Genomic DNA, 57,671 nt, shown 5'->3' on the forward strand with positions numbered 1-57,671 from the left:
GGCGGAATTAATGCAGTAACGGAGACCTCCCGCCTCCCTCGGACCGTCATCGAACACATGCCCGAGATGGGAGTCGCCTTCCTTGCTGCGCACCTCGACCCGTACCATGTAGTGGCTCGAATCGGTATGCTCCGTCACGGCGGATGACTGAAGCGGCTTCGTGAAGCTCGGCCAGCCGCAGCCCGCGTCATATTTATCGCGGGAACTGAAGAGCGGCTCGCCCGAGACGATATCGACATAGATGCCGTCTCCGGTATGATCCCAATACTCGCCGGTGAACGGCCGTTCCGTGGCGCTGTTTTGCGTAACCTCGTATTGAATCGGGGTGAGGCGGCGTTTCAGCTCCTCGGCGTCCTTCTTCACGGACCAATGCTTTGAAATGTAGGCGTCGCGGCCGGACCCTTTGCGGTACATTTTGTACCGGTACGGATTCGACTTATGATAGCCCTGGTGATAATCCTCCGCCGGATAAAAAGGCTGCGCAGGCTCGATTTCCGTTACGACCGGCCGGTCGAAGCGACCGCTTGCCTCAAGCTCCCGCTTAGACTCGAGCGCCAGCCTGTGCTGCTCTTCATCATAATAATAGATCCCGGTCCGGTACGAACTGCCGCGGTCATGAAACTGGCCGCCGGCGTCCGTCGGGTCGATTTGCCTCCAGAATATATCCAGAAGCTTCTCATACGGGAACACATCCGGATCGTACGTAATTTGCACCGCCTCGGCGTGGCCCGTCGTCTCCGAGCATACCTCCTCATAGGTCGGGTTCTCGGTGCGGCCGCCGGTATAACCGGATACGACCGAGATGATGCCCGGCATTTCTTCGAATGGCGATACCATGCACCAGAAGCAGCCGCCGGCGAACATCGCTTTCGCTTCCTTGCGGCCAGCGCCGCTATTCGTAATTGGTTGATCCATATTGATCATCCTCCTATTGATTTCATACACTAAACATTTCCATTATACATGACGAGGCCGCTTTACAACAAAAAAGAAGGATTGCCGCTATCGTGCGGCAAGTCCCTCTTCAGCTGCTTTATTCAAACTCGTTCCCCGGCAAAAAAACCAGCAGCACCGGAAGCGCGCTCGCGCCCGGCGAGGCAAAGGTAATCGTCACCTCCGGCGGTGCGGTATGGTCCGCATTCTCACCTTCCGGCTTCTGCTGATGATAGAGCAGCACGCCGTCGCCAGGATTGGCATGACCGGCTGACGGAGTGCCGACGGCCTTGCCGTTCACGGCGACGGCGCCCTGGAAGTTGCCGGCTCTCGGGTTAAGCAGGATCCGAGTCCCATAAGCGACGTTTGTTAATTGGACCGTCGTGACGGCTCCGTATTCGCCTCCGTCGACCGTTGCTTCGCCCGTCAGCGCATCCACGCCCGGAATCGTCGTGCCGCGGCTGCCCAGCCGCAGCTTGCGCTCGGTGATGCCAAGCGGCTCGTTCACTTCAATCATCAGGTCCGTATCCGCGAACGTGCCGCGATTGCCGACCTTCTCCAGCTGCGGCAGATTGAAAACGGCGCTAAGCGGATCCGTATTCTCCTTAACCGCCATCGTCGTGTACGTGAGCGGCCCGTCCGAATCGACGTCCAGCATGCCGGAGAAGCCTTCATTTGGATTCATGATTATCTTCTCCAGCTCCGGAAGCAGCGTTACGGAAGCGCCGGGCGCTATCTCCAGCTCGCGCGGCGCAGCCCCCGATAAGTACCTGAGCACGGCGGCCGAGCCGAATTGCAGTGCATTGACGCTGGGCCCGGCAAGCCCGCGCTTCCCGATCGTCAGCTTGACGCTTTCGCTTTGCTCGTTCGTCACGACGACAACCGCCTTCAGCCGCTCCGAAGATCCGTTGCGGTGATGGAGGAATAACCGGCCCGCACCGTCAAGCTCATCCGCATAGAGCAGCCCCTCGCCGAAGAAGCGTTCAGGAGCATTCGACATATAAAGCGTGCGGCCGCCTCTCGATTCCACGGTCGCTGCCTCGTTGTAGCTGTTCATCAGCTTCGTGTCGACTGCGAACTTATCGCCCGGATTGCCGTAGCGCATGTAGTATTCGAACGGCGTATACATGACCTCATCCGTTACAACAATCTCCTGAGACTCGGTAACGCTGCGCAGGCCTTCATTGTCTATAACCGTTTGGGTAACGGTGTAGACGCCAGGCTCGAAGTACGCGCTTTTGCGCCCCGACCATTCCGTCTTCGCGATCGATCCGTCCGGATCATAGCTGAGATCCTCGTACGCAACCGGCTCGCCCAGCTTCACGGCTGTCGGAGCCTGAAAAGCGGCGACGGGCGCCGCGTTCGGATCCGGCTGAATCGTAATATGCACCTGCTTCAGCTGCGTATTGTACGTGTAGCCTCCATTCCAAAGCTGCTTGACCGCGGACAATGGCAGATGCATCGTACCGTCGATTCTCACTGGAGCCGCCGGAAGCAAGATATAGCTATCGTTGCGGCGAGCTCCGCGCATGCCCGCGTTCAAGGTTACCTGATTGGCATATGTATCGATATGAGTGCCCTTGTCATCGTTATATACTTTAGCTCCAACCGCAGCGGCAATGGTGCGGATCGGAATCATCGTCACGCCTTTGACGACCGGCAGCGGAGCCGTTAAGGGCTGAACCTTGCCGTTTACCTGTATTTGCTTCTGTCCATGCACAAAAATAATATGAGCCGGCTGACGCCCCCCGGCCGCTTCAATCAGAGCGTTCGTACCTAGCCCCGCCCCCGCGAGCGATAGGACCAAGCCTGCCGCTAGCACTTGCCTGGCGAATCGATTGCCTATTCTCTCTTTCTTCATCCTGTCTCTCCTCCCGGATAGCGGCGCCTGCGCCGCGTCCGAACAGTTAGACGCCGCATAGCCGGGAAAAGTTCCGATCAGCCGTTAAAAATTCAATAAATTTCCATTTGCAAGAAAGGACAACCTCAATTCCCTTTGTTAAAATAACATGACGCCCGCAACTATTTGCCGTCGATTGTTGTCTAATTCTATGAAACTATGCTTGCGGTTCGTTCATCCGTTCTTCCGAGCAAGTGACTAACCAGAGAGGTGAATGAATAGAATGAATGATTTGATTTTGGAACAACGCGCTGCCAGCCACACCGACAAAAAAACACGCAAAAAGAAAGGAAATCGCGCCTTCCTTGTCTTCGTCTGCGTTTGGCTTGTTATTATATGCTCCGGCATCCTGCTGGCCAAATGGTATACGGACCGCATTCAGCTGACGATCTCCGCTAACCTTGAACAGCAAACCGCCAGTCAGATTGCTGCCATGCAGCAGGATTACGAGGCTCGCATGCTGAAGCTTGAAACGAACTATACGAACGATCTTGCAGAGCTTAAATCCAAGGTCGACGCATTGAATGAGCTTCTCACCTTCACGAAGGATAACGCCGATTCCAAGACCGATAACAGCAACAAGCTGTACACGCAGCTGAATGAAGTGAAGAAACAACTGAACGAACTGCAGAAGAGTTTGGACGTGCTCAAATGAACGTAACCGTCAAAGCGTTAAACCGTACGGCGCTGCTTGCCTGCGCGCCTTTTCTGGGCGTGATGATCTGGCTGCTCTTATCCGATATCGTCATCCAGTTGTCCGAAGCGGCTTTCCCGCGGCCCGTAACGGAGCAATCGATGCTTCCGGAGGCGGATATTACACCTGCTTCAACCGGCCTCGATCATGCCCGGGAGACAGCGGCGCAAACGCGTCAATCGATTCAGAAGCAAATGAAGCTGTACGAGCAAACGAATGCCGAAATGGCAAAAATATCGTCCATGGCCGCTTCGCAAGCGATGAAGCCGCTTATCATCTATGACCGCAATATTACGAGCAAGCTCGGCAAGCCGGCGGCAGCCATCGAGTCCGGCAAGCTGAGAGCCCAGCTTTTTTACATACAAGCAGAGAACTTCAAGGCTTATGCGCTCAAAATCAAGCTGAAGAGCAGCGACGCCATGACGATGACGCTGGGCGGCGATTCGCTCGGCAAGGCGGAGACGACGCTTGCGGCCGTGAAGCGCCATGGCGCCGCCGTCGGCGTTAACGCGGGCGGCTTCGCCGACGGCGGAGGCAAACGTTATCCGCTCAGCACGACGATTGTCGATGGCGAATATGTGACGGACTTTGAAGCGCCGCGCGCGAATTTGTTTTTTGTCGGGCTCAATGATCAAAATGAGCTGATTGGCGGGAAGTTCCCGAGCAAGTCACAGCTGGACGCGAAGAAGCCGAAGTTCGGCGCTTCATTCGTGCCGGTGCTGCTCCGCGGCGGCGCCCCGCAGCCGATTCCGCTCAAATGGCAGACCAGCCCGAAGCGCGCTCCGCGCACGGTCGTCGCCAATTATAAGGACGATCAGCTGCTGTTCCTTGTCGCCGACGGCTACAACGAGTCGGGCAGCTCCGGCGCAACGCTGGGCGAAATGCAGCTGCTGCTGCAGCGGTACGGCGCGGTCGACGGCTACAACCTGGACGGCGGCGGATCCTCCTCGCTCATTTTTAATGGAAGAGTCATTAATAAACCGTCGGACGGACAGCTTCGGAAGCTGCCGACGCATTTTTTGTTTTTTAAATAATTGGGCCTTCGTAGCGATTCGCGTACCCTTTCGGAATATACTAATACCGGACTCCCGAAATTGAGACTCCTGCTGGCATGATTGTGGGAAAGGAGCAATACGGATGGGCATCGGATCGAAATGGTACCGCAAATCGTTGTTGACGGTCGCGGGAATCCCTCTCGTGGAGAAGCTGTCGACCTCGTACGGCAAAAGACTGGCTAGACGGTTTATTGCCGGGGAGACGCTGGATGAGGCTTTGAATGAAGTCGAAGCGCTGAACCGGCTTGGCATTATGGCTACGCTGGATCATCTGGGGGAAGGGATTCGCCGTCTTGATGAAGCCGCGGCTTACAGGGATCAATACGTGAAGCTTATTGAAGGGATTGCGGAGCGGAAGGTACGTTCCAACGTCTCGTTAAAGCCGACGCAAATGGGACTTGCGCTTAATCCGGCAGTCTGCTATTCGAATATCCGCGACGTCGTGAAGCAGGCCAGGGGCCGACGGAATTTTGTCCGGATCGATATGGAGAATACGCCTTACACGCAAGCGACGCTCGACCTCGTACGACGCCTCCATAAGGAAGGCTTAACGAATGTCGGCACCGTTCTGCAGGCCTATTTGTTCCGTACCGCGCAGGATGCGCCCGGACTGCTGCGGGAAGGCGTTAATCTGAGGCTCGTGAAGGGCGCTTATAAGGAATCCGAGGACGTTGCTTTTCAGAAAACGAGCGAGATTAAGGACAGCTTCAAGGGCATTATCAAGCTGCATCTGGAGCGCGGCGCTTATACGGCGGTAGCCACTCATGACGATGAGATCATCAATTGGGTGAAAACATACGTACGCACAAAGGGCATTCCCAAACGCGCCTTTGAATTCCAAATGCTGTACGGTCTCCGCATGAATGTGCAGGCGCGGCTTGCCAAGGAAGGCTACCGCATCCGTTGCTACGTGCCTTACGGCGTCATGTGGTACCCCTACTTTACCCGCAGGCTGGCCGAGAAACCCGCCAACCTGATGATGGTGCTCAAACATATGTCCGCCTTAAAACGCTGACGCCGCCCGATAGGTGAACTGCATCCTCGTTTATGGACACTTCTGGATAGTGCTTATAAACGAGGTTGCGGTTCAAGGGCTGCGCCGGCGTTTTTTTTCAAACTGGGCATTGTGCCGCCAGAGGCCGGCCTCAGCTATTGCCCGATCCTTGCTCTGAACCGTCGAATTTTCTCGATTAGATCTAGAAATTAGATCTAATCCATCCAAACTAACCAAATATATTCAATTAGATCTAATTATTAGATCTGATGCACTCTGCTCCGCTCGATCCGGCCTCCGAACAGGCCCGGTTACCTCATATTGCGCGGAGCTTTAGCGCTATCGCGGCCTTGAGCAGCTGAATGTCGCGCTCGCCCGCCAGATACAACCGTTCCGATTCCTGCCGCGTAATCGCTTCGAATCGGAACCGGCTGCCCGGCTTAAGCTGGGCGAGCACGGATATATCGACCGCGGCGACCTGTGCGATCCGCGGATAACCGCCCGTTGTCTGCCTGTCGGCCAGCAGAACGATCGGCTCTCCGCTCGGAGGCGCTTGTACCGTGCCGAGCACCGCCCCTTCGGACAGCATTTCGAGCGGGGCTTCCAGCTGCAGCTTCGTCGGCCCTTCTAATCGGCAGCCCATCCGGTCCGATTGAATGCCTATCCGGAAGGCTTGGCTAAAGAAGGCGGCCCGGCTTTTAGAAGTAAATAAGTGAAAGTGCGTGCCCGGAACGGCGCGTACGATCTGCTCCTCCCCGCTCCCCGCTATAGCAAAATGGCCCGCATGCCACCTTATCTGCGCGTCTTCCCCCGGCTCCGGCGTCAACAGCTGCCTGATTCTCTCGGCGTTTTCGCCTGGCTGACGAACGCTAAGCTCGTCACCCGCTTTCAACGCTCTACCCTCAAAACCTCCGACCGCTCCGCGCAGGTACGTGCTGCGGCTGCCCATGACCTCCGGCACATCGAAGCCGCCTGCCGCGGCCAAGTAGGCGCGGCAGCCCGAAACGCTTGTCCCTAAACGCAATACAGAGCCTTCATTCACATACACCGGCCTCCATAGCGGCAAGAGCCCGCCGTCAAGCTCCGCCGACAAATCTCCGCCGCATACCGCGACGATCATCGGCTTATGGAAATGAAAAACCGACCCGCCGAGCGTCATTTCCAGAACCGCCTCCCGCTCGGCATTTCCGACGAGCAGGTTGGCGACGCGCGCCGCGCCCGGATCAAGCGCTCCGCCAACGACGACGCCATACCTTTGGTACCCGGTTCTGCCGAGGTCTTGGATTGTCGTCAGGATACCCGGACGAATAACGGTTAAGCTCATCAAGCATCTCTCCCGTAATTTTCGAATTCCGCCCTCGCGATCGGTTGAAATCTCACCTCGGCGCCCGCTTGAAGCAGGCTTGGCGGGGTCTGCCCCGGACGAAAAAGCTGAAGCGGCGTACGTCCGATTAATTGCCAGCCTCCGGGGGTCGCAACGGAATAGACGCCGGTCTGGTTGCCCGCGATTCCGACGCTTCCTGCAGGAATGACCGTCCTCGGCGTCTTGTGCCGAGGTGCGGCAATTCTCTCCGGCATGCCGCCCAGATAAGGAAAGCCCGGCGCGAAGCCGATCATATAAACCAAATAGCTGCTCCCCGAATGGATAGCGACAACCTCCTCTTCCGTCAGCCCGTTATGCTCCGCTACAAAAGCCAGATCAGGCCCGTATTCTTCGCCGTAGCACACGGGAATTTCGACCACGGTCCGCTCCGTTTGCATGTCCGACGGTTCAAGCGTTGGTAAATACAGTCGAAGCCTCAGGCTTACCGTCTCATAAATCGTAGAATGAGTACTTTCCGCTTGCGTACGGCTTCGCATCACGGCAAGCGGATCGTAGTGTACCGTAACGGAAGCAAATGCGGGCGTGCACTCGATCATTCCGGCGAATGGTTTCTCCTCAAGCTGCGCAGCGAACGCGTGAACGATACGATTCAGGGCTTCATCCATAACCACGCCGAATCGGATGAGCACCGCACAATCGCCAAGCGGAAACAACTCATAATCTCCGTGACCGCCCCTCTCCCCATTAATCACTGTGGTCCCCCGCTTTCCGCACCCGAATCCCTTCCGCCTCTAACCTCTCCCGCAACCGGATTACATGAACGACGGCGCCCGGCGTATCTCCGTGCACGCATACGGAATCGGCTTTTAATGGAAGCTCGTTCTTCTGCCGCGTTAGCACGACGCCGTGTTTGATCATGCTCAACGCCTGCGATGCCGCCCGATCGGGATCCGTGATCACCGCCCCTTCCGCGCCGCGCGGCGAAAGCGATCCGTCCGCTTCATAAGCCCGATCCGCGAAAACCTCGTTGATCGTCCGCAGTCCGGCGGCTTCCCCGGCGCGAATCAGCTCGCTGCCCGACAAGCCGAACAGCATGAGCCGCGGATCGACTTTATAGACAGCCTCCGCAAGCGCTTCGGCAAGCGCTTTGTCCCTCGCCGCCATAGTATAAAGCGCGCCGTGAGGCTTAACGTGAGCGACCCTGCCTCCTTCCGAAACCGCAAACGCGCTGACCGCACCCAGCTGATACACCGTCATGTCATACGCTTCCTTCGGCGAAATACTCATTGCGCGTCTGCCGAAGCCGGCAAGGTCCGGCAAGCCGGGGTGCGCGCCAATGGCTACGCCCTGCTTCAGCGCGAGACGCACCGTTTCCCGAATCGTCGCGGCATCCCCGGCATGAAATCCGCAGGCAATGTTCGCCGAGGTGATATGCTTCATCAGTTCCTCGTCAGAGCCGGCGCGATATACGCCGAAGCCCTCCCCCATATCGCAGTTCAAATCGATTTTAAGCACGACGCTTCCTCCTCATGGATTTCTGCAGTAACTTTGACTAATTTGCGGTGTTACCTCTCTCTATGATGGATTCCGTCCATTCAAATCGAAGCTAACGGATAAACATTGCTGTTATCGGCTGATGACACGGGATGAAATCCAGTATAGACACGTACAAAAGCGATTTTCAGCTTCTGTACAGGATGAATTCCAGTATAGACTCGTTCAAATCGGATATCCAGCCTCTAGCGGGATGAATGCCTGTATTGACTCGTTCAAATCGGATATCCAGAACGCAAAAAAAAGCAGCGCCGGTCCAGCGCTGCTTCTCACAAACTGTATTATTCCCCGCCCATAAATACGTAGCGGCCGATAATGAGCACCGCAAGAATCCACATGAGCCAGTGCACGTTGTACTTTTGTTTGCCTTTGCCCGATACGTTCGCAACCGTTGCAAGCACGACGTACGATACGATACCGAATGAGATGCCGTTCGCAATGCTGTACGTGAACGGCATAAGCGCCAGCGTGAAAAACGCCGGGATCGCGTACACCATATCCGAGAAGTCGATTTCCTTCACCGATTGCATCATCAATACACCGACGATGATCAGAGCGGCGGCCGTCGCCGCGCCCGGCACAAGTGCAACGATCGGGGACAGGAAGATAGCGAGAAGGAAGCAGATTCCGGTCGTCACGGCCGTCAAGCCCGTACGTCCTCCCTGCGCGATACCCGCGGAGCTCTCCACGTAAGCGGTAACCGTGCTCGTGCCGAGAATCGCGCCGCCGCCGACGCCGATCGCATCGACGAACATCGCTTTACCGATGCGTTTCTTGCCTTCCTCCGGATTTTTCATAATGCCGGCGCGGTTAGCCGTACCGACAAGCGTTCCAAAGGTATCGAACAGCTCAACGAAGGTGAACGTCAGGATGACCGTAACCAGACCAACCTCCATCACGCCCGCAAAGTCGAAGTGCCAGAAGTTCATCGTCGAGAAGTCAGGAACCCAGGTCTGATCCTTGAACGCGGCCGCTGCGTCGACTTGGCCCGTAAGCAAGCCGATAACCGTCGTGCCCAGAATACCGAACAAAATCGCGCCCGGAATGCGAAGCACCATCAAAATGCCGATCAGCAGCAAAGCGGCTACCGTAAGAATAACTGTGCCGTCATGGAAGCTTCCGAGCTGAATAACCGTTTCCGGGCCGCTTACCGGTGTGAAGGCGCCCGCTTTAATGTCCGTGAAGCTCGATACGGCAATCGTCATCAGACCGCTGTTTTTCAATCCGATAATCGTAATAAACAAGCCGATTCCGACGGTGATCGAGTGCTTCAAGCTGTCCGGCACTGCCGTAATGAGCATTTGGCGCACCTGCGTCACGGTCAAAATAATAAAGATAATACCCGAAATAAAAACAGCCGTTAAACCCATCGCAGGACTGATTGGCGTATCCGTCGCCGCCGAAGCGATAATGACCGACGCGAAATACGCATTGAGACCCATGCCCGGCGCAAGCGCTACAGGAAAGTTGACGAATATTCCCATGGCGATCGAGAAAATGCCCGCGGCAAGCGCCGTAGCGAGGAATACCGCCGTCCAGTCAAGGCCGGTCGGGGTAAGTATGATGGGATTGACGGCCAATATGTAAGCCATCGTCATGAAAGTCGTCAGCCCCGCCATAATCTCTGTCCTGACATTTGTTCCGTGTTCCTTTAAGCGAAAGAAACGTTCCATTTTGAATGCAAACCTCCCAAAAATGTGTTGGAACAAACAAGAAGCCTAGAAAAAAATGCAAACATCGCATTTCTCCTAGGCTCTGCAAAAAGGGGAAAAGTATACCTGCCGGACCGCAGCAGGCTTTTCCGCCATTTTCGTAGCCAGGTCATTTACGGTGACCGAGTAGAGACTCTCAAGCCGATTCTTGAGATTATACGAAAAAATATGCCGTTGTTGTTTTCCGTTTTCAATTTTAAGGAGTGAACAACCGTTTTGTCAATAACTTTTACGAACGTTGTTGGCAATAAATGCCTTTAACATTCGGATTTATTTTCTCGGCATGACGGATCGGTACATCAGAAGCATGAAAGTATGACGCCGATCAGCATAATAATGAGTCCAAGACAGCATTTTATTCCAGCATGAGCGGAACGAACCCGTTGACAACAAATGTAAATGGGATTATTATATAACCATTGGTTAGTAACCAATGGTTATATAAACTCGGATGAAGGAGGAAAACCCATCGCATCCAAGAAAGAACTACGCTCAGAAGAAACGAAACGATCAATCGTCGCCGCGGCTAATAAGCTTTTCGCCGAGCGGGGCTATGACGCCGTAACGATTAGGGAAATCGCGAAAGAGGCCGGCTGCTCCCATACAACGATATATATTTATTATCAGGACAAAGAAGCGTTGCTTCACGCTCTGTCCATGCAGCCGCTTGAGCATTTAAAGTCTTCGCTTGATGCAGTGTCCGTGGACGAGACATTGCTTCCGGCAGATAAGCTGCGTATGCTGAACGGGCTGTTTATCCGGTTTTGCCTGGAGAACCGCAGCATGTATACGATATTTTTCGAAGTGAAATCGGGGCGGGTCGATATACCGGAGCCCGATCTAGCCATTAACCGGCTTCGGAATCAGATGTTCAACATTATCCTGAAACTGCTTCAAAACAGTCTCGAAATACCGGAAGATGAGCAGCTGCTCGCATTTTCGCGCATTTATTTTTATATGCTCCGAGGTATCGTCGGCACGTATACCCTGTCGGAGGAGTCCGTCGACGCTATCATGGACCGTCTCTCGCCCACATTCGAAGATGCATTCGAGGCGCTGCTGTATGGTTTTACAAAACAAATAGATGAAAGAGGTGCTGCCAAGTGACTTTTTTGTTGTTTATCTTTTTGTTTACTGTCGTTTGCGGCTGGCTTGATGCCCGGATTTTTGGAAAGGAGGCAAAATAGATGTTTGCAGGACATTTCGGACTGGCTGCTGCCGTAAAAGCGGTGGAGCCCAAGGTGCCCTTATGGGCTTTGATGGTCAGCACGCAGCTGCTTGACATCGCATTCGTACCGCTGCTGCTCACAGGCGTGGAAACATTGGAGCCCATCGGAGACGGAGGTTATGGAGCAAATATTATCCATGCGGACTACACGCATTCGCTTGTCGGTGCGTTACTGCTTTCCCTCATTGCGGGCTTTATTGCATGGCGTGTATGGGATAGAAGGAGCGCCGTTGTAATCGGCTCGCTTTCCTTCAGCCATTGGCTGCTTGATTTGGTTGTGCATCGCAGCGATATGCCTATATTGCCGGGCAATTACGGGGATTTCCCGTTACTTGGACTAAGGCTTTGGGAGCTTCCGGCAGTAAGTGCGGCTGCAGAAATCGTGCTCGTATTATGCGGAGCGGTCCTATATTTTATCGCTGTCATGAAGAGATCCCGCGGTCAAGCGAGTCCTTCGAATAGGGTTAATCCCGGAGTTTCGAGTCTGAAACAAGCTTATTTGGCAGGAACACTGATGTCCGTCCTGTTGGTCTTATCGTTCGTCAGCGACTACTTTGGAATAGGTTGAGCAGTACTTCAGCTGCGGCTGTCTGAGCATACGATAAAAAACGCCTTCCCGGAGCCGGTTAATCGGCTATGGAAAGGCGTTTTTTTATTTTTTTATACGGATAGCAGAAGCTTACTCCCACTCGATCGTTGCAGGCGGCTTCGATGTTACGTCGTAGACGATGCGGTTCACGTTGTCGACCTCGTTAACAATACGGACGGAAATTTTCTCGAGCACATCCCAAGGGATGCGCGCCCAGTCCGCTGTCATGCCATCGATCGATGTGACTGCGCGGATGCCGACCGTATAGGAATACGTACGGGCATCGCCCATTACGCCTACGCTCTTCATGTTCGGGAGCGCGGTGAAGTACTGCCAAATCTCCCGGTCGAGGCCGGCTTTGATAATCTCGTCGCGGAGAATCGCATCGGATTCGCGGACGATATGCAGCTTCTCCTCGGTCACTTCGCCAAGCACGCGGATCGCAAGACCCGGACCCGGGAACGGCTGACGCCATACGATCGCTTCAGGAAGCCCGCACTCCTCGCCTACTTTACGAACCTCGTCCTTGAACAGCGCTTTAAGAGGCTCAACCAGCTTGAACTTGATGTCCTCCGGCAAACCGCCGACATTGTGGTGGGATTTGATTGTTTGCGCCGTAGCCGTGCCGCTCTCGACGATGTCGGTATAGAGCGTACCCTGTGCCAGGAATTCGAAATCGTCCAATTTGCTGGACTCTTCCTGGAACGAGTAGATAAACTCGTTACCGATGATTTTACGTTTTTGCTCCGGATCGTCGACGCCCGCCAGCTTACTCATGAAACGTTCCTGCGCGTCGATCTTCAGCACCTTCATATCGAATTTGCCGACGAAGGTTTCCATGACGCCCTCAGCCTCGCCTTTGCGGAGCAGGCCGTGGTCGATGAACATGCAGGTCAGCTGATCGCCGATCGCCTTGTGCAGCAGAATCGCTACGACGGACGAATCTACGCCGCCGGAAAGCGCGCAAAGCACTTTTTTATCGCCGACTTCAGCGCGAATTTCTTGAATCGTATCTTCAATGAACGACTCCATCGTCCAGTTGCCGTCGCAATCGCAGACGTTGTACAGGAAGTTGCGGATCATTTCGTTTCCGAACTCGGAATGGCGAACCTCCGGATGGAACTGCACCGCATAGAAGTGACGGTCCGGGTGGCTCATGGCCGCAACCGGCGCATGCTCCGTGCTCGCATCGATCCGGAATCCCTCGGGAAGCTCGACGACATGGTCGCCATGGCTCATCCATACCGTCTGAACCTTGTCCAATCCGAAACCGATACGCGTTCCGTCCTGAAATTCAACCTCCGCTTTGCCGTACTCGCGCTTGCCTGCGCGTTCGACTTTGCCCTTCAGCTGATGGGACATCATTTGCATGCCGTAGCAAATTCCGAAGATCGGGACGTTCAGATCATAGATCGCCGGATCTACAAGCGGTGAATTTTCTTCGTAAACGCTAGCCGGTCCTCCCGAGAATACGATACCCTTCGGCTGTAATTCGCGGATCCGTTCCACCGACGTGTTGTAAGGCAGCAGCTCGCTGTATACGCCCAAATCGCGGATACGGCGCGCTATCAGTTGATTGTATTGTCCTCCGAAATCGAGAACAACGATGATTTCATTTTGCTTCGTCATGACCGAGCCTCCCTCAATAGATGTAGTAATTATATATAAGGCGCTTTGGACGAGTCAAGGCGGATAAGCTGGCGATTCGTCAGTCAGGCGCAAGTGAACGGGAATGGTTGGAAAATAAGCAAAAACCGCATAGAGAAATGATGGCCCGATGATGACCCGATATGAGCCGGCCTGCTCTTAAAGGGAACGTTAGGCGGCGCTAAAGTGAAATTTTTCCTGTGGCGAAGCGCTATAGCGGAGTTCTTCCTATGGCGTAACGCTATAGTGGAATTCATCCTGTATAGCATGAGAAAGAGGCGGGGATGCGAGTTTATGATGGATTTGATCCAACATGATCAGCCACAAATGTCTCTTTCCTTCCTTAAAGATCCCATTCTCCTGGATAGAATCCAATATAGAGGGCGGTTAGTCGTTCAATTGATCCGAGTTACTGCAAAGTTCCAGTAAAGCCGTGCTTCTAGGTGGATTCTCTTTAGCCCCCTAATTCCATTTGAGTCCTAATTCCATTAGAGTCCTAATTAGTTGAAAGAAGCAGAGCGCCGCGGCACTCTGCTTCTTTCTTTGAAGTACTGGCCGCAGCCAATCGGAGGATTTCATTCCAATAAGCTCGGATGTGTTTCCACCGATTAACTGGGGTCCTGCCGACCAAATGCCGTAAACCCATGCTTTGACATTAATTACGCATGCTCCATTTGCCATGCCGAGACAAATGCAAAATAACAATGGAGCCTGCGGCCGGCCATTAAGTTTCCGTCAACACAGCAATATCCTCAGTGATTGTCATATTCGATGCTCACATAAACGAAAACTTTCTTATCCGGACTATAATCATCGCCGGTACGTCCCTTAACCCTCCACTCCGCTCTGTAACCTCCGGGCACCTCGGTAGCACCGTACTCGGTACCATCCGGGAGTTTCGTCGTACCTTCCGGCAATCGGTTACCCTCTCCCACGGTCTCCAGACTAAGGTCATAATCTTCCCCTTCCGGGGAAACCATGGAGACCTTAACGAATCCATGGAAACCTTCAGGCGGGCTCCAAGATCCGCTCAACTCTTGTCCTGAGGTGGAAATGTACCCGTAATATAACGAATACACATAATTGGATCCGCCGGCTTGATAAGTTTTGGAATCGGATAGCTGGAGTTGGTTCGGATCAACCCGATCAACCTGATACAATGAACCGCCGTCAATCCGGTACCATAAACTATCCCGGTGTTGCAACTCTCCCGGGCCGCTGAAGGAATACAAGAGTTTGCCCTCTTGGGCGGAATAAAGATAGGTTGTGTCTTTAAACGTATACGCCACCGTGCCGTCCGGTCCCAACTGCTTGATGGAGAGAGGCACGCCAGTCAACTGCCACCATTTAGGGGCTGTATAAACTTGTTTTGTCTCGCCTTCCGGCGACCGGACTTTCAAGGTCCAACGCTCTATTTCCTTGTTGTATTCCTTATAGGCAATCCATCCGTTATTGATCTGGTACGATGTTCTCGGGTCGGTCAAATAAGAATCCGCATGATCGATAGGGTTCAAGGCTATCTTGGTAACCTGGCCATCGGCGCTGCGAACTTGGAGTGACCACTTAGAATAACCTCCATTCTCCGTGTATGCGTTGTAGAGTATGTTTTTTCCGTCCGTCAAAGGCCCGTTGTAAGTATTAGGGTATTCGGACGAAGGCGGATTAAACGTCGTGAACGTATCGTCGGGAAGGTGGCGGCGAATGCCGTTAATAAACTCATAAACTACCGTTCCGTCAGCCGACAGATCAAATGAATTCCTATTTTTAAAACTCGAATTTAGCAAAGATCGGGACTCACTCGTCTTTACATTCACAACGTTGTGGCCAAATACCGCGAAATTCCCTTTTACTTCGTACGGTCTCGCCGTGTCCAATGTGTCCCAACTATTTTGAACCGCGCCGTCCTCCCAATAATGAGTCCCAGTGCCGGATATGGAATACACAACGCCGTCAGCGGATAACTTCGCAGTACTAATGGTACGATTAGACCCGTTGGCATCGTAAACTTTTACTTGGCTTTTATCAGTTCGGTTGTACATCCAGAGCGATTTATCGCCGGTCTCTTTCCAAATAATACGACTTTGGTCAAAGTCGAGAATGGTTCCGTTTAACCGGTAAAGCAGCGTTTCTGCTTCCGGTACCGGATTATTTGCGGCAGTAGACGCCGACTCTTCTTTTTTCACACTTTGGTTTCCATCGGCATCGACGGCGACCAGTGAAAAGAAGTAGGACGAATCTGAAGACAATCCATTCACTTCATAGCTGTTCACGTCACTGTTCAAGGTAGCCAGCAGCGTGTTGTCTTGGTATACCAAGTACTTGTCTATCCCCGTTTCATCCGTGGCATGCTGCCAATTCAGCTGTACGCTGTTGTAGGTCACATCGGTAACCGTCAGTACGTCGTACTCAAGCCAATGTGGCGCTTCAGGATTCGCAATTTGTACGGGAGTATAACGGTTTATTGTTGATCCATCGCCGAGTTGGCCTAACGAGTTATTCCCCCATGCCCAAACGGTTCCATCGCTTTTCACCGCCAAACTATGCGAACCATCAATCGTCGCGATAGCGGACACCGAATCGAGCTCGGATACTTGAACGGGGGAAGAACTGCTGGTCGCGCTTCCTTCGCCCAGTTCACCAGAATTATTATGGCCCCACGTCCAGACGGTTCCATCGCTTTTAAGCGCCAAAGTATGCGAAGAACCCGCAGCGATGGCGGACACCGATCCGAGTTTGGTTACTTGAACGGGAGTATAACGGGTTGTTGTGCTTCCATCGCCCAGTTGGCCAGAACTATTCGATCCCCACGCCAAGACGGTTCCGTTGCTGTTGAGTGCCAAAGTATGCGAATAACCCGCCGCAATGGCGGATACCGAATCGAGACCCTGTACTTGAACAGGAGTATTACGGTAGGTGGTTGTGTAGGGTCCATCGTTGAAGGTCAAGCCGCCGGGCACCCCTTGTTGGCCTGAGTCATTGTTACCCCACGTCCAGACGGTTCCATCGCTTTTAAGCGCCAAACTATGGAGAAAACCCGCTGCAACGTCGACCACCGAACCGAGACCCTTTACTTGCACGGGGGAAGAACTTCCGTTCATGCTTCCTTCGCCCACTACAGCATCGTGGATATTCCACCTCCCATCGCCCAGTAAACCGTGGATATTCCACCCCCACGCCCATACCGTTCCATCGCTTTTTACCGCCAAATTATGATAATGCCCTGAAGCAATGGCGACCACGGAGCTTAGAGTGGTTACCTGAACGGGAATATTACGGTAGGCCACGCTTGAATCACCCAGTTGACCATTCCAATTCCCTCCCCACGCCCAGACAGTTCCGTCACTTTTGAGTGCCATACTAAACCTACTACCCGCAGAGATTTCGACAACCGAATCGAGACCCTGCACTTGAACGGGAGTATAACGGTCTATCGTAGTTCCATCGCCCAGTTGGCCATATTCATTGTTTCCCCACGCCCATACCGTTCCGTCCTGTTTTAGATCGAGAGTATGATCCGATCCTCCTGCAACCATCGTTACGCCCGAATTCAAACTCTCTGCTGCCACCGCGGAACCGGCTTCAGCGGCTGCTGCCTGTATGGGGACAAGCAGCGTCAGCAACAGAAAGGCACAAACTAAATGCATAAACCGTCGTTTCATCCATCTTCACTCCCATCTTTGATCTACTTTAAATCTACCATATTACGGAAATCTATTGATCTACCCGTTGCACTATACAAATCTGGTGCAATTGTCATAACAGGGGGTAAAGGTAAAAGACTAAAGAACATCCCAAGCACTTTAATAATGTTCTTTTGGAACGGGAAGCCAGCACAACATCTTAGCAATCTATGAGAATTCACAAAAGGTTACACGTGGTAATATAAAATGGTATACGTATGTAAATTCCCAAACATTAACAGGCTGATAATTCGAGGAGGTATTTCATGAATCATCCGATCAGATTTCAATTGGACATGGCACGGGATTGGTGCCTCGATATCGCTGAATCGTGCCCCGTAGATCTTGCTGATGTTCAATTGAATGAGTTCAATAACACGATCCGTTGGCAGCTTGGGCATATCCTCACAGTGGCGGAGCGGATGTTGTTTCAAGTTCCTTTCCCCTCTGCGTCTCTTCCTTCAGCATTCACAAGGTGGTTCGATTCGGGATCCAAGCCAAGCGATTGGGTGGACCAACCCCCTACTATGAACGAGCTGATTTCGCTGTTGAAAAGGCAGCAAGAACGCTTCCTTGCCATTCCACCGGAGCAATTCGACGTCCTTCTGGATCCTCCGTTCTTCGGATTCGCAAGCTATGGCGAATGTGCAGGGTTTGTCATTGTTCATGAATCCTTCCACGCAGGTAAGATGGATGAGATGTTGCGCGCAGTTAAGCAGAAATCCTGAGCAGTGAGTTTACAACGTAAGACGTATGGCCGATAACAAACTAAGTTCCGCAGAACTTAGTTAATTAAAGTAACGGGAGTTGAATACCAAAAGGGCTGCCGGTTGGCAGCCCTTCGTTACGCCAACGGGAGTTTAGCGTGGTATTCCCCGGTATTCTTCATTGTGCCGCTAAAGGTAACTGGCAGGTTAGAGAGGTCTTCAGTATTTAGTCAATACGAAGCTGAGCAAACTACGAAGGGATTCTCTTGGTCTCCTCCGTAGAGCAGAATAAATATGAATAACGTTATCCAAGCAACTTGTGCATAAACGCGAACCACCGCGCATACCGGGCAAAGCCAGGGTTACTTAGGGGGCTTGAGCGCAAAGGCGCGTTTGTCCCGTTCCTTCGGCTTCGGCCCGGGAGCCGGCTTCAGTTGGCGAGCCGGCCGTTTGTCCAGCACGCGCAGGACGTTACGCAGCGCCGAAGGCGTCGGCGCTCCCGGCCACGGGCCCGGAGCGGCGAATTCCGCTTCCTCGAGCCAGCTTACGAGCCGGCGGAGCGCGTCCTGCTGCTCCGCCCCGAGCGCCGGTTCCGCGGCGCTCGCGAATTCACGCGCCGTCAGCGGCAGCGCGTGCCCGCCGAAGCGGCGGCGCAGCAGCGGCGCATGCGCTGCCGCGACCGCCGCGAAGCTGGCGCGCAGGCGCGCATCCGCGTCGCGCGCCGCGCGGGCCTGTCCGCGCCCGCCCGCTCCGGCGCGGCGCCTTCGTTCCGTCACGGCTTCGCGTGACGGATCAACAGCGGCTGCGCCGGCGAGCCCTGCGGCGACGCCGGCGTATGCCGCGCCATAGCGGCGCAGCGCCAGCGCGAGGCGCAGCCGCTGGCGCTGCGCCGCGGCAATGGCTGCGGCCGCGAGTGCCAGCGCGGCCGCGCCTGCGGCGGCGACAGCGGCGGGCGATGCCGCCGCTGCGCCCTTGGCGGCGCTCTGCGCCGCCTGCGCGAGGGCGTCTGCCCCTCGCGCCATAGCGGAGGCGGCCTGCATAGCCGCCGCCTCGAGCCAGCCGGCTTCGCCGCTCACTGCCGCGGCCGCTTCCCCGGCCGCGGGAACAGCTGCCTCGCCTGCCGGATCGGCGGACGCAACGCTGGCGGCGCCGCCGCCGAACCCCGGCGTCGGATCGAACGGCACCCAGCCTGCGCCCGGGAAGTAGACCTCAACCCATGCATGCGCGTTCGAGCCCCGCACCTCGTAATTGACCAGCTTCACGCCATCGCCGGCGCCTTCCGTCTCACCAATCGGCGTGCCGGTCGTAAAGCCCTTCACCCAGCGCGCCGGAATGCCTTGCGTACGGAGCAGCACGACCATCGCCGTCGAGAAATGGACGCAATACCCTTGACGCTGCTCGAACAGGAAGTAATCGACGAAGTCGCTTCCCTTCGGCGGCACCGCGCTGTCCTCCAGCGTATAGGCATAGCTCTCCCTCAAAAATCTCTCAATTCCCTTCACCTGATCATAACGGCTCGTTACCCCGCCTCCGCCAATTTCCGCCGCCAAAGCGGATACCCGCCCCGGAAGCGAATCCGGCAGCTGCAAGTAGGGCTCCAGCTCCGCCTGCAGCTCTGCAGACAGCTCGCCTGCAACAGGTACCGCCGCAGCCGTCCTTCCGCCAGTCCCTTGCTCCCCGCTCAAGCCCGTGTCATCCGACGATTCCCGTCCAGAGCTGCGGTCCGCCGAGGCGTCGTCACCCAAGTCCTGATCGGCCAGCTCGCCGTTATCCGAGGTGCTGCTTAAAGCGCGCAGCTGCTCCGCATCCGTTATAGCAAGCACGCTTTCTACCGTGTATTGCTCAACCTTCACCGTCTCCGATTGCGCGTACAAGGAGCTGGACGCCTCGTCCAACACATAGCTGTTCAGCTTCCGCCTTGGATCAGCCGCAATCAAATCGGTCACCCGGCCAAAGAGTCCCGAGCTGAACAAAGGCATTGCTGCCGTCGGCTCCTGCCATACGACCGTCTGACGGACAATTGGCCCCAGCAGAAGCTTGTCCGCTTCCGCGCCCGTCGCCATAGAGGCGGTTCCGCCCGCGCCGCGAATAGGATGCAGAACCGGACTGCTAAAGTCCCTGCTCCAGCCTCGCCCGTCGTACAGCCGCAGCGATTCCCCGCGCCAGTACGCTTTTACCGTGGAGGTGCCCGTAAACATCACCCGGTTATCCTTCTGCACCGGAGCGCCAAGCTCCGTATCGTCAAAGCCGTAGCCGGTAAAAGCGCCTCCCAGGCGCTGCAAGCCTGACTGCCCGGTGACCGCGACCGAGCCTTCTCCCTTGCCGAGAGAGCTGACGGCATTCTCCACCCGGTCGGTTAATGAGCTTGCCCAGCTTGCAGGCGGCATGGCCGCTTCGCGGCCGTTCGAGAGCAACAATCCGCAGCCGATTACCGTCAGAACGATGAATCCCGCTCCCGTCAGCCAGCGAAGATCCAAATGCCTCATTTTTCCGAACCCGCTTGTTACGATCCGCTGTACTCTAGGCACGCATACCACAGCGCCCAGGAGCAGCCCTTCCGCAACCGTTCGCATTAAAGCGCCCATCACTTCGAAGCCGAGCCATACATGCAGGGCAATGAGGTAAGCAAGCGTTAGGCCGGCAATACCGAGCGCGGTCTGCCGCATCCATAGCAGCGCCTGCAGCGCCGGAGCAAGCATGGCCCAACCGATAAATAACAGCATAGTCCGCAGCTCGCCCGACATGGCCCACAATCCGTGCTTCAGCATAAGCCCGATATGGTCCGCCAGTAGCCTCGGAAATCCAAGCAGCCACCCGAGGCTGCTTTGATCCGCTCCTTTGTACAGCCACATCAAGCTGAACAAGCACAATATAACGTTCATCGGCAGCGTAACGGCCATCGGCATTCGAAATAAACCGAGGACCATGACGCAGCCGATTACAAGCAGAAGAGGCGCGGGATGATAAATAACCGCCCACTCTGCCGCGCCCGTCCATGGCAGCAGCCATTCCGCCAGTAGCCCGAACAGCAGCGCGCTCGTCAGCAAGCGGTAAACAAGCGGCTCGTCAACGGCCTCGCCGCTCAACCGCCGCGAATTGCGCTTCTCATCCGTTCCGCCGGAATTAGGCATAGACATACGCATCGCCTCCTTCCTCGGCAAACGGAAGCTCGTACATGCCCTCCGGCACGTGCAGCCACGTGACCTTAACGCCGTCTCGTTCCAGCCATTTCTGCTGCTCGCGCATCGCAAAAGTCGGAACGGCTTGGCGCGTCACGATAAACAGCTCCAGCCTGCAGCCTTGGTCCGCCGCAAAGCCGGCAAGCTCGCCCCAGCTCCGACCGCCTCTCCAATCCGCCGTAAAAACGAGGACGCTGCCTCCTCGCGAGAAAGCGAATTCTTCTCCGGCAAGCATACCTGCCATCGAGGCTTGACCGTCCGCGCGCAGCAAAGCCATCGCATGCAGCAGCGCTGATCCGTCGGCCCCGCCGTCTCTGTTCTCCGGGGAAAAGCTCGTTCCCAGTAGACCTTGATTCGTCACCAGCGTGACCATTCCGCCGCAAGCGACCGCTTGCCGCACCGCCAGCGCAGCAAAGCCGAGGCACGCGTCGAATAGACGGTCGTCCCGGTCGTAACCGCTTGCTCCCGTATCGACCGCAATATACGTCTGAACAGGCCGCTCGAGCTCGAACAGCTTCGTCTGCAAGCCGCGCCCCTTAGCCGCGCTGCGCCAATCCAGATGGCGAAGCGAATCGCCCTCCCGATAAGGCCGGCTGTCCGGACCGATTCCGGCCGCGCGCACTGCGGCCCATATTTCTTCGCGGCCCATCTCGCCCCTTGAATCATATGGCGCCGCTGCCATCTTCAGCTTTGCCCTGCCGGCACCCATTCCGCCTGCTTGCTCGGCAGCATCGCCCGGCTCCTCGGGCGGCAGCCCCGGCAGCACGACAAACTCAGCCCTGGACTCGATTTTTTTATGAATCGCGGTCAACCCGAGCCAATCCCCGACCGTAACGGTCACATGCTCGTATGGATGCCGGCCGCGCCTTAATTTATGCAGCGTATAGCGGACGCTTAAGTCCCCTCGAAGCAGCGGCGTAAATACGGTGCGGAAGCTGATATTCTTGTTCGAAGGCGAACTGTCGTTAAGCGTTTCATCGTGCAAAGCAAACCATACGAACGGAATGAAATAGGAGCGCCGCAGCGTTAATTGCACCGTCTGCCTGCCCCCTTCACTAGTCTCTTGAAGCGGCAAAGTCCGCACAGCCGTGAGCCCTGAGGCCGCTAGAACAGGAGCTAATCCGCTGACAAGCATGACGAACCCCAGCACCGCCGCGAGGAACCATTCCACCGCGCCGCCGCGCAGCAGCACGGCAGACAAGCTGAGGACCCAGCCGGCCGTAATAACCGTCCAGGCCAGCCACCTTGTCTTGTAATCGCGGCCTGCCGGCTCTTTTTTCCATCCGGCAGCCCCTGCCCCTTGATCTGCGCCGAGTGCCGCGCTTTGCCCGTTCTTGCGCCCGGTTCCATCCGGCAGTTGAACATCATACCCGGCATCCGCACCTGTCTGGATTGCATTGCCGTCGGCAGCCGTATTTACGTTCTGAAGCTTATCCTCCGAAAAATGCGCATTCATCGGCGTTTCCCGCTTCCCATAGCGCCTCCCGCCGCAGCGGGAAGCGGGCATTCGCGAACCGTGCGCCGGATGACGGCCGCAGCATCGGCGCCGGAAGCCGCCGCGCCGTAACGCAGCGACAGGCGGTGCGGCAGCACGGCTTCAGCCGTCTCCAGCAGGTCGTCCGGCACGGCGTAGCCCCGGCCTTCCATATAGGCGTTCGCCTGCGAAGCGCGCAGCCAGTCCCGCAATGCCCGCGGACTTAAGCCGAGCGCAACCTCGGGCGAACGGCGCGTGGCATCCGCCACCTGCACCATATAATCCAGCAGCGCCGGATGCATATGGGTCTGCCTGGCTTCCGCCTGCATTTGCAGCCACTCCTCCGTCGCGATCACGGGGCGCAGCCGCTCCGGCTCGACCCGGCTGCCTCCGGCATATTGCTCGAGCATCCGTTTTTCTTCCCCAGGGCCGGGGTAACCGATCGTCAGCCGCATCATGAACCGGTCCAGCTGCGCTTCCGGCAGCGTATTCGTTCCTTCGAAGCTGAGCGGATTTTGCGTGGCGATCAGCATGAAAGGAACAGGGAGCCTTCGTGTTCTGCCTTCAACCGTCACTCTTCGCTCTTCCATTGCCTCGAGCAGCGCGGACTGCGTTCGCGGCGAGGTACGGTTAATTTCATCCGCCAGGACGACGTTGCCCATGATCGGTCCCGGCCGATAGACGAGCTCGCTCGTTTTCGCGTCAAGCACGACTCCCCCGACCACATCGGCGGGCAGCATGTCCGAGGTGAATTGAATGCGTTTAAAATCGCCGCCAACCGCTCTCGCGAACGCTTGCGCAAGCATCGTTTTGCCGACGCCCGGCACGTCCTCAAGCAGCACGTGCCCGCCTGCGAGCAGCGCGGTTAATGTATTTTTAATGACCTGATGCTTTCCTAGCAATACGCTCTCTACCTTCACTAGCAGCCGGTGAAGCAGCACCTGCGGCGCTTCCGGCCAGTGGCTGTAGCGTTCCTCTTTCGTTTCCTCGGAAAATTGGGGAGAAATCATATCCGTATCCGCCTCCTGAAAAATAAATCTATCTATTTTTCAGTGTCCCCAGCTTTCTCTCTCTTTAGACCTGCTAGAGCTGCCCCTTCAATTATTCCGCAAGCCAAATTTCACGCTGCTCGTCATTGTAGATAAAGCTCGTAATGCCGATTCCGAACTTTTGCAAGGTTGCGCGAACGGGAACCGCAATCCGCTCCTCCTGTATAGCGCCGGAATTGCCGGCCGGGCTGCACAACCAAATCACGTGCACGCCGTCTTTCAAGGCCTCGATTTCGCCATTTTCCAAATCCATCTCCGTACTGCCTCCGATCAAATCCATCAGCTTCAGCAGCGATACCTCGATCGAGCCCTTGGTCACGCCATATTCCTCGGGCTTCAGTTCCAAACGTTCCTCACCGCGATGCAAAATAAGCGCCGGTTCCGGCGACACCGCCGGCTCCTGCCGAACGCTGCGGCCAAGCGCCTCCGAGAACTGCGTTAATTTCTGCGCCTGCGCCTTCGTTACCTTGGCCCGCGTCCACTTCAGCTTACTTGCAAGTGTAAATTGAACAGGCTTCGTCTCCTCCGTCATAGGGGCGAACGAGTAGCCTTTACTTTTATAGTACGCAATAATTTCCGGCAAAGCCTTGACCGACTCCTCATGGGTCGCGCTGTCATGAAGCAGGACGATAAGCTTGTCCGCCAGCCTGGAATTTTTTATCGTATCCAATATTTCCGCGCTCGGGACGCCAAGCCGCTTCGAGTCGCCGCTGTCCACGTTCCAATCATGCACCTGATAGCCGGCCGCTTCCATCGCATCGAAATAACCCTGGTCAAAATTGCCGTACGTTCCTCCCGGTGCACGGAATAGCGTCGTCCTTACCCCTGTCGTCTTATAGATCAGCTCGTCCGTCTTCATGACCTGATCGGCGAACTCCGCAAAGCTGCCGTATAAGCGGTCGTATTTATGATTAAGGGAGTGATTCCCTATCGAATGGCCTTCTTCTATAATTCGTTTTGCCAGCTCCGGATGCTGATTGACATGCTCTCCCAGCACAAAGAACGTCGCCTTGACGCCCTCTTCCTTCAAAATCGAGAGCGCCCGCTCCGTATGTCTGCTCGGCCCGTCGTCAAAGGTCAGGTAGACGGTCTTCCCGTTCTGCGCCGCCCGCTTGTCCGCCTGCCGGGCTTGCTCACCCGACTCTTGGGCCGCAGGCTCGGCGAGCAGCGGCATCTCTTCATAATACGTCACCGTCGCAGGCTTCGCGGAGCCCTGCGCCTGCACGGCCACCGGTTCCTTCGCCGCTTCCCCTTTGTACGCCCCAAAGCCTCCCAGCTCGAACAAACCAAACCACACGACCATCACGCAAATAATCGCCTGCATTATCCGCCGCATCCAGCCTGCCACCCTTCTCCGCCTATGAGTAGAAACTTGTCTACTGATAGATTATATGAGCGGCGTTTCTAGTAAATGACTGAGACAGCTGATTCCCTGCTGAGGCTTGCCTCCTTTCGAAACGGACAACTGTATCTGACCATGTAAAAAAATACGACGACCAACCAATTGACGCAATTACTTTCGCCCCAATATCTTTGAGGTCGTACAGCCAAAAAAAAGCACCCTAGCCGTCAGGCTCAGAGTGCTCCCTTACTTTGAAAAATTATAAATAACCTGTCCGGCTTCCGCATCGCCCAACTGTTATTTCCATTCGCTCGGCGCCACTCCCCAGTAGCCGCGGAATACTTTCGCGAAATAGCTCACATCCCGATACCCGACGGCGGACGCGGCGTCGTATACCCTCGCGTCCTGCTGCAGCAGCTCCTTCGCCCGTTCCATTCTGCGCTTCAGCACATAATTCGAAAATGCTTCCCCCGTCTCCTTCTTGAAGAGCCGGCTCAAGTAGGACGGGTTTACATACAATCGTTCCGCCAGCGTATGCAAGCTGAGATCTTCGGCCAGCATCCGTTCGACCATCTCCAGCATGCTCTTGATAAGCCGGTTGGAGGAGCTTTTGCGTTCCTGCTCCTTGTAGGTGACGATGCGTGCGGCCGCCCGCTTGGCCCACTCCCAAATCTGCTCCTTGGTCACGAGCGAATCCAGCGAGAGGAAGAACGCGTAATCGGACTCCAGCACTTTCTGAATCGACCATCCGCGGGATTGAATGATTCGGATAAAGACGCTGCTTACATAAAGCAAGTGCTCGTATACCGGCTCCGACGAGTCGGCGATTGTGAACGCGTTCCCGAAGTACTCGTCGATCAACAGCTGGATTCGGGCCGACTCGTCCGTCTGCACAGCCATCTCGAGACGCCTCTCGAAATCGGGATCGAACGCAATTGAATGTTCGCCGCTCTTGACGTCCAAATAAGGGATCGCGATTTCGTTGCCGTAGATGGCCCGCTCTTGCAGCGCGCGACGAGCCTGCCGATACGACTTCGTGACGTCCGCGGCGCCGCACACCGTGCCGAGCCCGGCGCTCGCCGTCAGCTTCAGGCATTGTTTGACGACGCCCAGCAGCCGGGACACCAGCACGTTGATCCGCTTCGTTAATTCGGCGTCCGGTACGTCCGGCCGCTCCATAAACAATAGTACGGTCGAACCGTTCACATCGTTAAATACTCGGCATGCCTCCCCTTGAAGGAACTCCTTGGCTATGCATTCGAGCGAGAACTGGAGAAGCGGGGCATCCGACGCCAGGAAGCGAGATGCCTCCGCCGGCAGCGGATCCATCTCGCATACCGCGACCGCGAAGCGGCCGTACTCCTTCAGCCCGAGCTTCAACTCCTCGGCATGCATATGCCTTTCCCATTCGGCGTACCGCTCCATAACCCAGCCCCGCAGGAAGTCTTCCTGCAGCTGCGGAAGACGCCGATGCCACATCCGCTGAAGCTCGGACACGTTATGCCGCTCCGTCAGCTCGCGGCGAACTTCCTCCGCCGCAGCCAATACGGCGCTTAATATTTCGTCGTCTCCCGCCGGCTTCAGCAAATATTTCGTCACGCCCAATTCGACGGCCCGCTGCGCGAAAGCGAAGTCGTCATGGCCGCTCAGGATGATGATTCTGGTTTGCGGCTCCTGCCGCAGCACCGTCTCCGCGAGCGTCAAGCCGTTCATCTCCGGCATCTCGATGTCCAACAGCAGCAGATCGGGCTTGCGCCGCTTCATTACGGCCAGTGCCTCCACCCCGTTCGCAGCAAGACCAACGACCTCGATGTCGTGGCGCTCCCAAGGAATGTTATAAGCAAGACTGTTCAAGATGCGAATTTCATCCTCGACGATCATGAGGTTCATGCCGGTTCCTCATCCCCTTCCCGCTCATTCGAGCACAGTTCGACCGGAAGGTCGATCGTGGCGGTCGTTCCTTCCTCCGCCGCGCTTTCGATCCGAAACTCGGCCGTCGCTCCGTAATAAATCTTAATTCTCGCCTTCACGTTGCGCAGGCCGAAATACGCACCTTGCCGCTCCGTGTCGGAGGAAGAATCGTAATGCTCCGCCAGCCCGAGCGCATGCCGAATCCGTTCCATCCGTTCTGCGTCGATCCCCTTGCCGTTGTCCGACACTTGCAGCACGAGGCGATCCCCCCGCACCTCCGCCGCGACGGTCAACCGTCCGCCGCCCGCCTTCTTCTCCAACCCGTGCAAAATCGCGTTCTCCACCAACGGCTGCAATAGCAGCTTCAGCACATGAAGATTTCGGCTCTCCCCGGTCGATCGAAACTCGACGTCGAACTGATCGACAAACCGAAGCTGCTGCACGCGAATGTAATATTGCAGATGCTCGAACGTCTCCTCGATCGTAAAGCTCTCCCGTCCCTTGCGAAGACTAAGCCGGAAAAACCGCGACAGGTTCAACACCATATCGCTGATCTCGTCCGCATCGTAATTTTTCGCCGCCCAATAGATCGAATCCAATGTATTGTATAGAAAATGAGGATTTATTTGGGATTGCAAAAATTTAAGCTCGGTTTTCGTCAGCCGCAGCTGTTGTTCGTATATGTCTCGGATCAGGTGGCGCTGCTGCTCGACGGTCTGATTGAAGGCATCGGTCAAGTAGCCGAGCTCGTCCTGCCGCTTGTTTTCGAGCCTCACGTTCAAGTTACCCCGCCTTAGCTGCCGCATCCCCGCCGCGAGCGAAGAAATCGGGGAAGCAATGCCGCTGTAGATCATCCAAGATATCCAAACGGCCAGCAAGCAGCTGATGAAAATAATCCAGTACGAAAAGGTTAACAGCGGCTTCGACTTCTTGTAGATTTCACGTTCCGGCTGCACCAGGAGCAGCGACCACCCGCTGTCCGGAGACTCGACCTTCAGCGTCATGTTTTTCTCGGCGGAGTCCGGCGCCTCGCGAACGGAGACGCGCTGCGCCGGGATGTCAACGGCGTCGATACGCTGTTGCTCCCCGCTCGCGTTCGTGACGATCAGGCGGCCCGTATCGTCGAACAAGTACACGAGCGACGCTTCGCTCGGGGCAAAGCCGCCGAGATAACCGAGCAGCTTCGACTTCGGGACGGACAGCATCAGCACATTGTTGCTCCGCTCTCTGCTATATAAATCCATCAATCGCATCAACACGATTTGGTCCGTATTATAGATCGGGTCCGTCCACCCGACCAAAGACTCCTCCCGCCGGTCCGGCAAATAGATGACATTCGCGCCGTTCGCCTGCACGACCTCCGAGTACCAAGGCTCGGCGTCGGCCTGCCGCCGGTGAAGCGCACCGACCTTGCTCGAAATTATCGTCTTGGATGCGCCGTGGAAAATCGTGACCTCGGTCAGGAACGGATTGACGGAGCGAATATTCGTAATCTGCGTTATCACATGCATGAAATCGATAATCGCCTCCGGAGACAGCACGCTTTCGTCATGCTTCAGCCGCGACGTCAGATTGGAATCGGTCGAAATCATCGTGGACAGGCTCTTCAAGCTGGACACCGTCAAATCGACGTATTCCAGCGCCGAGTTCATGGCGCTCAACGTCCGCTCGCCGAGCTCCTGCTCGAGGATGCGCTGCGATCGTTCGTTGGCATACAAGCTGAAGAAAATGAGTGGCAGCAAGATCATGATAAAATAAAACGTCAGTCTCGCCTGAATCGACTCGTTGAATCGCCTCCGCCACATCCCGAACCAGTTCATGTCCATCCCTCCATGCTCGCCGCAGGTTCGTATTCGATTATACCACTTAGGCCGCTTTCAACGTACACAGGGAATGACGCCCCAAGGGGCGCCATTCCCGGCCTGATTTTATATCTTACTTAGCGATTCGCCGCGTACCACTCGTTCACTTCTTTCGTAATCTCGTCGCCGCCCTTCGCCTTCCATTCCTCGACGAAGCTGTCGAATGCGTCGATCGGCAGCTGTCCTACGATAATTTTGGTGAACGTCTCGATTTCCCTTTTTACCAGGTCGGCTTTATGCTTCCCCATTCCCGGCGTCGGCACGCCGTAATAAGCGTCGCGAATCGCCACCTCTGCGATTTTGTCCAGGTTGGCGTTCAGATTGAACTGCGTGCCGAGCGAATCGAGACGGTCCCGCTCGTCCTCGGAGGCGTGGGGCTTAATCACCTCGCCAAGCGTCTGACGATAAATATGCTCGTTATGTTTGTCGAAGTCCGTGACGACCTTGCCGTCCGCCATTTTCCACACTTCGTTCTCGAAACCGAGCAGCAGCGTACGGTATCCGTCGCCGATCATAAAGTTCAGCATGCGGATGACGGCCTCGGGCTGCTCGCTCGTCACCGGGACGACGTTGAACCCGGCGGTATATCCGTGCCCGTGCGTCCCTTGCTTCCCTTCCGGACCGGTCGGATAGTCGAGAGCGATCCACTCCGCGTTCGGATCGTTATTCTGGCTGGTCAAGATCGGACCGCGCGTATCGTACCACATCGCCGAATACAGCCCGACTTTGCCGCTCGCTATTTTCTCGTCCAAGTTTGCGGCCTTGTTGAGCGGCCATTCGGGATCCAGGATGTTATCCTTCTGCAATCCCGCCAGGAAGGCAAGGGTTTCTTTCATCTCGGGCAAGATGCTGGCATTGACGAGCTGGCCGTCCCGCTCCGTCCACATTTGTCTCTGGATGCCGAACGCGCCGGCGATCGGCGCTATTCTCGCCAGGTTTTCCGCCAGAATGAACCCGGACGTATCGTCCTGACCGTTGCCGTCCGGATCGTCGAACGCGAACGCGCGCATCACCTCACGGTACTCCTCCAGCGTCTTGGGCGGCTTGAGGCCGAGACGATCGAGCCAATCTTTGCGCGCATACATCACTTCATTGCCCGGCACGACGTTCATCGACGGAATGGCGTAGATATTGCCGTCGATCGTCACAGACTTCCAGGCGTCCTCCGGGATGTTCTTCTTCAATTCCGGTCCGTATTGATCGATCAAATCGTTCAGCGGCAGCAGCGCCTTCTGCTTGACGTAGCTTTCGAACCAGCTGGCATCCAGCGACTGGATCATATCGGGCAAATTGCCCGAAGCCATAATGACGTTCAGCGCGTCCTGGTATCCGTCCGCCGGAGGCAGCTTCACCGTAATGTCCAGATTCGTATTCTCCCGGATGTACTGGATGTAGGGGTTGTTGTTTTCATCCGCCCCGTCCGGATATTTGCGGCCGCCGTTGAACAAGACGACCTCGATCGACGCCTTCTCCTCCGTCTCCGGCTTCGCGGCAGGCCCGCCGGATTCTTTCGGCTTATCCGACGGCGCCGGCGTACCGGAAGGCGTATTTGACGAGCAGGCTGCGATGACGAGCATGGCGGCGACCAACAGGATGGACGTGGACGTTTTCCAAATTTTCAATTAGATCTGACCCCTTTCGATTGTCATTCATTATCCTTTCACCGAGCCTAGCATAATGCCCTTGACGAAATATTTTTGCAAAAACGGATAAACGATCAAAATCGGGACGGTGCTGGCGATCAGCGCCGCCGCCTTCAACGATTCGAGCGCCAGCAGCGTACTGTCCATGTTCACGGAATTGCTGGCGTTCCGGTTGATGTCCGAATTGTTGAACATGATCAGCTCCCGCAAATACACCTGAAGCGGAAACAGCTTCCGGTCGGTGACGTACAGCACCGTATCGAAGAAGGCGTTCCAATGACTGACCGCGTGGAACAACGTGATGGTCGCAATCGCCGGCATCGAGAGCGGCACCACGATGCGGAACAAGATGCCGAGATTGGAGCCGCCGTCCATCTTGGCGGATTCCTCGAGCTCCGCCGGCACGCTCTGGAAGAAATTTTTCATAATGATGACGTTGAACGCGCTGACCGCGCCCGGAATAATGTACGCCCAGAACGTGTCGAGCAGCCCCGTCTCTTTCACGATCAGGAAGGTGGGAATCATGCCGCCGCCGAACATCATCGTGAAGACGATCAGAAACATGATCGCCGAGCGTCCCTTGATATATACTTTGGACAACGGGTAGGCCAGTAAACAAGTAAGCAGGACATTCACGAAAGTACCGACAGACGTTCGCAGGACGCTGACCGAAAATGCATTCAGGAACGCTTGCTCGCGAAAAATTCTGGCGTACGCCTCTACCGTAAACTCGACCGGCCACAAGCCGACCTTCCCCGAGGTGATCGCATGATGGCTGCTGAACGACTGGGCGAGCACGTGCACGAACGGCGCAAGCGCCAGCAGGGCGAACAGCCCCAGCAGCGTGTAATTGAAGGCGGACGCGGCGCGTTCTCCTTTGGACAATCTCATCGTTTTCGCCTCCGGTTACCAGATTCCTTCTTGGCCGAGCTTCTTCGCTCCGTGATTCGCAAGCGTGACGAGCATGAGCCCGATCACCGCCTTGAACAAACCGACCGCCGTCGTAAAGCTGAACTGCGCCTGTTGAATGCCGACTCGGTACACGTACGTCTCGATCACGTCCGCCACGTCGTAGACGAGCGGATTGTACAGGACGAAAATTTGTTCGAAGCCGACGTCCAGCACATGTCCGAGACGGAGCAGGAGCAGAATGACGATGACGCCCATCATCGAAGGCAGCGTAATGTGGAGGATCTGCTTCCACTTGTTCGCGCCGTCCACGATCGCCGCTTCGTAGATTTGCGGATCGATGCCGGCGATCGCCGCCAGGTAGATGATCGCTCCCCAGCCGACCTCTTTCCAGATGTCGCTCGCGACGATGACGGTGCGGAACCACTCCGGGCTCGCTAGGAAGAAAATCGGTTCGAAGCCGAGCGATGTCAGAATCGCGTTCACGATGCCCGACGACGGGGAAAGTACATTGATCAGAATGCCCCCGATAATGATCCACGATAGAAAATGGGGCAAATAGACCAGCGTCTGAATCGAACGCTTATACATCATGTGCCGCACTTCGTTCAGCATGATCGCGAGAATGATCGGACCGGGAAATCCCCAAACGAGCTTGTAAATACTGATCAGCAGCGTATTGAGGAAAATATTGTAAAAATCGTCGTCCGTAAACATCTCTTTGAAATGCGCCAATCCAACCCATTCGCTGCCCCGGATGCCGGCAAATACGCTGAAATCCTGGAAGGCGATCACGACGCCCCACATCGGCAAATACTTGTAGACGGCGAAGAATAAAATCCCCGGCAGCATAATCAAATATAAATCCCAGTAGGAGCGGATCGTCCGAAAACGTCTTGCCTTCGGCTTAGCGATCAACCCGGCCTCGCGCTGTAACTCGGCGGCATCAACCGTAGCCATTTTTCATCCCCCCTTGCATCTAAGTTAACTCTTGCTTGTTCCGGATACTCTCATTGTAAAGCGCGGGCGCATTCTCCGTTAGAGGACTGCGATGACCTTTTGCGGTAATTTCATGACTAGTGGAGGAGCGTTCGAACCGTCAAGTGAAAAAAAGGGGGCCTTGCAGCTACGCGCCGCCTAAGGACGCCCCCGAGTGTCATGCGCCGATCGCGACGCGAATCGAATCCAAAGCCTCCAGAATTACGTCCGCAAACCGGTCTTCGATAGGCTTGCCTCTCTGCGCGCGAACTGACTGCTCCATCGAACGAATGCTATTGGCCAACTTGGCCTCGTTTCCGGCATCTCTTTGAATGTTGTTCACATGCGCCGTCAAGCTGTTGACGATTTCGTCGTTGCCGACCCATCCCTGTTCCACGCCGAATGCGATCAAATCGTCCAACCGCTCGATATCGATCGATATGCTCAGGACGAACGACTGCTCCGCCCGATGCCCGGCCCGGTCGACGGCCGTGACCAGCAGCGGATATTCGCCTGCGCTCTTAGTCAGTGAATCGATGGCGATCGGGTTCGGCGCCGCTTGCCCGTCGAACACGATATCCAGAGCATGCACCCCGCTCACCTTGTCGTCAGCGGCAAACTCCAGCACGATCGGTTCGGTCAGCGAGAACATCAGTCGTTCCGGCACCGCGATGACCGGCGGCTCCGTATCGATCGCAACTCTTCGCTCGCCGACGATGCCCGAACCGTCGTTCGCCGCGGCGACGACCTTCACGATCCCGTCCCTATGGGCGCTCAACAAGCCGTTCGCGTCGACGGAGGCGATATCGGTCGGCTTCCCGTCCTCTCCGACGACGGACCAGGTCACCGATCGATTCGTAGCGTTCTCCGGTTGTACGGAGGAGATCATCTGCGCGGAGCTTTCTACTACATAGGGGGACGATTCGTCCTCTTGGGCGACAGCGACCGAGCTGACCGGCACGAAGGCGGGCTCGGTCGCCGGCGCCTGCTCCCACACCTCGATTTCGAACAAGCGGGCGATGTTGTCGTTCTTGCTGCCTTTGGTGATATATAATCTCAACTTATCGGTCGTCACAGCGGGGAACGCCAAGTCGTTATACATCCCGTAATAGTAATCTTGGGCATTGCCGGTAACGGCAGCCGCGACTTGCCAACCGCTGCCGTCCCAATATTGAATTTGGAAATCCGCGATTTGGGAACCCAGCCAGCTCAGGAAGCCGCTCCACAGCTTGACTCGGTCGATCGTGTACGCACGATCCCATTCCAGAAGCAGCCAGTGCGGTCCGGCAGCGGCGGAATCGGTAATCCACCGGCTCGCGTTTTGATTCATAACGCCGTCCACGGCTTTGTCCTTCGTATAGGCGCCGTTGGTCGAGCTTGCCGTAAGCGCCGCGAGCGGAGCGAGATTTTGCGTCTCCGGCGCGGGCAGCGGCATGATCGTCACGACGAGCTCTCCGACGATGCCGGAGCCGTCGTTCGCCGCAGCGGCCGCCTTCACCGTTCCGGCCCCATGCGCGGATAGCAAGCCGGCGGCGTCGATCGACGCCTTATCGGTCGCTTGGCCGTTCTCGTCCGAGACAGACCAAGTGACCGATTTCTCAGTAGCGTTCACCGGTTCCACGGCGGCGGTCATTTGCAGCGTCCCGCCGACCGTGACGGAGGATGCGCCGTTCGCGCCGGCGACCGCGATCGCGCTAACCGGAACGACCGCAACCTCCGACTCGACGCCCCATACTTCGATCTCGAACAGACGCGCGATTTGATCGTAGGCGCTGCCTTTCGTAATATGCATTCTCAGCTTGTTCGTCGTGACGGCGGGGAACGTCAGCGCGTTATACTGTCCCGTTCGGCCGTCCTGCGTATTGCCGGTGACGGTCGCCGCCGTCTGCCAGCCGCTTCCGTCCCAATACTGAATGGTGAAGTCCGCGATTTGCCTTCCCGTTAAACTTCTGAAACCGCTCCATACATTCACTTCGTCGATCTCGTAATGGCGGTCCCACTCCAGCTCGAACCAATGAGGCGCGGAAAGCGTCGTATCGGTAATCCATCGGCTTGCATCCTGATTCGTTACGCCGTCGACCGCTTTCGCCGGAGGGAAGCTGCCGTTTTCGTGGCTGGAGCTTGCCGACACAGCGGCGAGCGGAGCGATATTTTCCGCCCCTGGCGGCAATACTTGAATGACGGTCTGGTCCGTGCGGCTCCCGTCGGCCGTCGTCACGGTCACGACCGCCGTTCCGAGACCGGTTGCAGTTACGGTTCCGTTCGGATTCGCTTGCGCGACCGCGGGGTTGTCCGAGCTCCACGTCACCGTCTTATTGACGGCGTCGGACGGGGCAACCGTTGCCGACAGGACCGCGGTTTCGCCGACGGACATGTTCAATTCGGCCGGATCCAGCGTCACTCCCGAGACAGGCGCCGGTGCCGGCGCATTCGCTTTGATGATATGGAAGTAATCGAAATCCGCGACGAGCCCCGTTCCCGCACACACGATCAAACCGATTTTCGGATCCGTCAGATCGGCCGTCTGCGTTGTCCACAGCTGCGTAAATGCGGCGCCGTCCGCCGAATAATATCCGCTGTAGGTATTGCCTTGCTTTACGATGCGCAAGTACGACACCGTCGAGTCGATCGTATCGGGCACTTCCACATGTTCGCGGACTCCCTCGATCTGCTTGGAGAACTGGAACTGATTTCCGCTTCCGTAGAGACGCGTCAACCGGAAATACGTCTGATCGCTCTGATAGACGATTAAACCGCCCTGAGACCACTGAGAAGTCGGCTTGCCGGCCATCCTCGTTTCGATCGTCCAATCCCCTTCCGGAGCGCCGGTCAGCAAGATGTTTTTCGCGGTAGCCTGACCGTTCACAATATCGCCGCTTTGGCTGACGATGCTCATATAGCCGGGCTTCCCGCTTAACGACCAATTCGCGCGGCTTTCCCGAATCCAGTTCCACTGCGGGTTCAGCGTCGCGCCGTTGAATTCGTCGGTCGAGCCTTCCGTGAACACCGGGTCCGGCGGCACGATCGCAGCCGCGGGAGCCGGAACTTCCCCGTATTCGATCAGCCGCAGATCGTCGAAAAATACTTCTCCCGTCCCGCCGTTCTTATACATGTATATCGTTGCGCTCGTATTTCCGCTTCCCGTTTGGAAGACGACCTCGTTCCAGGCGAATGCTGCGGCGTTCTGATGAGCGTCTTTATAGCCGCCGCCTTCCTTGTAGTTTTTTAACTCCCAATACGGCAGAACCGCTGTTTACTCCTTTACCGTAGCCGGATAAGCGGTACATCGTATTCGGCTTCAATCCGGTCACTGTCTGCTCGATGCCGGACGCCGCGTTCGTCAACCGGGCCGAGTACGTGCCTGTACGCGCATCGGTATTGACGACGGCCGCTCCGTTGTAATGGTATCCCCAGCCGTCGAAGCTTCCGGCTTCGAACCCGGCGTTCGTCAGCAGGTTCGCTTCCTCCGGCGAAGGCGGCAGCGGCGGCAAGTTCGCCGGATCGAGCCCCGGTCCCTCGTACGCCCCGATGTTCGGAGCAGCATTCGCCGGAACCGGATGGCCCCAGAAGTCCAGTCCGCCATGATTCGGAACGATTCGTCCGGCGCCGATCGCCGGCGAGCCTTGCAGCAGCTGGTAGCCGGTCACCGTGTCCCTTCCGATCGTCGCCGATCCCGGGGACGCCAGCATCGGATCCGACGTGACTTTATTGGCATCCATCGCCAATACGTCCGCAGGATGGTTGCCGAAAAACAAGTTGCTGTCGAAAACATTATTCGTGCTCTGGCCGAACGTATAGCCGCCCGACCCATGGTTTACGAAAATATTGTTGTAGAAGTACGTATCTTTCGCATAGCCGCCCCAGGTGCCGCTGCCGATGATTCTTGGATTGAGGTGCTCCGAAACATAAATCGTGTTGTTATGGATCAACGTGTTTTCAATCGGCCCGGCCAACGTAAAGATCGTACCTCTGTCGTCCTGACTGATGTTATAGCGGATGATCGTATCGCGATTGATGTTGGCCGGATCCGTACCGTTATTGATCGTCAAGACAAATCCGCCCGCGTTATTATGGCTGTAATTGTATTGAATGATCGTTCCCGTGCTTTTGTAGTCCGAATCGTATGCCATGGCGTCGCCGCCGGGGTACGTGTTGAACACCTCGTTGTATTGGATCAACGAGTCGTTCGAAGAGAACGTCCATAGGGGAACGTGATAGTTCCCCGACCTCTTATGCGTATCGAAGACGACATTGTGTTCGATCACGCCGTTCGTCGTATTCAGCAGGATCGCCCCGTCCGCGGCGACATCGTAAATGATATTGTTTTGAATTTTGTTGCCGACGGAAACCCGGGTGGCCCCGTTCAAATATACGCCGACGCTGTCCAGCGAATAAATTTTGTTGTTCTTGATAATGACGTCCTCGACGGAGTAATTAAAGTTCGGGCCCCATACGATGATGCCGCCGCTGGTAAAGCTGCCTGGCTGTCCTTTCACGCTGTGAATGTCCAGGTTTTCCAGTACGAAATGTCTGTACATTCTCAGGTTGTTCCAATCGGGTCCGCTGTCGCCGGACAGATGAATCCCCCGGCGCACGCCGGGCTCTTCCGCGTAGTTCGTAATTTCCAAATTACGGACTTCCCAGTACTCTTGATTGAAGAAATAAACCGCAGCGTCGACGCCGCCTCCGGCGATCAGCGGTTTCGGCCCGTCGCCGTACTTGTCGATCTGAATCGGCTGGCCGTCGCTGCCAGACCCTTGCGGATGCAGCATCCCCGACCAGGAACCTCCCGCTTTAAATAAGATGGCGTCCCCGGGTTGAAACACGGTGGCGTTCACCTTGCTTAGCGTCTGCCATGCGGTTTCGGGAGTCGTTCCCGCGTTCGCATCGTTGCCTCCCAAGTCGTCCACGTAATACACCGTTCCCGTTGCCGAGATCGCCGGCGTTTCCGCCGCATGGACGGGTGCGGCCGGCCCGGCCGGCACCATCGCTACCGCCATAACGACAAGAGCCAGAAGCCAAGCCGCCATTCTTACCGTTCTTGTTCTCTTCATTTGAATTCCTCCTTCTTTTTCTTTTGCTGCTTATCTAAAAAACGGTCGCCTTGACGCGGATCGGCAACCGTCTTTAAGATCAACGTTCGCCGATCTTTACGTTGTTGTAGTTGTCTTCGACAAGCTTCACATCGGCGTCCCGAATCAGCTGATCCGCATATTCCTCAAACTTGGCGTCTATGTAGTGGCTGCGGACGTTTGCTTTCTGCTCTTCGAAGCTTCTGTAACCGTTCGGCTCTCTCTCGATCAAGCGGGCCAGGACGTACCGGCCAGCCGCACGGTCGTCGATTACCGGACTGACACGGCCGCTTTCAGTAAGCTCCGCCAGCGCGTCGTAGAGCACGGGCTGCGACTTCGACACCATCCGCGCCGTTTCGTTCGTCAACCGTTCTTCGGTCCATTGAACGTCGGACGCCATGTCGGCATCTTGCAAGCCTTGGACGGCTTCGTTCGCCGATTCCCCTTGCTCAAGCCGAAGTTTCGCAGCATCCATCAGCACCTTCGCGGCTTCCTTCTTCCCGCTGTCAACCCGAACCCCGTCCTCCAGGTAGGAGGCAGTGATCATATCGTATCGAACGTCGTCCTCCAGCCGGAACAATCCATCCTTAATGGACTCGTAATGCTGCAGCAACTGTTCTTCCGTTGCGGCCAGCTCCTTGCCGGACAGTTTGGCTTTCAGCTCGATTAACACTTTGCCGATATAAAAATCCATGAACGTGTTTTCGTCGAACCGGACGGGTCCGTACACCGGGCGGCCGGCTTGCAAGGCCGCGCTTCTGCGTGCGTTTTCCTCCTCCATCTCCGACAGCAGGTCGTCGTAGGAAGTCCCACGGACGATCCCGTGCGACTTGACAAGCTGCAATTGAATCTTGAGCTTTACGGCTTGCTTAAGCGCCCGCTCCTTCGCCAGTTCCGCAGGCACCTCCCCGCCGAAGTCGGTATCCCAAAACTGTCGGTCGATGTCGGCGCCGTGCGTTCGTTTGAAATAGTCGATTACGGCAGCCCGCTGCAAGCCGAGCAACCGGTTGAACTGTGCAGCGGTGACCGGGTCGCCGTTCACTTCAGCGATAGGCGCCGATTCGGACGCAGACCCCGTCGAGGAAAACAGCAACACCGCGACGGCGATTCCGACCGTCACCGCCGCAGCGGACGCGACTCCGATCAGCGCTTTCGCCGATGTGAAGATATTCATCACCATGACCTCCTCGTACGTTCAGCCTCTGTTCCGCCTCTCCACCTTGAGGAACAGGTTCCAATATAATGTAACCGCTTTCGACGTTCCCCGTTAGGGGAGAACGATGACCTGTTTCGGTAGTTTCATGACAAGTCGTCCGGGCGAAACAAAAAGAGCCGCCCCCGCCGATCGCAAGACGGCGGGAACAGCTCCCCGATTCCGTATTATGTTTCGATGCCGCGAATCGTGCGCCCTTCCAGGAACGCTCCCTTCAACCGAACGTGCTCGTACGGCAGCGTCGGGTTCGCGATTCTGCGCGCCATAAGCTCGGCCGCGCGTTCTCCCGCCTCCCGGACGTACAGTGCCGGCCGCGACATGTCGGCAAAATACGGCAGCGCCTCATGCTCCATGCCGACGAAGGACAGATCGCCCGGAATGTCCAGACCGAGCGAACCGGCGGCAGCGAACACCCATTCCGCCACGCCCGGAATCGCGCACAGCACAGCGGTGAATCGGCCGGAACGCAGCTCGAACTGCAGCTTCTCCATCCAGTTGGCGCGGTCGGCCGCGTGACCCGTCACATGCTCGTCGGGATCGGGTTCCTCCAACCCGTACCGCTTCGCCGCGGCAGCGAACGCCTTCCATCGCAGCCGAAAGCCGCGAAGCGGTTCGATCTCGCCGACGTACAACACGTGGCGATGACCGCGCTCGTGCAACGCTTCCATCGATCGGTGAACCGCGTATTCCACATCCCAGACGATGCTGTCCACTTCGGCCAGGTCCGGCGGATAGTTGAGCAGCACCTTGGGCAAGGGCAGGCGCAGCAAGGCGGCTTCCAGACGCTCGGGCAGCGCCGCCGTCAAAAACAATCCGTCCATGTAACCGATTCCGTTCTTCGTCTGCCATTCCTCGAGCTGACCGATATCGGACAGACGGCTTGGCAGCAGAACCGGAACGACCGTATGCCCCAACTCGTTCAACCGTATTTGGACGCCCTCCAGCTGCTGCCGATGGAACGGCATATCGCCGCTGAGCAGCATCGCGAACCGGCGCGGCCTTGCATGCACCCACGGGATCCGTTCCGCGGACATGCCCGCTTCCTGTTCCTTCGTCCGATACCCGAGCTCCCGCGCCCGATCGACAACCGCCTTACGCGTCGCCTCCGACATACCCGGCAAACCCCGCAGCGCCTTCGACACCGTATGCACCGCCAAGTTCATTTCGTCGGCGATCGTTCGCAGCGTCACCTGCTTCTTTCGCGGCATGACCGTCCCTCCTTCTTGCTTCGTTTTTTTAATGTAACAAAAATGAAGCTTTTTTGTAACTCTCATTTTTAATACGATGAAGCTGAATCGAAATCGCACCAGACGAAAGGAGATTTTCAAACTTGACTAACCGTGAAATTTCACTGCAACGAAACGTACCGGTATATGAGACCGCGGAGGTCGTCGTCATCGGCGGCGGACCGGCCGGAACCGCAGCGGCGATTTCGGCCGCGCGCTGCGGACGAAAGACGATTCTACTGGAGCACTCCGGGCAATTGGGAGGAATGGGCACGCTGGGGAACGTGAGCGTCTTTATGGGTATCGGCAACGTGACGGGCATCTATCGGGAGTTCATCTCGGAATTTTTGCCGGCGGCGCTGCCGAGCTCGCATCATGAATCGATCTGGCCTCAATATTCCCCTTTCGAGCTTCGCCATTATTTGAATCAGAAGCTTGAGAAGGAAGGCGTCGAGGTATATTACCACACCAGCTTCGTCGCTGCGATCAAGGACGGCGACAAGATGACCGGCGTCGTCGCCAATACGCGGGAAGGACTTCAAGCGTTCGAAGGGAGCGTCTTTATCGATTGCACGGGGGATGCGAGAGTGGCGGCCGAAGCGGGCGTTCCGCTCCGTTCCGGGCGTGACGGGGACGGATTGACCCAGCCGATGACGCTCATGTTCATGATGCAGGACACGGGCAAGCCGGCACGCCAATGTTTGCCGGACGACTGCTACCGGTACGAGAAAGTCGAGGATCTTCCGCAAGGCCGTCATCTGTATTGGGGCGGGATGGGCGACGGCACGCTGCTCGTCAATATGACGCGGGTCCGGGGCAACGGGGCCAAGATCAAGGACATCAATTATGCAGAAAAGGAAGCGCTGCGGCAAGTGTTTTCCGTCGCCGACTATATACAGCGCAACGGGCACGAGAACTACATCTTGTCCCATGTACCGGGTCAGGTCGGCGTGCGCGAGACGAACCAGATCGTCGGCTTGTATACGCTGACGGAGGACGACTTGACGAGCGGACGGCGCTTCGACGACGTCGTCGCCCAGACGAATTACGAGATCGATATTCATAACCCTACAGGCGGGCGAAACACGGACGAACGCAAGCTGAGCGGCTACGACATCCCGTACCGCTGCATGGTGCCGGTTAACGTCGAAGGGCTGATCGTCGCCGGACGGTGCATTTCCGCCACGCACGTCGCCATGTCGTCGATGCGCGTGCAAGCGACCTGCTACGCCCTTGGCCAAGCGGCGGGCAACGCCGCCTCGATCGCCGTCGAGACGGGCGCTTCGCTCTCCGCCGTACCGTTCGGAGCGCTGCACGAGCGGCTCGCCGAACAGGGCGTTCGGTTTCAGAAATAATCGCCGATCACAACGGAAGCGTGTGCGACACCGCCCGATCAGGCGTGTCGCATTCGCTTCCGTTGCGTCGTCCGTCCATAGAAAAAGCCTTGAAAGAGTGACGGACACTCGATCAAGGCTTTATGCTGCCGGATTTTTATTTGGACACATCGTTCGACTCATAGCTTATAACGGAAATGGACTTTCCAAGCCTTCTCTCACATCGAAGCGTTAAAATAAATCGGATTCGTCAATGCCGCCATCAGCATGCGGTCAGCCTGTTCGAAGTAGCGCCATATCTCCGTCCGTATAAAGAGCCGATCCTCGCCGCTAATGGTCAACCGCAGCTCGCCGTCCGACACAGCCGAAATTTCCTGTTCCATGCCGCGCTCGCTGTAGAAGCGAATGACGTCGCCGGCAAGCAAACCTTCCAGTTGAACGGCAACCTCGCGGCTGGATTGCCCGGAAGGCACCGTGTCTCCAATGCCGTAATCGCCGCAGCTCATCTGGGCAAACGGGCCGTCCGGCGCATAGGTAATGACGACATGGCCCCGTTCGACGCCGCCGAGCACCCCTTGCACGGTTTTCTCTTCCGCCCAAACCCAGACGCACGGCATCGCATGCTTCACGTAACGATCGGGTCGATGCACATCGCTGCCGCCTACCGCTACGACATGGTTACCGGCCGCCAATTGCTCCTGCCACCATGCCAATGCTCGGCCGTTCCGGTCCGTCCACGGACCGTTCCAGATCTCAACCCCGTCGTAGTCCAATCCGAAATCCCACTCCCATGGACAGTAGTCGCAGTGGGGATGATTAAGCACAATCTTGGCTCCTCGCTCGCGAGCGACCCGAAATATCTCCCGCACATCGGACAAGTCCGTTACGCGGAAATCATCCATCGGGTCGATCGCGCCGAGAAAATTGCTGTGGCCGAAATTAGTCGTAAACTCCGTTCCCGGGATCATCAATATCGAAGTCTCCCGCGGATAAGCCACATTCTGACTAATGGTATTGTGGTCGGTCATCGCAATGAAGTCGCATCCCAGGCTTTCCATAATGGCGGCATTTTCCTGAAGCGAATAGGTGCCGTCGCTGTGGATGCTGTGCGTGTGAAGATCTCCCTTCAGCCAGCGTGGCGTCTTATGCGCATAATCGATTTCAACCTTGACCGTGCAGCCTTCCTCAGGCACTTTGTAGGCGTTATGAAGCACCGCCCATTCTCCCGGGGCCAGCGGCCCCGGCAAATACCCGGGCGTTGCCTTGATCAGGCCGATGCGGAATTCCTTCCTCGCCCCTCCGCTCCACCCTCTTACCCTCGCGGCGTCCCGAATGCCCAGATCGATAACCGCCTTGGAGTCCTCCACGCCATGCGGTTCCACCTCATAGCGGACATAAACTTCCTCGACATGCTCCGGCATCGTAAACGGGATTTCGATATACGCGCTTTGCTCCGATCGCTCGATCAAGCGTTTGAAAACGGCGGAAGACCGCCGCTGCGCTTGCTGCTCTGCCATGCCAATCTCCTCCTATCCATTCGTCACTCTTTGTTTGCGCCAAGAAAGATTCCTTTGACAAAATGCTTCTGCACATACGGATAGATGATCATGAGCGGCAGGAGCGCGATGACGATGCCCGCCATCCTGACGTTAGTCGTGATCATAAAATTGCTCGAGGTCGCATCCGTGTCGACAATGAGCGATTTCAACGCAATCTGCAGCGTATACTTGGAAGAGTCGTTTATATAAAGGACTGCCGGCGTGAACTGGTTCCATCGGCTGACGAACTCGAATAGCGTAACCGTCGCCAGTCCCGCTTTCGCAAGCGGCATGTACATCGTTAGAAAGATACGTAAATCGCCTGCACCGTCGATCCGTGCCGACTCCGCCATTTCATACGGGACGCTCAAGAAGAAATTTCGCATCAGCAGCACGCTGAAGCCCGATACGAAGCCCGACAAAATAAGGGCGGACAGCGTATTGAGCAGTCCCAGATCCTTGTTCACGACATACATCGGAATCATGATGGCTTCGCCGGGAATCATCATCGTCACCAAAATAGCGGAGACCATCCACTTTTTCCCCGGAAGCCCCTGCTGAATGAGGACGTAGCCGGCCATCGAGCTGAGAAGCACGTGGCCAATCGTACCGACGAGGGTTACGATTACGTTGTTCGTAAAGGGCAGATAAAGCTGCATGCGGTTCCATACCGTGGAGAAGCCTTCCGTGCTGAATTCCTTAGGCCATAGGACAATCTCCGGCTGCATGGAAGCAAGATTGGATGAGAACGCAAGGGCAAGCGTATTTAAAAACGGGATGATCATCGTCAGAACGAGAAGAAGCAGGATCAGCATATTGATCGTATCGAAGATCCGGCTCTGCCAGCTTGTTCGATTAAAGGATTTCATAGATCTACTCACCCTTCGTCATAGCGGATAACCGCCCTTGTAATATACGTAATGATTAATGTGGCCAATATAACGAGAAATCCCGCAGCTGTAGCGGGCCCTACGCTGAACTCCAATATCCCTTTCTGATAGGTGTACATCATGATCACATCCACCTTATCCGCAATGGCGCCGTTTCGCATGACGAATATCTGGTCGAACATGCGAAGGATGCCTAATACGTTCAGCATGACGACCACCTTCATGGTGGACACGAGCTGCGGGACCGTCACATCCCGGACCAGCTGCCAGCGATTGGCTCCGTCTATGCGAGCGGCCTCATAGAGCGACGGGTTTATGCCTACGATCGCAGCCAAATATAGAATGCAAGTAAAGCCCATCTCTTTCCAGCCGGAGGTAACAATCATAACGATGCGGGCATAGCGGTCGGACGACAGGAAGCTGACCGGCTCCGCTCCGAGCAACTGGATAATCTGGTTAATGATGCCTGTGTCGGGAGACAGCATGAGAATCCACATACCGCCTACGATCACCCATGAGAATAAATGGGGCAAATAAACGATCATTTGCGTAATCTTCTTGAACCAGGACGATGCCACTTCATTCAAGGAAAGCGCGAGAAGAAGCGGTAAAATAAAATTGATAACGAAGATGCCTACGCCAATCACGATGGTATTGCGGAATACATCCCAAAAAAACGGATCCTTTAATATACTTGCATAGTTCTCGATGCCGACGAACGGCCGGTCGCCGATCAGACGGTATTTTTGGAAGCTGATGACCAATCCGCGGGCGAGCGGATAGAACGAAAAAAGAATAAAATAAGCTAGAACAGGCACCATCATCAGGTATAGCGTCTTGAATTTGAAAACGGCTCTCACAGGAAAGTCACCACCCATGTAAAAAAATAAAGGAGGAAGCGTTTAACCCTACTCCCTCCTCTTGTTCATTAGTCAATCAGCTTGCCGGCTTTCAACTCTTCGCGCATTTTCTTGACCGCTTCGGCTGCCGGCATTTCGCCCAATATCGCTTTGAAGGAATATTCATTGATGATTTTCTCCGCTTCGGACCAGTTCGGAGGCGTCAATTCCAAGGAAGCATATTGATTCACAAGGTCCTGGGCTGCCTGCACGCCCGGAAGCTTGCCGAACGGCGCTTCGACGTTGCTGTTGTACCAGAATGGCACGCCATGGTCGGAAGCATGCTCTTTGCCGGTTTGGGTCAGCGTATACTTGCCGTTATCCAGCGTATAATCGTTGTCTTTAATCCCTAAGCTGCCCAGCATAATGCCGTCTTGGGTGTGCCACCATTCGATAAATTCGAACGCTGTTTGCGGATGCTCCGCATTGACCGGAATAACCCATACGTCCGGATCTCCTCTCCGCAGCATATGGCTGCCGTTTGCGTCGGCGGCGCCCGGCAGCGCCTTAGCTTCGAATGCCGTATTCGCATCCTGTTCCATACGGGTGTTGTTCAGCATCCCTACCCAAGCATCCCAGTACGTAATCATGCCGACGCGGTCGGTCAGAAACAGGTTGCGCATTTTGCCGGTATCGTTCGTGGCAAAGTTCGGATCAAGGATCCCTTCCTTGTACAGCTTGTTAAGCCATTCATAGACCGGAACGGCTGCATCCGTCGAATACGGCACATCCAGCTTGCCGTCTGCCGTCTCTACGTATCTCTGCTTGAGACCTGCCGCGCTAAAGAAGCCTTGCACCTCGTACATTCCTGCCGTGCTAAGCCCGTAAGTGTCCTTGTTTCCGTTGCCGTCCGGATCCCGCTCGGTGAAAGCTTTCAGCACCGCGTAGTACTCGTCCAGCGTTGTCGGCTCTTCGAGATTCAGCTTGGTCAGCCAGTCCTTGCGGACGATCGGCATCGTTCCCCCTTGGTATTTGGTGAAAATGCCGTAGATCTGCCCGTCCTTCGTCTTGACCTGCTCCCATTCCGCCGCCGGAATAACGCTTGGGTCCGACAGGATTTTTGAGGCGTTCAATTGATCGGTTAGAGGAGTCAGGATCCCCTGATCGATAAAGGTATTCATTTTTTCTTTGCTGACCTGGAGCAGATCGAACTTTTGCCCGGATGCGACTGCGGCAAGAAGCTTCTGGTCATAATCGGAGGCCGGCTTGTCAATGGATACCTTTATGCCGGTTAATCGTTCAATTTCCTTTTCGAATAAGACATTCTCCTCTGGCGTTTTGCCGCCGACGACCCCTGTCATTATTTTCAAAGTACGTTCTTCGCTATTTGCCGGATCCTGCTGCGCAGGCGCGGCCGAGCCGCCATTTGCGGGGGGAACGTTCCCGCCATTCGCGGAACAGCCCGCCAGCATCCCGCCTAACAGTATTACGGACATCACCGAACCGAAAAGCTTTCTGCTTCTTAACAAGCCAATCACTCCTCATTTATGGATTACTTCGAAAACTGCATGATTCCCTGACGACCAGTTTCGCATCTATAATGACTTGCCGATTATCGCTCATGCCGCTCATCTTCTCGATCAACATATTGGCGGCTTCGGCTCCGAGCAAGTCCGCCGACAATTCCACGGACGTAAGCCTCGGATTCATGTTCTGCGCCAGAATGGCGTCATTGCTGAGCGCAATGACCGACAGCTCCTCCGGCACCTCGACGCCAAGATCCCTGGCGGCCCTCAGTACGCCAAGCGCAACACGGTCCGTATCGGCAATAACCGCCGTATAATTCAACTTCCTATAGGAATTCATAACGGATATATAACCGTAATCCGTTCCGTTAGCGAACAGCTTGCGGGTAAAATACATGACATGCTCTTCCCGCAACGACAGTCCGTAATGGCGGAAAACCTCCGATAATCCCAATTTCCGATCATAGGATACCGTCATATCGGAAGCCGAATTCAAAAACAAGACAGACCGGTGGCCGTTCCGAAGCAGATAGTCGCCTACTTGATAAGAAACATCCGTGTTGTTGTTGTCCACGCAGCTGATCGACTCGTCGAACGGATCCGGCCGGCCAACCAATACAAACGGGATGCCCATTTGACCGTAACGCCCGATGCGCGGGTCGTTCTTCCGAGGGTTCAGCAAAATGACGCCATCGACGGGATCTTGTGAGAACAGCCTAGGATCATCCTGCTCCGGCAAAGTGTCCAGCAGCACCCTGTATCCTTGCTTGGAGCATTCCATGATAACGCCGTTAATCAATTGGGATTCGAAGGCCGACATACAGCCGTCCGACGGCAGCGGCACCCTCAGACCGACGATCATGGTCTTCTTGATCGCGAGGCTTCTCGCTAAATGATTCGGATAATAACCCAGTTCTTTCGCTACATTCAGCACCCGTTCCGACACTTGTCGGCTAATGGGTCTTTTCTTGCTGAACACGCTGGATACGGTACCCTTGGATACCCCCGCCTGCCTGGCAACATCATCTATGGTAGCCACTTATGAATGGATTCCCCCTCGCCCGATAAACTTGAACCCGGTCCTGATCTCTCAGCGCTTACGATGCGCGTTGTCGAATCGTTAAACCGGTTTAATGACCTTACGCTGTCATTATATAAAACGATCCATTTATAAACTGCAGTTTTTTGTTAAATGAATGATAAGATCTGGTAAATGCGCATTTTGGCATTCTATATATGTTGTACCGCGACTCGAGTGGAGAGATATGGCTAACACATGCCACTTGATTCGTTTAACGGCCGCCACATACGTTATTTGTGCAATATCGGCCATTTTAAAAATGTAACGGAGCTGACAGACGCTATTTCCCAATTTCAGCTCATTTTCGGGCTGAAAATCTTCGAATAAGGTCTGTAGCGGCCGTTACAATTATGAACCGTGCTTTTTTAGCAAATAAGGGCTCAGATAACCGTTAGAGTGAGAATGTTTAAAATCATTCCTCATGCTGCCTGGTGTACGGCAATTCATTTGTTCAACTTATATAGTTCAAACATGACTGCTGTTAAAAGATAACAAAAAAACGCCCCCGCCTTCCGGCAGGGACGCTCCAGCTTACTATTCTTAAAACGCGGCGACAATCGCGCCTTTGTACTCTTCTTCAATAAACAATTTCACTTCAGGCGAGCGGAGCGCAGCTGCAAGCTTCTGCATCGCTTCGGAATCCTTGTTGTCCGGGCGGGACACGAGGATGTTCACGTACGGGGAGTCGCTGCCCTCGATAAACAAAGCGTCCGTTGTAGGTACAAGACCGGCTTCCAGCGCGTAGTTGGTGTTGATGAGCGCCAGGTCAACCTCGTCCAATACGCGCGGCAATGTCGCCGCCTCGACTTCCGTGATGTCAAGCTTCTTCGGATTGTCGGCGATGTCGGCTACGGTGCCGTTAACGCCGACGCCTTCCTTCAGCGTAAGCAGATCATTCTCCGCCATCAGAGCAAGCGCGCGTCCGCCGTTCGACGGATCGTTCGGGATGACAACCTTCGCGCCTTCCTTCAGGTCTTCGATCTTCGTGATTTTTTTCGAATATGCGCCAAACGGCTCGATGTGGACGCCGGCAACATTCACGAGGTCGTAACCTTTATCTGAGTTGAACTGGTCCAGGTACGGCGTATGCTGGAAAAAGTTCGCGTCGATTTGTTTCTCATACAGCTGCGTATTCGGTTGAACGTAATCATTGAATTCGATAATTTCCAGGTTAACGCCCTGTTCCTTCAGCATCGGCTTCACATATTCCAGAATCTTCGCATGAGGCACCGGCGATGCGCCGACCTTCAGGGTTACCTCTTCAGGAGTTTCTTCCCCCGCTCCTTGGTTCACGGCCGCGCCGTTATTGTTGTTCTCAGGCGCTTTCTCTTGCCCGCATGCCGCTAACGCGAACATCAGCATAATCGTTACGATTGCATAGCTTGTCTTCTTCATGTTTCATTCCTCCAGATCTGTTATTGCACTCTAAGCTGAAAATATATAAAAGCTTATTTCCTGCTGAAACGCCTTACTAATACATCTCCAATGGTCTGCAGCACCTGAACCAGCACGATGAGCAGCACAACGGTCACGAGCATGACATCGGTCTGGAACCGCTGGTAGCCGTAGCGAAGCGCGAGGTCGCCAAGACCCCCGCCGCCGATAACGCCGGACATTGCCGTGTAGGAGACCAGCGTTACTGCCGTAATGGTCACCGCCGCAAGCAGGCCGGGACTGGACTCGCGCAGCAGAACGCGGCGCACGATGTCCCACTTGGAAGCGCCCATCGCCTGCGCGGCTTCAATGACGCCGCGATCCACTTCGCGCAGCGACGTCTCCACCAGCCTGGCGAAGAACGGAGTGGCCGCCACGACGAGCGGCGGAATGGAGCCTTCGACGCCGAGCGTCGTTCCCGTAATGATTTTCGTCACCGGCATAATCATAATCATGAGTATAACAAACGGCACCGATCGCAGCACGTTAACAATGAACGACAGAACACCGTAGACGAACGGCTGCTCCAGCAGCTGCCTGCGGGACGTAAGAAATAAAATAATGCCAAGCGCCAGCCCGAGTATAATCGTAAATAACAGCGAAGCCGCCATCATGTACAACGTGTCCTTCGAGGCTTCCCAGATCTCCGGCCACCGGACGTTTTCAAAGCTCATCATACCGCATCCACCTCCAGCCCCTCTTCGCGCAACACGACGATGACGCGCTCTATCTCCGTATCGCTGCCGATCAGCTCGACAATCAGCTGACCGTAAGGCGTCTGCTTCATGCGGGACACCGTTCCCTGCAAAATCGCGAACTGAACGGAGGTTGGTTTAACCGCGTTATAAAGAATCGGCTCATAGGTCAAATCGCCGATATAGGTCATGCGCAGCAGCCGGCCCTTGCGCTCCCGCAGCAGTTGTCCGTTCGCGCCGCTGTCGGCCACCTGATCGACAAAATCGCGGGTAACCGGATGCTCCGGCTTCAAGAAAACATGAAGCACGTCTCCCATCTCCACGATCTCGCCACCGTCAATAACGGCGACGCGGTCGCAAATCGAGCGGATAACGTTCATTTCATGCGTAATGAGCAATATGGTAATGCCGAGCTTGGCGTTAATATCAAGCAATAAGGACAAAATCGAGTTCGTCGTTTGCGGATCGAGCGCCGATGTCGCTTCGTCGCACAGCAGCACGTCGGGATTGTTCGCAAGCGCCCTGGCTATGCCAACGCGCTGCTTCTGGCCGCCTGACAGCTGCGACGGGTATTTACCCGCGTGCTGCTCCAACTGCACAAGCCTCAGCAGCTCGTCCACCCGCTTGTTGACTTCCGCCTTCGACAGCTTCGCCAGCGCAAGCGGAAACGCGATATTATCACGGACCGTCGACATCGACAGCAGATTGAAATGCTGAAAAATCATCCCGATCCGTCTGCGCTGCTGCTGCAGCTGCCGCTCTGACAAGCCCGTCAGCTCCACGTCCCCCACCGTTACCGTTCCGGAAGTGGGCTTCTCGAGCAGATTGACGCAGCGGAGCAGCGTGCTTTTCCCCGCGCCCGAATGGCCGATAATGCCGAATATTTCACCTTTATGAACCGTTAAGCTGACGTCACGCACGGCTTCTACCGAAACCGCACCGACGCGGTACGATTTTCTGATGTTATGCAGCTTGATCAGTTGAATACCCTCCTATCGGACAAACAAAACCAAATTATATAGCTGCGCCCGGATGATGTCAATGATCTTTGTTACGCCACTCGAAGCCGTTTATTCTTCGTGTAAGAAATGAACTGCTGTTATTGTTTCCTGCGACCATTATTTTACTCTTCATCCTGCGCCCGGAATGACCATGCATAAGCAGAAACGTCAATCGTCATCGTTCAGTGGAGACGCAGACAGTTTAGCGGTGGAACTTAAACAAATAAGTTACTAGTAGATCGTATCTGAAATAACGCAAGTGTTCGACCAAACTGTAACAGGGCCGCATGTGGTCGACCGCCGTCATGCAACGCCACACCGCGCGCTGGGAGCTGCGCGCGGTGCGGTGCGAAGAGGATATTAGGGACGCTAATTCAATGAAAACCACGGATATTGAAATCTAACGGACGTGAGGAGGCTGTCGATTAAATGTGGACATATCCCTTAACGGGTTAACGTCAATGCTAACGGTCGCCACAGAGGCTAAACGCGCAAAAAAGCGATGTTCAAAATCGTAACGGTTGCCACAGTGCCTAATGATGCGAAATGCTCCTATAATCAATTGAATCACGATAATAGCCGCGCTCACAACCGTTAGAATCTGAGTGGGCGCCAAATAAGCCAAATAACCTCTGCAGCAACCGTTAGAGCGGGCAACGGCGGTGGAATGCAGCAAGTTTTAAAACCCCACATTTAATCGACAGTCTCGTGAGGGATGTTATTTCCGTTATATCAAAAGGAATATGAAAAAAATCGGCCCCATAAGGCTTCACATTTCCGTTAGATTTTCCAAATGCCTCATTTGGGGATGATAACGCCTCTGACGACCGTTAAACCGTTAGTCCCGAGATCTGCGGAGCAAAACGCGGGCTATCCGATTCATCCTGTAAGAATACGATTTCTGGAACATTCTACTAGTTCTTAGCTTCAACGATAACCGCATCCAGCCGCTCGGCCGGAAACGCTCCTCTTGGTCTATCATGGATTCCGTCCAGGATTAAAGCCGCCTATCACCAAAATCAGGAGCTAAACTGGAAATCATCCATTATTATCGATTTCAAACGCCTCAATCTGGCCTGATACCTGCTATATCACTGGATCAAATTCAGGATAGGATGACAGATCGGAGAAATGCATCCCTATTGCTGGATGGAATCCAATATAGCCGGACCGCTCCGCGCCAAAGCTGTTAATGATGGCTGACTGCCGAAATAGAGGTGGCTGCGACGGCACTCCATTTTGATCGCTACCGGCAGGATCGTCCATGTTAAGGCATTACTCCGTAATGCTCAGTATACGCCGCTCTGCCGAGCTGCAAAATGACAAGCAGCGATGCATCAACCATAAGGCGCCAATCAGTTGGCCATTAGCTGTTGGCTCTTGGCTCTTGGCTCTTGGCTCTTGGCTCTTGGCTCTTGGCATCCCCGGTTGGCGGAGTTGACAACTGCCAACCGTCTCCCCCTTTACCTCTGAAGCCCCTTCACAGCTTCCAGCACTTCTCCGGTATGTCCTTTTACCCTCACCTTGCGCCACTCCCGGACAAGCTTGCCTGCGGCATCAATGAGGAAGGTCGATCGGACGATCCCCATATACTCCCTGCCGTACAGCTTCTTCAGCTGCCATACGCCATAAAGCTCGCACACGGCGTGCCCGGTATCGGCCAGCAGCAGAAACGGAAGTTCATATTTCTCGATGAAACGCAAATGCGTCTTGACCGGATCGATGCTTATTCCGATGATCACGGTGTTCAGCTCCTGCATGTCCGCGTTCGCGTCGCGGAAGTCGCAGGATTGCTGCGTGCACGTCGCGGTCAGGTCCTTCGGATAAAAATAGATGACGACATTCCGCCCTCGAAAATCGCTAAGCCGGACGTTCTCGCCGCTTGATCCCGGCAATTCAAAATCCGGCGCCGGCTTGCCGATCTTCGCCTTCATTTTTATCTTCGCCATGCCTCCACCTCCGTTCTCTTCCGACTCTCTATGTTGCGATAAAAGCTCTAGGATCCCGCTCCGTGGTATCTCTTCACGCCATGATTCCACAGCAGCAGCCCCAGCGTGAAAACAACGATACCCATGACCGGCGTCATTAGCGCCAGCTGCGACAGGTCATCCGCCTTCTTCTCCAGGAAATAAGAAGCCGGGATTACGCCGACAAACGCGAAGGGCAGCAGCCAGGTCAGCATGAAACGAATAACCTTGTTATAGATGTTCACCGGATAACGGCCGTAGTTCTGGATATTGTACATCAGCGGCACGATCCCGGTCGGCGCGTCCGAATAAAAGGAGATCGCGCTAAGCGCCGTGTACAGTCCGGCATAAATAAACACGGCCCCAAGCACGAGCAGCGCTAATATGAGCACGTCCCAAATCTGGAAGGGCAGATCCAGCTGCGTCCAGCAAATTGCCATAATAACGGCTCCGACGAACGAGCCGATGAGCGACGGGGGATCTACATTTTCGAGAAGCACCTGGTACAGGCTGTGCGCCGGCCTCGTCAGCACCCGGTCCATCTCTCCCTTCACGATGTAACGTTCGCTGAAATTCCAAATACCGAAGAAGGTGCTGAATATGCCGAACGGAATCATGAAGAAGCCGTATACGAATACAACCTCCGCCTCCGACCAGCCGCCGAGCGACGGGGTATGCTGGAACACGATCAGAATAAAAATCAGGTTCATCCCCTGAAACAGAAGATCGGACAGAACCTCGATCCAGAAATCCGCCCGGTACGTGAGCCTCGTCTTGGCGTAGTTCTTCAAATATTCCCAAAATAACGATAAGTATCTCATTTTCATTACCCCCCTTGCACGAACAGCCGCTTGCGGGCGGCGCGCCATGTCAACCAGATTGGCACCAGCAGGCCGGCGAACCAGATAACCTGCAGGCCGAATACGGGAAGCGCTTCGCTGCCGGGCGTCCGCCCCGTAAATACGGAGCTGGGCAAATAGGTGATCGCCTGGAACGGCAGCCACTGCATAATCGCGGACAGCCAGCCCGGGAAGAAGGCGATCGGCACGACGACGCCCGAGAACAGGTCGACCATGACGCGCTTCATGCGCATCATGCCCTCGTTATTTTCGACAAAAAATGCGAATAGGCCGGTTAAAATATTAATCTGCGAGTTGATCAGGAAGCTGAAGAACAGCATGATCAGATACGTCAACCACGTTATCGGATCCTTTGGCAGCGTAACCGGGAAGATCAGGCATACCACGATCATCCCCGGCACCATGAACAGCAGCATGCGGAACAAGCCTTCGCCGAACCCCTGCATCATTTTTACAAGCAAATACGAATAAGGTCTAATAAGCTGCACCGCTACGCTGCCGTCGCGAATTTCATTCGCAATCTCCCGGTCCAGGTTGTTGAAGTAAAACGCGCGTGCCATCCAGGATACGGCGACGTAGGTGGTCATCTGATTCACCGTAAAGCCGGCGAGCGTCTCCTGGTCGCCATAGATCGCCTGCCACAGGAAGTAGTAAGCGCCAATGTTAATGGCATAAATAATAATCCCGCTGTAATAGTTAACCCGGTAAGCGAGCATCATGAGAAACCGGATGCGGATAAAATCGATGTACGCGCTCATCATGACATTACGGTCTCCTTGCCGGCCGCAGCCGATCCGGATTGATAGATGCCGCGGACAATGTCGTCGGTATTCGTTTCGAAAATTTTAATGTCGCGAATTTCCGTCCCGCCTACGACGCGGGCGAGCGCGTCCGAAACGCTGACGGCGTGCGGCAGCCACATTTTGGCCGTAACCTCGTTCTCCAGCGTCCAGGTTACCTCTAACGGATCCGTCAGCTGCTTCAGCTTCTCAAGCGGCGTATGCGCAGCGAATTGGAACTGAATCTCGCGCCCCTTGCTCCACCTGTTCTTCAGCTCGTCCAATCCGCCGTCATAGATGATACGTCCGTCGTCGAGCATAATAACGCGCGAGCAAAGCGCCTCAATATCCTGCAAATCATGCGTCGTCAGAAGGATCGTCGTCCCCTGCTCTTTGTTCATCTGCATAAGGAAGTCGCGAATTTCCGTCTTGACCACGATATCGAGTCCGATCGTCGGCTCATCGAGAAACAGGATCGACGGATTATGGAGCAGCGAAGCAACGAGCTCGCAGCGCATCCGCTGGCCGAGGCTCAGCTTGCGTACTGGACGGTTTAACAGCTCGCCCAGCTGGAGACGCTCAACGAGCACGTCCAGCCTTTTGCGGAAATCCTGTTCGGAAACCCGGTACACCTTGCGGAGCAGCTGGAATGATTCAATGACGCCGATGTCCCACCACAGCTGGGAACGCTGGCCGAATACGACGCCGATGCCGTTCACGAATTTCTCGCGGTCTTTATAAGGAATAAAGCCGTTGACCCGAATGTCGCCCGAGGTCGGAACGAGAATGCCGGTCAGCATTTTGATCGTCGTCGATTTCCCCGCCCCGTTCTCGCCGATATAGCCGCAAATTTCGCCTTGCGGAATTTGGAATGAAATATCTTTGACCGCCGTAACCTCGTTATACTCGCGCTTAAATAAATCCTTGAGCGCTCCGGATAAGCCTTCGCGGTTTTTTTGTACATTGAATTTCTTGCGTAGATCCTTCACATCAATAGCCAGCATCTGATTGTTCCAGCTCCTTTCGCTTCGACATTTCCTAGGAAATAGCGATCTATTTTTATCTAAAACGATAAAACTTGCGTCCGCATGTCGTTCAGCTTTATAATTTTATGATATGTAATCATACATTAGTTCACGCTTAGCGTAAACGGCTGAATCAAGATCTTAATGAATGCTTTATTTTCGCATAATGAATGGACCGATGCTTATCCGGCATCATCTTCCCTTTTGACGAGGCGCAAGCGACTGACGTTTTGCCCGAATCGTGATCTGCGCTTTCGTGCAGTCCGTTCCTTGCCGTCCTTTGGGAAAGCTCGTATCCAAGCTTAATCGGCTGTCTGGCGGCAAAAGCTCGTTTCGCGGAGAAATTATAGAGAAAGTATGGCGAATTGATATACTTTCCTATATTTCAAGCAGAAACGCCTATCGGCGTCCTTGTCTGAGGACGCAACCGTTTCGCGGTGACATATAAGCCCATTTATTAGTGCTAAACTTATAAAGTCTTATATTTTCAACAAAACACATGACTTATATAAAAGTGCAATGCATTCATTGTCTATTTAAAATGATCTAACAGCCATCGAAAGGAGCACTTCTAACGAAATGCGCAAACAGACGAATAAGAAAAAAAGATGGAAATGGTTTTTTGTTAGCCTCTCGGTCATTCTCGGCGCGGCTCTCGCGTTCGCGATTTATTGGAGCGTAGGGGTATATAATGCTTTAGACAATTTCAGCGATCCGAAAGTAACGGATACGGCTGTCGAAAATCCGGAGGCTACGCCTGTTCCTGTCCCTAAATGGGAAGGCAAGGAACGGGTGAACATTCTGCTGCTCGGCGGCGATGCCCGCGGTCTGGATGAAGGTCAGGCTGCCCGATCCGACTCCATATTAGTCGCCTCCTTCGATCCGGTGACCAAGAAGGCGCATCTGTTCTCCGTGCTCCGCGACACTTATGTCGACATTGAAGGGCATGGGCGAGGCCGCATTAACTCCGCATTGACGCTTGGCGGATACCCGCTTGTCATGCAGACCGTAGGCGATCTGCTTGGACTTGATATTCAATACTATGTGTATACCGATTTTGAAGGCTTCAAGGCGCTTATCGACACGATTGGCGGCATCTACTTCGATGTCGAGAAGGACATGCATTACACCGATAATGCGGACGGCAACCGGTACGATATCGATCTGGAGAAGGGCTATCAACTGCTCGACGGCGACAAAGCGCTGCAATATGTGCGCTTTCGTCATGACGCCATGAGCGATTTCACCCGTACCGAGCGGCAACGCAACTTCCTGCAGGCTGTAGCCAAGGAGCTGCAGTCGACATGGAACATCATCCGGATGAAAAAAATACTCGAAAGCGTCGAGCCGTACGTCGAAATGAACATTAGCGTAAGCGACATGCTGAAGCTTGGCCAGCTTGGCGTAGAAAGCCACGTCGCGAGCACGACGCAAATACCGCCGATGGAATTGATCTCCGATGAGAAAGTCGGAGGCGCCTCCGTAATTGCCATCAGCGATGAAGAAGAGCTTCGCGCTTATGTCGAGCTCACGCTGCAGCAGGACGATACCGTCCCGGACCCTGCCGAAAGCAGCATGCCTGGCGACGGTACGGGCGACGAATCGGTAAGCGGCTCCTCGTCATCTTCATCGTCGTCGTCAGACAGCAGTACGCGGCAGTAACCCATAATACACGCAGGCAGCCCTCACTGCTTGCGTGTATTTTATTCATGAGACACGGCAAGCCCCAAGGCAGCTTAACTGGATTTCTTCCCCTTATTTCACTGCAATCCGGCGATTTGAGCGAATTTAGCGGAAATTATACATCTATTGCGTCAGATATCGGTGTTTGGCAACAATATCCCCAAAATAACTGCAAGGATTCCGTCTATTTCTTCGTAAATCTTATAAATCAAGATATTAACGACATGAAATCCTGTTATTTTAAAGGATATCCGCCTTTCGAGTCCAGCCTATCCCGCCACGGTTCATTTACATATCAATTGGAGGTTACCATCCTATGACCATGCAACGAAATCAATCCGAAAAGCTTTATGAAGAAGCGCTGCAGCATATCGTCGGCGGCGTCAACAGCCCGTCCCGCTCGTACAAAGCGGTAGGCGGAGGAGCGCCGGTCTTCATGAAGCGCGCCGAAGGCGCTTATTTCTGGGACGTTGACGATAACCGCTACATCGACTATCTTGCCGCCTACGGACCGATTATTACGGGACATGCCCACCCGCATATTACCGATGCCATCGTTCGCGCCGCGCAGAACGGCACGCTGTACGGCACGCCGACGGAGCTCGAGATCACGCTTGCCCGCATGCTCAAGCAGGCGATCCCCTCGCTCGACAAAGTCCGTTTCGTCAACTCCGGCACCGAAGCGGTCATGACGACCATTCGCGTCGCGCGCGCCTATACGAAGCGGACCAAAATCATTAAGTTCGCCGGCTGCTACCACGGCCATTCCGATCTCGTACTCGTCGCGGCAGGCTCCGGTCCGTCCACGCTTGGCATTCCCGACAGCGCAGGCGTTCCGGCCAGCATCGCGAATGAGGTCATTACCGTCCCCTTCAATGACCTGACTTCCTTAGAGGCCGCTTTGGAGCGCTGGGGCGACGATACAGCCGCCGTAATGGTCGAGCCGATCGTTGGCAACTTCGGTATGGTCATGCCGCATGAGGGCTTCCTGGAAGGTCTCTGCAAGCTTGCCCGCCAGGCCGAAGCGCTCGTTATTTACGACGAGGTCATCAGCGCCTTCCGCTTCCACTACGGCGCGGCGCAGACGTATGCCGCTTTCCCGGACCATGAGGCGATCGAGCCCGACCTTACGGCGCTTGGCAAA

The 57,671-nt window shown here is 55.2% G+C and carries 42 protein-coding genes and 1 riboswitch (2 of these 43 running past the window's edge); of the genes, 9 read left to right on the top strand and 33 right to left on the bottom strand.

Annotation, left to right across the window (positions count from 1 at the left end):
* Both msrA and H581_RS0125115 read right to left on the bottom strand, forming a co-directional pair.
* On the bottom strand, nt 1-924 hold the 5' portion of the coding sequence (gene msrA, locus H581_RS0125110) for a peptide-methionine (S)-S-oxide reductase MsrA (RefSeq protein ID WP_051251359.1). It extends 75 nt beyond the left edge of the window; 924 of the gene's 999 nt are visible here — the first part of the coding sequence; the start codon lies at nt 922-924; its stop codon lies off the left edge, out of view.
* A 109-nt stretch (nt 925-1,033) separates the two neighbouring features.
* The gene (locus H581_RS0125115; RefSeq protein WP_028612400.1) at nt 1,034-2,794 is read right to left on the bottom strand and encodes a stalk domain-containing protein; all 1,761 of its coding nucleotides are present in this window, start codon (nt 2,792-2,794) and stop codon (nt 1,034-1,036) included.
* Between the two features lie 262 nt (nt 2,795-3,056).
* Here H581_RS0125115 and H581_RS0125120 point away from each other — a divergent pair, with 262 nt between their 5' ends.
* The 3 genes from H581_RS0125120 (at nt 3,057) to H581_RS0125130 (ending at nt 5,597) form a co-directional block, all read left to right on the top strand.
* Nucleotides 3,057-3,488, top strand: a complete 432-nt coding sequence (locus H581_RS0125120; RefSeq protein WP_028612401.1) for a hypothetical protein — start codon at nt 3,057-3,059, stop codon at nt 3,486-3,488.
* A complete protein-coding gene (locus H581_RS0125125; RefSeq protein WP_028612402.1) occupies nt 3,485-4,561 on the top strand; it encodes a phosphodiester glycosidase family protein in 1,077 nt (358 codons plus the stop codon). The genes H581_RS0125120 and H581_RS0125125 overlap by 4 nt, the downstream gene beginning before the upstream one ends.
* A gap of 103 nt (nt 4,562-4,664) precedes the next feature.
* Nucleotides 4,665-5,597 carry a proline dehydrogenase family protein gene (locus tag H581_RS0125130; RefSeq protein WP_028612403.1) on the top strand — a complete coding sequence of 311 codons (933 nt, stop codon included), beginning with the start codon at nt 4,665-4,667 and terminating at the stop codon, nt 5,595-5,597.
* A 295-nt stretch (nt 5,598-5,892) separates the two neighbouring features.
* Here the strand turns inward: H581_RS0125130 and H581_RS0125135 are convergent, their stop codons facing one another.
* The 4 genes from H581_RS0125135 to H581_RS0125150 all read right to left on the bottom strand — a co-directional run bounded on the left by H581_RS0125135 (nt 5,893) and on the right by H581_RS0125150 (nt 10,127).
* Complete coding sequence (locus H581_RS0125135; protein WP_028612404.1) at nt 5,893-6,900, bottom strand: 5-oxoprolinase subunit C family protein; 1,008 nt, start codon at nt 6,898-6,900, stop codon at nt 5,893-5,895.
* A complete protein-coding gene (gene pxpB / locus H581_RS0125140; protein WP_281169570.1) occupies nt 6,900-7,652 on the bottom strand; it encodes a 5-oxoprolinase subunit PxpB in 753 nt (250 codons plus the stop codon). The genes H581_RS0125135 and pxpB overlap by 1 nt, the downstream gene beginning before the upstream one ends.
* Nucleotides 7,645-8,415, bottom strand: a complete 771-nt coding sequence (locus H581_RS0125145) for a LamB/YcsF family protein (RefSeq protein ID WP_028612406.1) — start codon at nt 8,413-8,415, stop codon at nt 7,645-7,647. The genes pxpB and H581_RS0125145 overlap by 8 nt, the downstream gene beginning before the upstream one ends.
* 320 nt (nt 8,416-8,735) lie before the next feature.
* Nucleotides 8,736-10,127, bottom strand: a complete 1,392-nt coding sequence (locus H581_RS0125150; protein WP_028612407.1) for an NCS2 family permease — start codon at nt 10,125-10,127, stop codon at nt 8,736-8,738.
* Nucleotides 10,128-10,247: 120 nt separating this feature from the next.
* Nucleotides 10,248-10,348: riboswitch (purine riboswitch) on the bottom strand.
* A gap of 217 nt (nt 10,349-10,565) precedes the next feature.
* On the opposite strand from H581_RS0125150, the gene H581_RS0125155 reads away from it, so the two are divergent.
* Together H581_RS0125155 and H581_RS0125165 are read left to right on the top strand one after the other, a co-directional pair.
* Nucleotides 10,566-11,273 carry a TetR/AcrR family transcriptional regulator gene (locus H581_RS0125155; protein WP_342663449.1) on the top strand — a complete coding sequence of 236 codons (708 nt, stop codon included), beginning with the start codon at nt 10,566-10,568 and terminating at the stop codon, nt 11,271-11,273.
* An 80-nt stretch (nt 11,274-11,353) separates the two neighbouring features.
* A complete protein-coding gene (locus tag H581_RS0125165) occupies nt 11,354-11,962 on the top strand; it encodes a permease (RefSeq protein ID WP_028612409.1) in 609 nt (202 codons plus the stop codon).
* Nucleotides 11,963-12,073: 111 nt separating this feature from the next.
* On the opposite strand, the gene guaA is transcribed toward H581_RS0125165, so the two are convergent.
* Nucleotides 12,074-13,612 carry a glutamine-hydrolyzing GMP synthase gene (gene guaA, locus H581_RS0125170; protein WP_028612410.1) on the bottom strand — a complete coding sequence of 513 codons (1,539 nt, stop codon included), beginning with the start codon at nt 13,610-13,612 and terminating at the stop codon, nt 12,074-12,076.
* 770 nt (nt 13,613-14,382) lie between these two features.
* Nucleotides 14,383-17,274, bottom strand: coding sequence for an RCC1 domain-containing protein (locus H581_RS37430; protein ID WP_211231501.1), 2,892 nt, complete (start codon nt 17,272-17,274; stop codon nt 14,383-14,385).
* A 302-nt stretch (nt 17,275-17,576) separates the two neighbouring features.
* On the opposite strand from H581_RS37430, the gene H581_RS35340 reads away from it, so the two are divergent.
* Nucleotides 17,577-18,038, top strand: a complete 462-nt coding sequence (locus H581_RS35340) for a DinB family protein (protein ID WP_051251361.1) — start codon at nt 17,577-17,579, stop codon at nt 18,036-18,038.
* A gap of 341 nt (nt 18,039-18,379) precedes the next feature.
* On the opposite strand, the gene H581_RS0125190 is transcribed toward H581_RS35340, so the two are convergent.
* The 13 genes from H581_RS0125190 to H581_RS0125255 form a co-directional block, all read right to left on the bottom strand.
* A complete protein-coding gene (locus tag H581_RS0125190; RefSeq protein WP_028612412.1) occupies nt 18,380-21,154 on the bottom strand; it encodes a transglutaminase-like domain-containing protein in 2,775 nt (924 codons plus the stop codon).
* The gene (locus tag H581_RS0125195; protein ID WP_028612413.1) at nt 21,141-22,652 is read right to left on the bottom strand and encodes a DUF58 domain-containing protein; all 1,512 of its coding nucleotides are present in this window, start codon (nt 22,650-22,652) and stop codon (nt 21,141-21,143) included. Before H581_RS0125195 ends, H581_RS0125190 begins: the two co-directional genes overlap by 14 nt.
* A complete protein-coding gene (locus H581_RS35345) occupies nt 22,649-23,680 on the bottom strand; it encodes an AAA family ATPase (RefSeq protein WP_051251363.1) in 1,032 nt (343 codons plus the stop codon). Before H581_RS35345 ends, H581_RS0125195 begins: the two co-directional genes overlap by 4 nt.
* 91 nt (nt 23,681-23,771) lie before the next feature.
* Nucleotides 23,772-25,055, bottom strand: a complete 1,284-nt coding sequence (locus tag H581_RS36695) for a polysaccharide deacetylase family protein (RefSeq protein WP_051251365.1) — start codon at nt 25,053-25,055, stop codon at nt 23,772-23,774.
* 303 nt (nt 25,056-25,358) lie between these two features.
* Entirely contained in the window at nt 25,359-26,951 is a 1,593-nt protein-coding gene (locus H581_RS0125210) for a response regulator (RefSeq protein WP_028612414.1), read from the bottom strand.
* Entirely contained in the window at nt 26,948-28,792 is a 1,845-nt protein-coding gene (locus H581_RS0125215) for a cache domain-containing sensor histidine kinase (RefSeq protein ID WP_028612415.1), read from the bottom strand. Before H581_RS0125215 ends, H581_RS0125210 begins: the two co-directional genes overlap by 4 nt.
* A gap of 119 nt (nt 28,793-28,911) precedes the next feature.
* Nucleotides 28,912-30,456: an extracellular solute-binding protein gene (locus H581_RS0125220; RefSeq protein ID WP_028612416.1), complete on the bottom strand. Its 1,545-nt coding sequence runs from the start codon at nt 30,454-30,456 to the stop codon at nt 28,912-28,914.
* Nucleotides 30,457-30,486: 30 nt separating this feature from the next.
* Nucleotides 30,487-31,368 carry a carbohydrate ABC transporter permease gene (locus H581_RS0125225; RefSeq protein WP_028612417.1) on the bottom strand — a complete coding sequence of 294 codons (882 nt, stop codon included), beginning with the start codon at nt 31,366-31,368 and terminating at the stop codon, nt 30,487-30,489.
* Between the two features lie 15 nt (nt 31,369-31,383).
* The gene (locus H581_RS0125230) at nt 31,384-32,346 is read right to left on the bottom strand and encodes an ABC transporter permease (protein WP_028612418.1); all 963 of its coding nucleotides are present in this window, start codon (nt 32,344-32,346) and stop codon (nt 31,384-31,386) included.
* A gap of 196 nt (nt 32,347-32,542) precedes the next feature.
* Entirely contained in the window at nt 32,543-35,476 is a 2,934-nt protein-coding gene (locus H581_RS36700; RefSeq protein WP_051251367.1) for an Ig-like domain-containing protein, read from the bottom strand.
* Nucleotides 35,477-35,561: 85 nt separating this feature from the next.
* Nucleotides 35,562-37,418, bottom strand: coding sequence for a right-handed parallel beta-helix repeat-containing protein (locus H581_RS35360; RefSeq protein ID WP_028612419.1), 1,857 nt, complete (start codon nt 37,416-37,418; stop codon nt 35,562-35,564).
* A gap of 79 nt (nt 37,419-37,497) precedes the next feature.
* The gene (locus tag H581_RS0125250) at nt 37,498-38,610 is read right to left on the bottom strand and encodes a SurA N-terminal domain-containing protein (protein ID WP_028612420.1); all 1,113 of its coding nucleotides are present in this window, start codon (nt 38,608-38,610) and stop codon (nt 37,498-37,500) included.
* A 206-nt stretch (nt 38,611-38,816) separates the two neighbouring features.
* Nucleotides 38,817-39,857, bottom strand: coding sequence for a LacI family DNA-binding transcriptional regulator (locus H581_RS0125255; protein WP_028612421.1), 1,041 nt, complete (start codon nt 39,855-39,857; stop codon nt 38,817-38,819).
* A 122-nt stretch (nt 39,858-39,979) separates the two neighbouring features.
* On the opposite strand from H581_RS0125255, the gene H581_RS0125260 reads away from it, so the two are divergent.
* Complete coding sequence (locus H581_RS0125260; RefSeq protein WP_028612422.1) at nt 39,980-41,230, top strand: FAD-dependent oxidoreductase; 1,251 nt, start codon at nt 39,980-39,982, stop codon at nt 41,228-41,230.
* Nucleotides 41,231-41,427: 197 nt separating this feature from the next.
* Here H581_RS0125260 and H581_RS0125265 read toward each other — a convergent pair whose 3' ends face one another.
* From H581_RS0125265 to H581_RS0125325, 12 genes are all read right to left on the bottom strand, one after another.
* Nucleotides 41,428-42,726, bottom strand: a complete 1,299-nt coding sequence (locus H581_RS0125265) for a CehA/McbA family metallohydrolase (protein ID WP_028612423.1) — start codon at nt 42,724-42,726, stop codon at nt 41,428-41,430.
* A gap of 23 nt (nt 42,727-42,749) precedes the next feature.
* Nucleotides 42,750-43,616: a carbohydrate ABC transporter permease gene (locus tag H581_RS0125270; RefSeq protein WP_028612424.1), complete on the bottom strand. Its 867-nt coding sequence runs from the start codon at nt 43,614-43,616 to the stop codon at nt 42,750-42,752.
* 8 nt (nt 43,617-43,624) lie between these two features.
* Nucleotides 43,625-44,497: an ABC transporter permease subunit gene (locus H581_RS0125275; protein WP_028612425.1), complete on the bottom strand. Its 873-nt coding sequence runs from the start codon at nt 44,495-44,497 to the stop codon at nt 43,625-43,627.
* A 68-nt stretch (nt 44,498-44,565) separates the two neighbouring features.
* Nucleotides 44,566-46,005, bottom strand: coding sequence for an extracellular solute-binding protein (locus H581_RS0125280; protein WP_028612426.1), 1,440 nt, complete (start codon nt 46,003-46,005; stop codon nt 44,566-44,568).
* Nucleotides 46,006-46,021: 16 nt separating this feature from the next.
* The gene (locus H581_RS0125285; RefSeq protein WP_028612427.1) at nt 46,022-47,041 is read right to left on the bottom strand and encodes a LacI family DNA-binding transcriptional regulator; all 1,020 of its coding nucleotides are present in this window, start codon (nt 47,039-47,041) and stop codon (nt 46,022-46,024) included.
* Between the two features lie 582 nt (nt 47,042-47,623).
* On the bottom strand, nt 47,624-48,478 hold the full coding sequence (locus tag H581_RS0125295) for a MetQ/NlpA family ABC transporter substrate-binding protein (RefSeq protein WP_028612428.1): 855 nt from the start codon (nt 48,476-48,478) through the stop codon (nt 47,624-47,626).
* A gap of 53 nt (nt 48,479-48,531) precedes the next feature.
* Complete coding sequence (locus tag H581_RS0125300) at nt 48,532-49,191, bottom strand: methionine ABC transporter permease (RefSeq protein WP_028612429.1); 660 nt, start codon at nt 49,189-49,191, stop codon at nt 48,532-48,534.
* On the bottom strand, nt 49,191-50,192 hold the full coding sequence (locus H581_RS0125305) for a methionine ABC transporter ATP-binding protein (protein ID WP_028612430.1): 1,002 nt from the start codon (nt 50,190-50,192) through the stop codon (nt 49,191-49,193). Before H581_RS0125305 ends, H581_RS0125300 begins: the two co-directional genes overlap by 1 nt.
* A 1,484-nt stretch (nt 50,193-51,676) precedes the next feature.
* A complete protein-coding gene (bcp, locus tag H581_RS0125310) occupies nt 51,677-52,162 on the bottom strand; it encodes a thioredoxin-dependent thiol peroxidase (protein ID WP_245600149.1) in 486 nt (161 codons plus the stop codon).
* A gap of 47 nt (nt 52,163-52,209) precedes the next feature.
* Nucleotides 52,210-53,001, bottom strand: a complete 792-nt coding sequence (locus tag H581_RS0125315; protein WP_028612432.1) for an ABC transporter permease — start codon at nt 52,999-53,001, stop codon at nt 52,210-52,212.
* 5 nt (nt 53,002-53,006) lie between these two features.
* Nucleotides 53,007-53,801 (bottom strand): ABC transporter permease, encoded by a 795-nt coding sequence (locus H581_RS0125320; RefSeq protein WP_028612433.1) that lies wholly within the window; start codon nt 53,799-53,801, stop codon nt 53,007-53,009.
* Entirely contained in the window at nt 53,798-54,823 is a 1,026-nt protein-coding gene (locus H581_RS0125325; protein ID WP_028612434.1) for an ABC transporter ATP-binding protein, read from the bottom strand. Before H581_RS0125325 ends, H581_RS0125320 begins: the two co-directional genes overlap by 4 nt.
* A 600-nt stretch (nt 54,824-55,423) precedes the next feature.
* On the opposite strand from H581_RS0125325, the gene H581_RS35365 reads away from it, so the two are divergent.
* The gene (locus H581_RS35365) at nt 55,424-56,506 is read left to right on the top strand and encodes an LCP family protein (protein ID WP_036720062.1); all 1,083 of its coding nucleotides are present in this window, start codon (nt 55,424-55,426) and stop codon (nt 56,504-56,506) included.
* A gap of 337 nt (nt 56,507-56,843) precedes the next feature.
* Nucleotides 56,844-57,671, top strand: partial view of a glutamate-1-semialdehyde 2,1-aminomutase gene (locus H581_RS0125335; protein WP_028612435.1) — the 5' portion only. The gene runs 498 nt beyond the window's last position; 828 of the gene's 1,326 nt are visible here — the first part of the coding sequence; it begins with the start codon at nt 56,844-56,846; the stop codon falls past the right edge of the window.

This window comes from Paenibacillus harenae DSM 16969 (assembly GCF_000422465.1).
Classification (GTDB): domain Bacteria; phylum Bacillota; class Bacilli; order Paenibacillales; family Paenibacillaceae; genus Pristimantibacillus; species Pristimantibacillus harenae.

What these genes read in the sequence shown, in the direction of transcription:
- H581_RS0125115 (WP_028612400.1), bottom strand. Translation starts at nt 2,794, where the DNA reads ATGAAGAAAGAGAGAATAGGCAATCGATTCGCCAGGCAAGTGCTAGCG.
- H581_RS0125120 (WP_028612401.1), top strand. Translation starts at nt 3,057, where the DNA reads ATGAATGATTTGATTTTGGAACAACGCGCTGCCAGCCACACCGACAAA.
- H581_RS0125125 (WP_028612402.1), top strand. Translation starts at nt 3,485, where the DNA reads ATGAACGTAACCGTCAAAGCGTTAAACCGTACGGCGCTGCTTGCCTGC.
- H581_RS0125130 (WP_028612403.1), top strand. Translation starts at nt 4,665, where the DNA reads ATGGGCATCGGATCGAAATGGTACCGCAAATCGTTGTTGACGGTCGCG.
- H581_RS0125135 (WP_028612404.1), bottom strand. Translation starts at nt 6,900, where the DNA reads ATGAGCTTAACCGTTATTCGTCCGGGTATCCTGACGACAATCCAAGAC.
- H581_RS0125150 (WP_028612407.1), bottom strand. Translation starts at nt 10,127, where the DNA reads ATGGAACGTTTCTTTCGCTTAAAGGAACACGGAACAAATGTCAGGACA.
- H581_RS0125155 (WP_342663449.1), top strand. Translation starts at nt 10,566, where the DNA reads ATGGGATTATTATATAACCATTGGTTAGTAACCAATGGTTATATAAAC.
- H581_RS0125165 (WP_028612409.1), top strand. Translation starts at nt 11,354, where the DNA reads ATGTTTGCAGGACATTTCGGACTGGCTGCTGCCGTAAAAGCGGTGGAG.
- guaA (WP_028612410.1), bottom strand. Translation starts at nt 13,612, where the DNA reads ATGACGAAGCAAAATGAAATCATCGTTGTTCTCGATTTCGGAGGACAA.
- H581_RS37430 (WP_211231501.1), bottom strand. Translation starts at nt 17,274, where the DNA reads ATGCATTTAGTTTGTGCCTTTCTGTTGCTGACGCTGCTTGTCCCCATA.
- H581_RS35340 (WP_051251361.1), top strand. Translation starts at nt 17,577, where the DNA reads ATGAATCATCCGATCAGATTTCAATTGGACATGGCACGGGATTGGTGC.
- H581_RS0125190 (WP_028612412.1), bottom strand. Translation starts at nt 21,154, where the DNA reads ATGTCTATGCCTAATTCCGGCGGAACGGATGAGAAGCGCAATTCGCGG.
- H581_RS0125195 (WP_028612413.1), bottom strand. Translation starts at nt 22,652, where the DNA reads ATGAATGCGCATTTTTCGGAGGATAAGCTTCAGAACGTAAATACGGCT.
- H581_RS35345 (WP_051251363.1), bottom strand. Translation starts at nt 23,680, where the DNA reads ATGATTTCTCCCCAATTTTCCGAGGAAACGAAAGAGGAACGCTACAGC.
- H581_RS36695 (WP_051251365.1), bottom strand. Translation starts at nt 25,055, where the DNA reads ATGCGGCGGATAATGCAGGCGATTATTTGCGTGATGGTCGTGTGGTTT.
- H581_RS0125210 (WP_028612414.1), bottom strand. Translation starts at nt 26,951, where the DNA reads ATGAACCTCATGATCGTCGAGGATGAAATTCGCATCTTGAACAGTCTT.
- H581_RS0125215 (WP_028612415.1), bottom strand. Translation starts at nt 28,792, where the DNA reads ATGAACTGGTTCGGGATGTGGCGGAGGCGATTCAACGAGTCGATTCAG.
- H581_RS0125225 (WP_028612417.1), bottom strand. Translation starts at nt 31,368, where the DNA reads ATGAGATTGTCCAAAGGAGAACGCGCCGCGTCCGCCTTCAATTACACG.
- H581_RS0125230 (WP_028612418.1), bottom strand. Translation starts at nt 32,346, where the DNA reads ATGGCTACGGTTGATGCCGCCGAGTTACAGCGCGAGGCCGGGTTGATC.
- H581_RS36700 (WP_051251367.1), bottom strand. Translation starts at nt 35,476, where the DNA reads ATGTATAAGAACGGCGGGACGGGAGAAGTATTTTTCGACGATCTGCGG.
- H581_RS35360 (WP_028612419.1), bottom strand. Translation starts at nt 37,418, where the DNA reads ATGAAGAGAACAAGAACGGTAAGAATGGCGGCTTGGCTTCTGGCTCTT.
- H581_RS0125250 (WP_028612420.1), bottom strand. Translation starts at nt 38,610, where the DNA reads ATGAATATCTTCACATCGGCGAAAGCGCTGATCGGAGTCGCGTCCGCT.
- H581_RS0125255 (WP_028612421.1), bottom strand. Translation starts at nt 39,857, where the DNA reads ATGCCGCGAAAGAAGCAGGTGACGCTGCGAACGATCGCCGACGAAATG.
- H581_RS0125265 (WP_028612423.1), bottom strand. Translation starts at nt 42,726, where the DNA reads ATGGCAGAGCAGCAAGCGCAGCGGCGGTCTTCCGCCGTTTTCAAACGC.
- H581_RS0125270 (WP_028612424.1), bottom strand. Translation starts at nt 43,616, where the DNA reads ATGAAATCCTTTAATCGAACAAGCTGGCAGAGCCGGATCTTCGATACG.
- H581_RS0125295 (WP_028612428.1), bottom strand. Translation starts at nt 48,478, where the DNA reads ATGAAGAAGACAAGCTATGCAATCGTAACGATTATGCTGATGTTCGCG.
- H581_RS0125300 (WP_028612429.1), bottom strand. Translation starts at nt 49,191, where the DNA reads ATGAGCTTTGAAAACGTCCGGTGGCCGGAGATCTGGGAAGCCTCGAAG.
- bcp (WP_245600149.1), bottom strand. Translation starts at nt 52,162, where the DNA reads ATGGCGAAGATAAAAATGAAGGCGAAGATCGGCAAGCCGGCGCCGGAT.
- H581_RS0125315 (WP_028612432.1), bottom strand. Translation starts at nt 53,001, where the DNA reads ATGAGATACTTATCGTTATTTTGGGAATATTTGAAGAACTACGCCAAG.
- H581_RS0125320 (WP_028612433.1), bottom strand. Translation starts at nt 53,801, where the DNA reads ATGATGAGCGCGTACATCGATTTTATCCGCATCCGGTTTCTCATGATG.
- H581_RS0125325 (WP_028612434.1), bottom strand. Translation starts at nt 54,823, where the DNA reads ATGCTGGCTATTGATGTGAAGGATCTACGCAAGAAATTCAATGTACAA.
- H581_RS35365 (WP_036720062.1), top strand. Translation starts at nt 55,424, where the DNA reads ATGCGCAAACAGACGAATAAGAAAAAAAGATGGAAATGGTTTTTTGTT.